Raw genomic sequence first — 57671 nt, 5'->3', positions numbered from 1 at the left:
AATTCTGTAGCATTAAAATCACTAGGAATAGGAATTTTATATTGTCCGTAATTTAAGTGAACTTTTATACGATCTAGTTCTGTATTTCGATTACCTGTACCTCCAACAGTAATTGTAGTAGAATCAGGATCTTGCTCCAGATCAATATCCCAATTACTATACCCCCAGGGAATATCGAAACCTGTTGAAGGAAAATTAGTATCTTCTATACCTGAAATTGTACTGGCTACTACTTCACAAACATTGGTATTCGAATTTGTTAAAAAATAAGTAGTTGATCTATCATAGGAGTGTAATCCTTTTTTAAATACAACAGGCTTACTATAGTATATTTCTGAAGTAGTTGTTCCAGAAACTGTAGTAGTACCAGAGCCTGTTTTAGTTATTCTACAAAATATTTTTCCAGTTACTCCATTTAGACAACCAACAGGAAACAATACATTGGGTAACTCTGATACAGTTGCAGACATAGTTATTTCTTTCCCATTTGCTAAAACAATACCCCATTCTACTCTATTTGATGTGTTATCTACATCTTTACCTACTAATTTATAAGACATTCCTTTTCTGGCTGTCCACCATCCTGAACTGTAAAACGCATCAGGATAAGGCAGATTGTATCCACTTAAGGTAATAGGCACACTAGGTACTCCATTTTCATGTGCTTTTGGTCTAGGAAAATATAATACAGGATGTAAGCTTTTATTTTTGGTCACAGTATTCTCCTCTATTTCTGGCCAATAATATTCTGATACATATGGTTCATTAGGAATAGGAATACGATAATCTTTTAGAGTCCCCACTTCTATATAAACTTTAGACGATTCATTTCCTACAATATCATTTATATCAACTATTGGTGCTGTTCTGTTACACGGGCTACTTGCTCCTTTATAGCCATAACAATATTCTTTTAGAATTTTACCATAATGATCCTTAATAGTTTGTAAACGGTTAAAATCATCATAATAATAATATGTAGTCATACCTATAGGATCTGTAATACTAGTTACTCCAATTAAAGGGTTGTAAGTATAGGTAGTTATCTGCCCTTGGATAAAGGTAGCTCTCAAAGCATCTAATGCGTTTTTAAATGTTTGCTCTGTGGTAGCATTACTATCTTCATTAGATAGTTGTTGTAATTGTGTAATGGTAGCTTGTGGAATGTCCTTATAAGGAACATTTTTTAAAACCGCAATTATCGCACTGTTTTTATAGCCATAGATATAAGAGGTTTCAACTCCATCAGTTTGCAATACAGACAATACATTACCTGATCCATCATATTGTTTATACTCTATTCTGTTTTCTAAAGCTGTATTTTCTTTGGCTGTTTGTTGCAGTTCTGGAGCTATAATTGAATTTTGCCAAGTTTTAAAACTTGTGCGCTGCGTTTGAATTTTTTTATCTCCTACATAAGATTCACTTTGGATTGGCGTAGTATATCTTTTAGTATTAATCAAATGATCAATTGCCAAGGATTCTGTAGTACTTAGACCAGACAGAGATGTTTTTTCATCGGGATAGTAAAAGATGTTTTTAACAGGCGTTCCTAAACTGTTGGTTGCAGTTTGTTCTTTAAGCACAGAAAACAAGGGGTGATATTTTTGATTTGTTTGAGTAGTTTTGGTGGTACCATCTTTATAAAAATCTTTTACACTTTCTCCTGTTTTTATATGGCGTTGCGATGACAAATCTAATTTTTGTGAATAATAATTTGAACGCGTAGATGGTTCTCCAGATGGATCGATAAAATCCCCTTCTATCTGTATTAGATCTACAGAAAAGGAATCTAAAACATCCTTTGTATAGGTAACATTAGTTCTTTGTAATAATTTACCTGTAGCATCATACAAACGCTGTAGTTTTAGTTTCCCTCGAGATAAACCTTCATCTACCATTACATTTTGGAAACCTCCATTTTTATTATAAAAAGTAACAGCGGGCTCACTTACTGCATTTGTTTGATTTCTAAACAATGTTCCTATATCATATACGGGAGCCTGTATATTAGGCTCGTCCTTTGAGCTTGTATATATATTTTCGGTTATTCCATGATTTTCTCGATTTTTAATCAAAACTCTAGAATATCCAACATATGCACCATCTGTTAGTTCTGCCTGAAATTGTGAAGATGAATATACCTCAAAAAGAAGGTCTTCTAGATTGCCATTTGTCGAATCCCCATAACCAATCTTTACATTACCGTAAGTAGGTATTGCATTTAACTGCCCAGATGGTTTCCAATCGGTATCAATATAACGATAGTCGAGTACCTCTTGATGTCCTGTTTCATCTATAATACGCTGAGATTTGATACGAAGACCTCCTCCTTTTATTTCTTTGGTGTTTACCAAAAAAGAGTTTAGTTCGTATGAAAACTGTGTAGAAGCTCCTGTTGGATATCGTATACTCTTTAAAGCTCCAGCTTTTGCATATTTTAGGTCGGGCACCATAGAATAATCTCCTGGTAATTCACGATAATTTTGACCTAATGAAACTGGAAAAAAGGAATATTTCCCTTTATTAACAGAAAAATATAGCTTTGGAAAGGCTGGATATCCATCACGAGCAATTGCAGGTCCATTGGCATATCCTAAAAAATCCTGATTATAAGTCCCTCGTGGAGGTAATGGTGTTGCATCATAACTAAATACATATCCAGGTAGTTCTCCTCCTATTTTATTAAATATACGAATTCGATCTAGTCGTAAACGCTTACATTCAGGAGTGGTACAATTTAAACTCGATTCAAAATAAGTATACTCAAACTTAAATGTTTTAATTACCTCCCCATGAAAGTTCTTAATTTTAATCATGGTCAAAGCTCGGTCTCCTAATAGGTCTTCTCTATTTTTAGCATGAATAAATTCTACTGAACCTTCTTCAAAAATAATGGTATTAAGTCTGTTTAATTGCGGATGTTTTGTTTTTAAAAACTGAGCCTCATGAACAAAAGGGTTTAGCGGTCTTCCTGTATCAAGACTACTTCCTAGATAACTTTTAACCTGTGTTAATTTAACCTCACTACTTGATAATCTGTAGGTATCATATTCAAATTTTATTTCTCTATGGGTTGTATTACTCTTTATAGATGACAAATGATAAGTATCTACCTGATTATAAGAGTACACCTCATATTTTCTTTCTCTATCTCTTGATTTTGTATGAAATGTATCTGCATTTTGAGAAATATCAAGATTCCCAAATTGATAGGTAATACCTTGTGGATTGGTTATGCTAATATTATTAACACATTTAATGGTTCTTACTCCTTGCCAGCCATCATCAAATCCAAATAGATTAATAGGATTACTCTCTCCAAAAGTAGAAGTAATACTATTCCCTTGATGGTGTAATTCCATCACACTTTTATCCAAGCGATGTACAAATGATGTTGATAATCCTGGGGCATTCACATTGAAAATATCAGGCCTTGGGTCATCATGCTTTGTTTGTAAATTAAATGCATTGGTATTCATATCAGCACTATTATTGGCTGGTAATGCAAAAGGCAAAGTAGCTCCTAATAATGATTGTATTGATGTATGAGAAGCATAATCTAAACGATGACTCCACCCTAAACTTTTTAACGTATAATGATTATCAACTCGAGGTGTTTTTTCTGCTTTATAATAAAAATCCTCAAGACCTTTTACCGTCTTATTTATACTTCCTCCTGCGCTTAATGACCAGTTACTCCCTACTGAGGATGGGATATCACCTATCTTTACCCCAGAGGTATTATACGAGATAGTAATTGGAACACTAAGACCCCCTGATTGAACCTCATATAAAGGAATAGTAACATTTGCCCTACCAGTGTATGGATTCATGGGTATTTGTGTTATTTTTTGAAAGCTAGCCATATTGGGCGTACTTACATTGTAAACACCTAAAGCTGAATTTACATTAAATTGGTTTACAGGAACAGCATTTTGACCAAAGGATGAAATACTGCTTATCCCTAGAATAAATAACCCTATTATTATTTTTCTCATGGTAATACCACAAGAAAATAAGGATACAAATAGTGTATGCATTGTTTGTGAGTTTGTTTTAAGTAATTATTAATTTAATTTTTTCCCAGTGCAATAGTAAGCATTAGAAGTCCCGTTTTTTGAAACTGAAAGAAAAAAAATAACATTTTTTTGAAAAGATTATATTCCCAATACTAACTGCAAGATTACTTAGTGTATGAAAAACAAGTTTAAAGACTGGTAATCAATACATAAACCTGTCTTATATATGTATTCGTTATGTTTTTTAAAATCAAAATGCCAGACAAAATTGTCTGGCATTTGAAAAAAATGTCTTTGTGGAGAAGATGGGATTCGAACCCACGACCTCTTGACTGCCAGTCAAGCGCTCTAGCCAACTGAGCTACATCCCCAATCTTATCAGTAGTAACGATATCGATACCAAAAATACTTATTTTTTTCATTTATAAATACAAAGCATTTTTATTTTTATAACCGTGAGAATAACTCTTCTGATAAATAGTATCTTTGAATATCCCAGATCATTATTTTCTAGCCCATAAAGTTCGTATTTTTGAATTTTCTTACAATTATGATTCGTAAAGCTTTATCCTCTGATCTTACTGCCATTCATTCTTTAACTCAAGATTGTGCCAAGGCTATGATTGCTAACGGAATTCATCAATGGAATGAACACTACCCTACGCAAGAACGTTTTGAAAAAGATGTTCAATCTGGAGAGCTATATCTTTATGAAGAAAATAAGCATCTTATAGGTATAATTGTACTTACCGATTTCATGGATGATGAATATATATCCGTAAAATGGTTAACCAACAACCACAATAACCTATATGTACACCGTGTAGCAGTTCATCCTTTATACTGGGGGCAAGGATATGCACAACAGATAATGACATTTGCAGAACAATATGCCAAAGAAAACCAATATCAGTCCATAAGACTAGACACCTTTAGTCAAAATAAAAGAAATCAAAAATTTTATGAAATCCGAGGATATCAACGTCTGGATGATATTTATTTTCCAAAACAGAGCGAACATCCTTTTCATTGTTATGAGCTCACTCTATGAGTACAATAATTAGTTTTAAAAACATCAACCGTCTCGCTATACCTGCTATTGTTGCTGGTATCGCAGAACCACTACTCTCAATAACAGATACAGCTATTGTAGGTAATATTCCTGACTATGGTACAGAATCTCTTGCTGCGGCAGGAATTGTAGGGTCATTTTTATCTGCTCTAATCTGGATTCTTGGGCAAACCCGTAGTGCTATTTCTGCTATTATTTCACAATATTTAGGAGCAGGTAAAATAGAAGAAGTAAAAACATTACCCGCACAGGCCATCTTTTTTAATATAAGCCTTAGCATAATCGTACTCTTATCCACTGTTTTTTTTGTTGAAGAGATTTTTAAACTTTATAATGCATCAGGTCTCATTCTAGAATATTGTGTAGCATATTATGATATTAGAGTTTGGGGATTCCCGTTGACCTTATTCACTTTTGCCGTTTTTGGAATCTTTAGAGGGCTTCAAAACACCTTTTGGCCAATGATCGTTGCATTGATTGGTGCAATAACCAATATTATACTAGACTTTATACTTGTTTACGGTATCGAAGGAGTTATCCCTTTTATGGGAATTCAAGGAGCAGCATGGGCAAGCCTCATCTCTCAACTTATCATGGCTATTATTGTCTTTGCATTGTTATTAACTAAAACTAATGTGAGTCTCAAATTACGTTTCCCTTTAAACAAAGAACTAGGCAGACTAGTTACCATGAGCCTTAATCTTTTTGTACGATCTATTGCTCTGAATACAGCATTATATTTTGCCACTTCTAATGCCACAGAATATGGCGATGAGTATATTGCCGCTTATACCATAGCAATGAATATATGGATGTTTACTGCATTTTTTATTGATGGGTATGGTGGTGCTGGTAATATCCTAAGTGGAAAGCTACTAGGGGCCAAAGATTACAAATCATTATGGAAACTAAGTAAACGTGTCACTACTTACGGAATTTGTGTAAGTCTCATTCTAGCAACATTTGGATTTATATTTTATGAAGCTATCGGAAAATTATTTACAAGTGAAGCTATCGTGCTCGACACATTTTATAGTGTCTTTTTTATAGTATTGATTGTACAACCTATCAATGGATTTGCCTTTGTATTTGATGGAATATTCAAAGGGTTAGGAGAAATGGGATATTTGAGAAATGTGTTATTAGGAGCAACATTTTTAGGCTTTATCCCAACATTGTATTTATGTAATTTGTTTGATCTAAAACTATACGGAATATGGATTGCATTTACCGTATGGGCCTTATTCAGAGGTATATCCCTTATCCTCAAGTTTAGGAATAAGTTTTTACCCCTAATTACTCAAAAAGGATAAATAAGTATAAATAATAATGGAGCATAGATAAGAATTAAAAGAATTCCTATCCGCAATCTGTTTTTTTCAAAAAATTGTTCTAGCATATTTCCTTAAATTTTATCTACTATTTATATAAACTTCTATTAGATATTATATTACATATAAATAGTATTGATTATTTTTACTATAAAAGTTACAACAATAATGATACCAAGATCCAACGGAAGTTTATATACACATACCGAAAACAATATTGCAACAATAGAATTTGGTCATGATGCCAGTAATTCTTTTCCTTCTATATTACTTACTAGATTAGCGAAAGCTTTTGATGAATTATCAGAAAACCCATCTGTATATGTAATTATCTTAAAATCAGAAGGAGATCGTGCTTTTTGTGCAGGGGCTTCTTTTGATGAATTAACAGTCATATCAAATATAGAAGAAGGAAAACATTTTTTTTCAGGGTTTGCTAATGTGATCAATGCTATGCGAACATGCAAAAAACCTATTCTTGGACGTATACAAGGTAAAACTGTTGGCGGAGGAGTAGGATTAGCTTCTGCATGTGATTATTGTTTGGCTACTGAAACTGCTTCGATAAAACTGAGTGAACTTAGTATTGGCATAGGCCCTTTTGTTATCGAGCCTGTTGTTTCGCGAAAAATAGGTCGTGCTGCTTTTGAAACATTAACATGGGATGCCTCTCAATGGAAGAATGCATATTGGGCCAAAGAAAAAGGGTTGTATGCTCGTGTTTTTGAAACCTTATCAGAATTAGATAAAGAAATACAATTATTTGCCGAAAAAATAGCTAGTTACAACCCAAAAGCAACTCAGCAAATGAAAAAAGTAAGCTGGCAAGGAACAGAACATTGGCAAGAACTTCTTATTGAGAGAGCAATTATATCTGGAGAACTTGCTCTTTCTGAGTTTACTAAAAATGGATTAGAGAAATTCAAAAAATAAGAGAGCTACGGGAAACCTCATTAATTGCCGTATTATTTTTCCTACATTACATCCTTGCAATTTAAAACCTATAATCATGTTAAAAAACCTTTTAAATTTAAGTAATGTTCAGCCTTTAAAAAAAGCAGAACAATCAAGTATTAATGGAGGAGCTTCTAGAAATTGTTTTCTTGATTGCAGACGAGATTATATCACTTGTTTAACAACTGGAGGCTCTAATTGTCTGGCAAGTTATAATGCGTGCAAAACTGCATGCTAAGATTTATTTATTGTGATTTTCTTTTTTTACGAACTGTATCTCACCTAAACCTTATAAAAATAATAAAGCGGGTAAAACCCGCTTTATTATTGCTCTAATACCAAGTATATTATCAAATTCAAAATTTATTTGGTATCATTACATACTAATACCGACTTAATATTAATACTCTTATTTTATATAAAAAACTATGGAAATACTCAGCTTTTTAAGTGGCAATGGATTATTCTTGATATTAGGAATTATTTTGATTGTTGTTTACTTTATAAATAAGAGAAAGAGAAGGTAATCTTCCGTAACTTTGCCAAAAATTACAAAGTAAGCGATGAGTAAAGTTCGTATCACAAAACAATTTTCTTTTGAAACTGGTCATGCCTTATATGGATATGATGGTAAATGTAAAAATGTACATGGACATAGTTATAAACTAAGTGTAACTGTAATAGGAACCCCCATTACAGATACCTCTCATGTAAAACTAGGAATGGTAATCGATTTTGGCGATCTCAAAAAAATCGTAAAAGAAGATATCGAAGATGTTTTTGACCATGCCACTGTTTTTAATAAAAACACACCTCATCTTGAATTGGCAAAAGTACTACAAGACAGAGGACATAATGTTATATTGGTAGATTATCAACCTACCAGTGAGAATATGATTATTGATTTTGCAAAGAAAATTAAAGCCAAATTACCTGAGAATATCAAGTTACATGCTTTGAAACTGAAAGAGACAGAAACATCTTATGCAGAATGGTATGCCTCTGATAATATGTAAACCTACAAGGTCTTGTTCTTTTTTATCTTTACTATAAATTATACTTATGAACCTTCCTAAAGGGAAAAAAATATATTTTGCCAGTGATAATCACTTAGGAGCTCCAACATTTGAACAGAGTTCTCCTAGAGAGCAAAAATTTGTACAATGGCTAGATGAAGTAAAAAATGACGCCGCAGCTATCTTTTTACTAGGAGATTTATTTGACTTTTGGTTTGAGTATAAAACGGTAGTTCCTAAAGGATTTACTAGGACACTAGGTAAATTAGCAGAAATTACGGACGCTGGAATATCTGTGTATTACTTTGTGGGTAATCATGATCTTTGGATGAATGGCTATTTTGAAGAAGAACTGAATATACCTGTATATCACAAACCTCAAGAATTTACTTTTAATGACACTACTTTTTTTATTGGCCATGGTGACGGTCTAGGTCCTGGAGACAAGGGGTACAAACGAATGAAAAAAGTGTTTACCAACCCCATCGCTAAATGGTTTTTTAGATGGTTACATCCAGATTTGGGTGTGCGATTAGCACAATATCTATCTGTAAAAAACAAGCTGATATCTGGTGATGAAGATGTAACTTTTTTAGGAGAAGATAATGAATGGCTAGTACAATACTGTAAGAGAAAATTAGAGAATAAACATAGAGATTATTTTGTGTTTGGTCATAGACATCTCCCTATGGAAATACAATTAAATGAACAATCACAATACACCAACCTTGGGGACTGGATTGTACATTATACGTATGCAGTATATGATGGTAATGAACTAAAATTAGAAAAATACACCCCTTAAATTCGTTTTCGTTTCTCGATAATTTCATCTGCAACTGTAACCCCTATCATTTCTCGAGCCATCAATTTACTATGGTGATTAAAGAAAATTAATGAATTATCAAGTACAGCTTCAATTAGGTAATAATTCCCATTGAAGTATGCCTTTTTTACCCTTGCCTTATTTTTAGCATCGGGATGCACTTTTATCTCATGAGGATATACCAGAATATCACCTGTATCATCTAGGGCAGAAATCGAAGATAATTTGATTTTATTAACTTCTCCAAAGAGAGAAGCTATATAATAATCTGGAGGGTTTTTATATAAGGTAATCGTATTCTCTTTTGTAAGAACCTCTCCTTGACGAATTACTATTGTTTGATCTGCAAAAGAAAGGATATCGGTTTTGTCATGTGTAGCCGTAATACTAGTGATCTTATTTCGTTTCAGATACCTAAAGAGGTTTCTTCGCAAAGAACTACGCCTAAAGTTATCAATATTACCAAATGGCTCATCAAGCAATAATAATTCTGGTCTTTTTGCCAATGCTTTTGCTAGGGCTACTCTTTGTTTTTGACCACCACTCAAGTTTTCTACTTTTGTGTCTGCAAAACTTGCCATTTCTACTATTTCTAGTAACTCATTGACTCTACCTTGTTTTAATTCGGGTTCAAAATTAGAAAGATACTGCCCTATATTTTCTGCAACACTACGATAGGATTGTAGCTCAAAACCTTGTGATAGGTATTTCATATTTTCTTCTCCTGGCACAAGATTAAAAAGTGGACCCAGTATTTTATTTCCATTCCATGAGAGTTCTCCTTGGTCTAAATCCAAAAGACCATAAATAACTTTTAATAGTGTGCTTTTCCCGCATCCACTAGCTCCTATAAGAGCAATATGCTGCCCTTTTTCAATAGTAAAACTAATGTTTTTTAAAACAGGAAGCGTATCATAAGCAAAGGATATGTTATCTATTTTTAGCATTACTCAAATATATTGAACTTTAACAAAAAAATCCGCTTCCTTTTCAGAAAACGGACTTTTTTATTTTATAAACCAAGGGTTTAGCTTTTTATTTCTTTTGTAGTTTTTTCTGGCAACACTTCATACCCCATATTATAGAGTACAAATCCAAACATATCTGCATATTGTTCGATAATTTTACTCACTGGCGTTCCTGCACCATGACCAGCATTCGTTTCTATTCTGATCAAAGTAGGATTATCACCTGATTGTTTTGCCTGTAACTCTGCTGCAAATTTAAACGAGTGTGCTGGTACTACACGATCATCATGATCTCCTGTAGTAACCATAGTTGCAGGATATTGTACTCCTTCTTTTACATTATGTACAGGAGAATATCCTTTTAGGTACTCAAACATCTCTTTACTATCTGCCGAGGTACCATAATCATACGCCCATCCTTCTCCTGAAGTAAACGTGTGGTAACGCAACATATCTAGCACTCCCACCGCAGGCAATGCTACTCTCACAAGGTCTGGTCTTTGCGTCATGGTAGCACCTACCAATAATCCTCCATTAGAACCTCCGCGAACCGCTAAGTAATCACTAGATGTATATTTATTTTCTATTAGGTATTCTGCTGCTGCTATAAAATCATCAAATACATTTTGTTTTTGCATTTTTGTACCTGCATCATGCCACTTTTTACCATATTCACCACCACCTCTCAGGTTTGGTACTGCATAGACTCCTCCTTGCTCCATCCATACAACATTTGCAATATTAAATGCAGGGGTAAGACTTATATTAAATCCTCCGTAACCATATAAAATAGTTGGATTCTTACCCGTAAGCTCGATTCCTTTTTTATGAGTAATAATCATAGGTACTTTGGTACCATCTTTTGAAGTATAAAAAACTTGCTTGCTTTCGTAGTTGTCAGGATTAAAATCTATTGCAGGCTTACGGTACAATTCAGAAGTTCCATCTGCAATAGTATATTTATAGATACTATTTGGTGTTTTGTAATTGGTAAAAGAAAAATATAGTACTTTTTCTTCTTTTTTTGCACCAAACCCATTAGCACTTCCTACACCAGGTAATTCTACTTCTCGAATTAATTTTCCGTCATAATCATATTGTAGTACCTTGGATACAGCATCAACCATATACCCAGCAAAAAAATATCCTCCTCCTGTATTAGGGCTAAGCACATTTTTTGTTTCAGGAATAAAATCTTTCCAATTTTCTGGTGTTGGATTAGATGCATCTACGGTAATAATTCTTTTATTAGGAGCATCTAAATTGGTAACCAGATACAATGTAGTTCCTACATTTTCTATAACATAGGTGTCATTATCTGTATTCTCCATAATAGTAACTAATTCACTATCTGGTTTTGTAAGGTCTTTTATAAACAATTTATTTCCTGATGTAGAAATACTTGCAGATATAATAAGATACGTATCATCTTCTGTAACACTGGCACTTACATATCGGTGTTTTTCTTCTTCTGTTCCTCCATAAATCAAAGCATCCTCTTTTTGAGAGGTTCCCAGCTTGTGATAATACACTTTATGCTGATCTGTTTTGGCAGATAGCTCACTTCCTTTTGGTTTATCATAACTAGAATAATAAAACCCTTCGTTTCCTTTCCAAGAAATTCCAGAAAACTTAACATCGATAATTGTGTCTTCTATAATTTCTTTGGTTTCTGCATTCTTGATAATTATCTTGCGCCAATCACTCCCTCCTTCAGAAATAGCATAGGCTACCAATTTACCGTTTTTAGAAAAATTGATTCCTCCTAATGAGGTTGTACCATCTTTGCTAAATGTATTTGGGTCTAGAAATATCTCTGGCTCATCTCCTTCGTTTTTATAACGGTAGAGAACATTTTGATCTTGCAATCCATTATTTTTAGAAAAATAGGTGTAACCTCCTTCTTTGAATGGAGCTCCTACTTTTTCATAATTCCAGAGGTTAGACAAACGATCTTTTAGTTCTTTTCTGAATGGAATTTTTTCTAGGTAACCAAATGTAGTTTTGTTTTGTGCTGCTACCCAATTTCCAGTTTCCTCACTTCTGTCATCTTCTAGCCAACGGTATGGATCTTTTATTTCAGTGCCAAAATACGTATTTACTGTATCCACTGTTTTGGTTTCAGGATAATTCAATGTCGTAGTAGTTTTATTCGGTTCTTCCTTAGTTTGGTTCTTGCATGCCATCATTAATACAGTGATGGATACTAGAAAAAGTGCTTTTTTCATGATATAATACATTAGTATAATGCACAAATCTATCAAAAGAAGTTGCTATAAATGCTAAAGAAAATATAAAAAAGACTGCTCAATGAATTATCCCATACAGAAAGGGTAGGATTTCTTACTTATTGCTTTGGGGTATAGCATTATGTTGAAGATATACATCGAGCAGTCAGAATCTTTTGTAAGAAACAAAAAAAAATGATTTTAGAAAAGCGGTTTATAAGTATTCCAATGTTTAATAATCAACAATGCGTTTACAAAGAAAACAAATGCTCCTGGGCCAATATTTATGGGATCTAGCGTAACATGAAACAAAATAATATTTATAGATATAGGCGCTAATACTACCAATGCAAAAGGAATCGCTTTATTCACAAGTAGCAAAAGCCCTACAATTACCTCGATAATTCCTACTGTTTTTAAAACATAACTCCCTGCCAATGCTCCAAAAAAAACACCTGCATCTGAGTTTACAAATTCAAAAGGAGGAATAAACCCTATAAACTTATTGCTTCCAAAAATGACTAATATGGCTCCCAATATAATACGTAAGACTAAAATCAATTTATTCATTTTTCACTTTTTTTAGACATTAAACTCCTGTATTAGAGGCACAATTATTCAAATCCTTACATAATATCAGTTTGTAAAGATCTTTTTTATATAAAAAATCCTTGCTATCAAATTAATAGCAAGGATGTATAATATCGTGTATAAATAGGTATTACCCTATTAATTTATTTTCTACTAGATATTCACCTATTTGTACAGCATTGGTAGCTGCTCCTTTACGCAGGTTATCAGAAACAATCCACATATTAAGTGCATTTTCTCTAGAATGATCTCTACGAATTCTACCTACAAAAACATCATTTTTGCCTTCTGCATAGATAGGCATAGGATATGTATTGGTATCTGGATTATCCTGTACAGTAACTCCTGATGTATCATTGAGAAGTTGTCTCACCTCATTTTCATTAAACTCTTGGTCAAATTCTAAATTTACACTCTCACTATGTCCTCCTACTACTGGAATACGAATAGCAGTTGCTGTTACTGCAACCGTGCGATCATCAAGGATTTTTTGGGTTTCGTTTACCAGCTTCATTTCTTCTTTGGTATATCCGTTTTCCTGAAATACGTCACAATGAGGAATTGCATTACGATGAATAGGGTATGGATAAGCCATTTCTCCTTTTTCGCCAGCATATTCATTTTCTAATTGCTGTACTGCTTTTACACCAGTACCTGTAATAGACTGGTATGTAGAAACGACAGCTCTTTTTATTTTATATTTATCATGTAATGGTCCCAAAGCCATTACTAATTGTATCGTAGAACAATTAGGGTTTGCTATAATTTTATCAGCTGCTGTTAAGTCTTTGGCATTAATTTCTGGAACTACTAATTTTTTTGTAGCATCCATTCGCCATGCAGATGAATTATCTATTACAGTAATCCCCGCTTCTGCAAATTTTGGTGCCCACTCTAGAGAAGTACTTCCTCCTGCAGAGAATAAAGCTAAATCAGGTTGCATTTCTACGGCAGTAGAAAGACCAACTACAGAAAACTCTTTGCCTTTATATGAGATCTTTTTTCCTATAGATCGCTCTGATGCTACGGGGATTAATTCTGTTACTGGGAAATTTCTTTCCTCTAATACTTTTAACATAACGGTTCCTACCAGACCGGTAGCACCTACTACAGCTACTTTCATCAGTTTATATTTATTTTCTTTCGCAAATGGCGAAGGTCATGAACTTTTTTTAACACTATACAAATTTGAGAAATATTTCCTAGACAACAAGCACTTATATCAAAAGTATAGAAATTTGTTTTAATTGTTATATATATAACGATTTGTAAAAAAGAACCGCCCAATTATGAGCGGTTTATTGATTCATAGATATGTAGTATAGCGGTAGCTATAAGTAATTCGTTATCTAAGTTGAGAATTTATTATTTTTTCAATAAATCTCGTATTTCTGCCAATAACTCTTCTTGAGTTGGTCCTGCAGGTGCTGCGGGAGCTGCCTCTTCTTCTTTTTTCTTTGTTTTTTCATATGCTTTGAGTACTACAAAAATAAACAGACCTACAATTATAAAGTTAATTATTGCCTGTATCAGATTACCATAAGTCATAACGGCTGCACCAGCCTCTTGAGCAGCGGCAAGAGTTGCATACTCACCTCCATCAAGAGATATAAATTTTTGTGTAAAATCTGTTCCTCCAGTTATTACCCCTACAATAGGCATGATGATATCTGCAACAGCAGAACCTACAATTTTATTAAATGCTCCTCCTATTACTACCGCAGTAGCTAATGAAACAATGTCTCCTTTCAAAAGAAACGATTTAAAATCTTTAAAAAACCCCATAATTATTTATATTTAGATAGTTAGAATAAACTAATTTAATAAAAATTTAAATAAACCATAAAAGTAGTATTATTTCTTACTACTAGTTTTTCGATAAAAATCAATTATCATCGATAACAATACGTTTAACTCGTGTAGAGATTGCTGTAAGCAATTCATACGAGATTGTTCCTACATTTTCTGCAACCTGTGCAGCACTAGAATTTGTATCAAAAACAATGACCTCATCTCCTTCTTTACAATCAATATCTGTGATGTCTACCATAATCATATCCATACATACATTACCAAGGATATAGGCCCTTTGATTATTTATCGTAACAAACCCTTTTTTATTACCATATTGTCTACTGATTCCATCAGCATGACCAATTGGCATGGTAGCTATTTTGGTATATTCAGATGCTATAAATGCTCTATTATATCCTAATGATGCTCCTGTTTCTAATTCATGAATTTGTGAAATTATAGATTTTAAAGACATGATGGGCACTAACTGCTTATCATATTTAGCATCATTACCAAACCCATACAATCCTATTCCAGTACGAACCATATCAAAATGTGCTTCAGGGTAATTAAGAATCCCCGATGTATTAGATTGATGCAACAGTGGAGTGCACCCCAATATATCAATCATTTTATCTGATATTTTTTTAAAAGCATTGATCTGCTCAGTAGTAAATTTTTTTTCTGAGTTATCTTCACTTGCCGCGAGGTGAGAAAGAAGTGTCGTTACCTCAACAGCCTTTGTGTTATTAAGATACCCTCCCAACTCATCTATTTGGTTCTCACTAAATCCGATTCTGTTTAATCCTGTATTAAACTTGATATGAACAGGGTATTTTTTTTTATTTAATCGAGTCGCTATTTCTATAAATTCTTTGACTACTCGTATGCTATACAGACTGGGTTCTAATTGATATTCAATTAATTTTTGAAAGTTTACAGGCTGAGGATGCAATACCAAAATTGGTTTTTTTACACCTGACTCTCTTAATACAATCCCCTCAGACACATAGGCTACTGCAAAATAATCTGCTCCTATCTTTTCTAAATGTTTAGCTATTACAGATGCATCACTACCATATCCAGAAGCTTTTACTACTGCTAGCATTTTTGTACTAGGGCTGACCTTGCTTTTGAGATACTTAAAATTATGTGTGAGATGCCCTAAATTGATTTCAAGAACGGTTTCTTTTACGTTACTCATCAGATTTTTTATCTTTTTTAGATATTTCTTTAGGGTCTTTAACCTCCATTTTTTTTACTTTTTCTTTGAGCATCGCTTTATAATATGCTCCTCTACTCAAAGGTTCATATTCTTCTGTTTCTCCTAATACTACCAGATCATCTTTTTGTGATTTTCTATAACTAAACTGGGCAAGATTTCCTGTTCTGGTACAAACTGCATGCACTTTGGTTACGTATTCTGCCGTGGCCATTAGAGCAGGCATAGGACCAAAAGGGTTTCCTTTGAAATCCATATCCAATCCAGCAACTATTACTCTAATTCCTTTATTAGCCAAATCATTACAAACTGCTACAATTTCGTCATCAAAAAACTGAGCTTCATCAATACCAACCACATCACAGGTGTCTGCAAGAATTCTAATATTGGCGGCTGCAGGAACTGGAGTAGAACGAATCTCATTGGCATCATGAGAAACTACCATCTCATCATCATATCTGATATCGATAGCTGGTTTAAAAATCTCAACTTTTTGTTTTGCAAATTGCGCGCGTTTTAATCTGCGAATCAATTCTTCGGTTTTACCCGAAAACATCGAACCACAGATTACTTCTATCCACCCAAATTGCTCTTTATGATTTACTGTATTTTCAAGAAACATTTTGTATTTTTCAGCTTCAATTAAAGAAATCCCTTCTCCTTACTCTAAAGATGAGGCAAATTTATTAAAAAACAAAAAGCAGTATTAGAAACGAATAAGAAAGTTATGAAGAAGAAATTGGAAGCGGAACTTATAAGTATTGCACACAGAATACTAAAACTTAAGAACAAATCTACATTACCCCAATTACAAGAAGAAACTAGGCAACTCTATGAGAAATTAACTATTCTCAATTTTACCGAAACCCATTTTGCTGGACCTCAACCTACCATTGGTCAAATTAAAAGCGTGCTAGACACAGAAGAATCAAATGAACCAAAACTACTTGATCAGGAAACATCAAAAGAAGTAAAAGAGGTGCCTCAAAAAGTAAAAGAGGTCATTACCCCCGCACCACCTGCTCCTATAAAAGAAGAAGAAAAGCCTAGACAAACTAATGTACCACCAATAGATAGTGACCCAATAGAAAAGAGTGCTATTAATAAAGATGGTAAACCAGAAATTATTATCGAAGAGATCAATGCCAGAGTAACCGAAGATCTTTTTGTACCTGCAAATACAGTAGAAAAACCTACATCTTTTACAGAGTCAATACTATCTCAATCGGGATATGAAAAAAATGATAAAGACGATATTACTCCTACAAATCAGGATATCTTTATTCAAAATACAGAAAATGATAATCGACCAAAATCTCTTAATGATCAATTAAGAAGAGAAATTCATATTGGCTTAAATGATCGCTTGGCTTTTATAAAATATCTTTTTGAAGGTAGTTCCTCTGATTATAATAGGGTGCTTTCTCAATTAAGCACGCTAAGAAGTAAAAATGAAGCAAAAGAGTTTATTACTACCATGATAAAACCCGATTACCATAATTGGGATGGCAAAGAGGAGTATGAAGAGCGTTTTATGGGTATTGTTTTAAGCAAATTTGAAGATTAGATTCGTAAGGTTTCTTAATAAAAAAAGACTGTAATCCAATATATTTATTTATAATGATGAATCTCTAAATCATACTACTAAAAAAACAAAATAGATGAAAATTATATATTGGATCTCGACTATTGCCATCTGTATTATCATGTTATACTCTGCTCAGATGTATTTTTTTAATACTGAAATGGTACACGGTTTTTTTAAGAACTTTAATTACCCTACTTATATTGTAATCCCATTAGCTATCGCCAAAGTATTGGGGGTAATAGCTATTCTTACCAATAAAATAAAATGGATCAAAGAATGGGCCTATGCTGGTTTTTTCTTTGACTTGGTATTAGCTATCTTAGCACACTATTATGTAGGACATCCTGTAGGATTATCTGCATATGCAATTATAATTCTTATTGTATCGTATACAATTGGTAAAAAAATAAGGCCTTAATGTCAAAATTATATCTGGTACCTACACCAATTGGTAATCTCGAAGACATGACTTTTAGAGCGATAAAAGTTCTGGAAGCTGCTGATCTAATCCTAGCCGAGGACACCCGAACCAGTGGTAAATTATTAAAACATTATGAGATTACTACTCCTATGCAAAGCCATCATATGCATAATGAGCATAAAACAGTAGATCGCATTATTCAAAAATTACAAGTAGGAGAGACTATTGCGCTGATAAGTGATGCAGGTACTCCTGCAATAAGCGACCCTGGTTTTTTACTTACCAGAGCTTGTGTGGCACATAAAATAGAGGTAGAATGTCTACCAGGAGCAACGGCCTTTGTACCAGCTTTGGTAAATAGCGGCTTGCCCAATGATAGATTTGTTTTTGAAGGTTTTTTACCTGTAAAAAAAGGAAGACAAACAAGATTACAGCTTTTATCTGATGAACCAAGGACTCTAATTTTTTATGAATCTCCTCATAAATTAATCAAAACCTTAAAGGATTTTGCAACCTATTTTGGTTCTCACAGGCTTATCTCTGTATCAAGAGAGCTGAGTAAGCTTCATGAAGAAACCATAAGAGGTACTGTACAAGAAGTAATAGAACATTTTGAAAATAAAGCTCCAAAAGGAGAAATCGTGATTATTGTTGGAGGTAAAAAACAATAATCCCAAAAGTACAATAAACATCTAATTTTTTAATAAGTAGATACCAATGACACTTGTAGCATTTATTGATACCCTTAAGAAAGACCCTAAATCTGTTTCATTTCAAGAAGTAATAGCCATTATAGATACTCATTACAATTTTGAACCTTCAGCATTTACTAATGGAACTATAAAAAATAAAGCTGGCGAAAACTCAGGTTCTTGTAAGGTCTTTTCTTTTGCAAAATTACATCAGCTTGACAAAGAAGAAACCTTATCCTGCTTCGGAAATTATTATAAAGATGTTCTGCAAACCCCAGAAGGTAATGACCATCAAAATATCCGTAACTTTATAAAATCTGGATGGGAAGGTATTTCTTTTGAAAACGAGGCATTGATCAAAAAATAACAGAAACTATCTATAATTTTAGAGTGCATTATTTCGTTCTATCAAAATATATTATACCTTTTATCAAGAAGTGACTTAAACTAAAAAAGGAGTGCAACAAAAATCAATATTTACAATTATTGGCATTAGTATACTCGTTTTCTTAGTGTGGCAATTACCTTATTTGGGAAGTATACAATATCCTCTCTTACTATTAGGAACTTGGTTTCATGAAATGGGTCATGGATTAACCGCATTATTAATAGGAGGGAATTTTATATCGCTTGAAATATTTGAAAACGGAGGAGGTGTCGCATACTCTGATATTTCATCCAGTTACTTACCGTATCAAATTGCCAGAAGTGTTACTGCTGCTGGAGGATTATTGGGCCCCGTAATTTCTGGAGCTATACTTATTATCTCTGCCAAAAACAAGATGAGTTCCAAAATAGCATTATGGTCACTGATCATCATCATCGTTCTATCTCTATGCTTATGGATCGATTCATTATTAGCATTAGTTCTTCTAAGTATATTTGCTGTAATCCTACTTTTTATTGCTATTATAAAAAACCGAGGGCTTGAAACATTTACGTTACTGTTTTTAGGAACTCAATGTGTATTAAGTACCTATTTGCAAATAGGCTACTTATTCACCAAACAATTTGAACGAGACGGAAAAATCCATTATTCTGACACTCAAGTGATGGCAACTCATCTTCCTGGCACGTATTGGATGTGGGCTATACTTATTTTATTGATCACAATCTATCTCCTCTATAAAAGCTACCGATACTATCTAAAAAAATAATCCCATTTTATAAATCTAAGTTCTATACAAAAATGTTTGATTTTCTATAAAGTTTATTATGTCTTTTCACACTAATTCTGGAGTGAGTATACATATTCCTTCTGTTTCATAATCATTACTTTTTTTGTCTACAGAGCAAACTCCTCCGTAGTAAAATGAATTTGATGAAGCTCCTCCTGCATATCCTCCTTTAATTTGTAATCTTGTAGCACCTACAGCTTCCTGACCCTTTATAAGATTTTTTATCGTTTCAGAATTTATAAAAATTTCTTCTCGTTCCTTGTTATAATTCTTGAGCATCAAATCTTTATTGCTTTCATTAATAACGATCTGCAAAATATTCTTTCGATGTATAAAAACTAACCAGACTACTAATGTAGCCAATGCTATCGCCGCAATAGCTATAATCACACTCATTCCTACTCTTCTAATACTAGTAACCATAGCATGCTTCACAGAATATCCGTTTTTCCACTCTTGCCACGTAAAATGTCCTGCCTTTGCTCCCAATGCAACCAACCCTCCTGACAATAATTTATCTGCAAACACATCTATAGAAATGCTTTGAGTCATTTGCTCAAAACATCTGGTCAACCTCATAAGATACCTAGTCACTTCTTTTCCTTGGTAGTTTTTTATACTAGGTAAATCTCTGGGATTAAACATCCAATTCGGTTCTGTTTTGGCGGTAACAAGAGTCTCTATCAAAGAGATATCATTCCTTTTATCTGGTCCAAAATCTGCATCCAAAAAATTTAACTTATTCGTGCGGAATTCAATAAGAGCATCTTTGACAATATGCCTCTTGAATTCTTGCAGTTTATTAAAATTAGGAGATGTTTCTGCAGTTATCAATGCATACAAATCGATACCTACACGGTAACTTATATCATTTAATATATCCTTTGCCAGACCATGAGGAGATATCTCCTCTAGCTCTTCTATTAGTTTCATGTTGTTTGGTTTTAAAAGTAATTCATCCTGTTTTTATTTTTTTTCAGAATGCATTTTCTATTATCCTATTAAGATACCAAATTTCATGCTCTTATAGCAACATTAAAAATACGTGGTAAATACGTGTTTTTATATGGTATTCACTGGTAAACTATTTCTAAGGCAATAAAGGCAGTCTTTTTTTGACTAACTTTAATATTAATTATTAACTAATAAATATAGTACCCGATGGAACACACAATCACAAAAGAAAACATCCAAATCACAGAAGAAACTTTTATCAAGTATACCAACCTCTGGAAGAGGGCAGATGTATTAGAGTTAACACATCATTTTCATAAGCTCGATAAGTCTATAGGACAATATGAGCGAGTGTACTATTTTGCTGTAAACGAAAAGGATATAACTCGTTTTAATGCCATAGAACAAATCAAAACTTTTAAAATCTATATGGCATTAAAAGAAGGGCATAAAGAAAGTTTTACATTTTTTCCCATTTTTGAGGTTGTTGATACTTCTGACAAGAAATATTATTTTGAACTTGTAGCTCATCAAAAGCCAAAAAAAGGAGTACAAAAAGATGAGACTGCACAATTAGGGTCTGAAATCGTTCCCGCAATTTTTAAAGATATGATTTCTGAAAATTGGCAAAAAGTAGAAATGAGTCTCATAGATGATTTATTTACTGTAAAAACAGCAGAAAAACCTATGGAGAGAGTATTATTCTATAGTGTAACACCAGATTTGATCAACCCATATTTACCTGGTAACGTAAAAGAACTAAAACTCTATCCTGGATTGGATATGAATAAGTTTCAATACAAAGACATGATCTCTTTTACACCCGTAATAGGGCTTACTCCAAAATTACCTATAGAAAATAATTTATACAGAATGGGTATACTAGAATCTGACGGCAATGAGGTTTTTATTGAGTATTCCACACCTTGTCCTCCAACATGCCCTCCCCCAATACAGTCATAATCAAATAATAATGAGTATAGATTTTTTTAAAATTTTAGGTAATCTTTCATCTTTTATAGTAATCATTCCTTTACTACTATCAATAACCAAATTTAAATCGTTAAATACTATCCAGATAAGACTTCTGCACTTATTAATATTAGTTTTTATTGTAGAAAGTATCTCTAATATTCTTTGGCGAAAAAAAATAAATAATTTACCAGTATATCATTTTTTTACAGTTATTCAGTTTTTATTGATTATTAATATTTACAGAGAAGTATTATCATATATATATTCAAAATCTTTCTTTATCATTATAGGTATTGGCTTTATCATATTTGCTATTATTAATACTGTGTTCTTACAGAATCTATATACATTTAATTCTAATGCGACCACAGTTTTAGGAGTATTAGTTGTCTTTTTTTCTTTAAGTTATTTTTATGTACTGCTTAAAGAGGCAAAATACAGCCCTCTAGAAAACAATCCTATGTTTTGGATCAATTCTGGATTTCTAATCTATTTTTCTAGTAGTTTAATCTTATTTTATATTAATAATAGCATGTTCAAAGGGTCTACAGAAGCTAGTTATTTAGTTTGGGGCTTACATGCTGTTGTCAATATTGTATTAATGATCTTTTATACCGTTGCCATAGCTGTAAAACCCGATAAACAATTTTAATTTCTATTACTCATAAACATAACACTTGTCTCAACCCTATCTCTCCCCCAAGAGAAGAAGCTAAAAAAAGCCCTTCCTATAAAGGGAAGGGTTTAGGGGTAAGTGTTCTTTTTTAACCATAAATACCTGTAAATCAATTGTTTTTTATTATAATTATTGTTAAATTATATTTTATATGAATCTATCATAACAGGTATTTTTTCTCTTTTTTGAACTATATTTATATAAACTTTTAAAACCTAAAACCATGAAAATATTTCACACATATTTTATAATTCTGTCTGTAATCTTTTTTGCTTGCCAGCAAGAAGAGTCCCCAGACGAACCAGAACAAAAACAACACACTCTTAATTGGAAAACGGCAACTCCTAAAAAAGCCTTTGGTACTCCAGAAAATGGATTTAATATCCCTAGAGAAGCGCTAGAAGAAGCGCTAAAACTACCAAATGTATCAACCGTTCGTTTTATTTTGGAAATAGAAAACAAGCAACTACAAATACGAGTAGCAGGCACAAACCCGAATGGTGATATCACCAAAGGAATCGTAGCCAATTCCATTTCTACACAAGAAGTTGTAACTAAATTATTCGCCGAAAAACACAAACGTTTTGAGATCTCTGCACTTTCTAAATCGGTTGCTTCTCATATATTACAACCAGATGAAGCTGTGGATTTTGTTTCTGCATGGCAACAAAAATGGCAAAGTAATACCCTAGAAGAAGCGATTGCTTATGATGAGCAACGTATTCAATATTTTAGTCTACCCGCAACGGTCATACTACATATGCTACAAAATAGCTTAAAGAGTGTAAACTTGGTATGGGGGGTGAACCCCAAAGGTAAATTTACTACTGTCTTTTTACCAGAATTAGGCAAAAAACAATCCTTATTAAAATCAGGAGATTTTATCTATGAGTATTCAAGTCCTTGTCCACCTACTTGTACTCCACCGATAGACTAGGGACCAAAAAAATAATTAATAAAAACCAACAGTAGAGTTTGGTATAACTTTTTATTATTTCTTATACTATTTGTTTTATGGGTGAACCTGAAGAAGCGATTGCGTTAAAGATTATAATCATTGGTATGATAGTAATTTTCTTACTGTCATTATCTGTAATTATGTTTTTTATTCTATACCAACGTAGGTTATTGGCACAACAACAGAAACACCAAAAAATAGAATCTGATTATCAAAAGGAGTTATTAAAAACGTCTATTGCTAGTCAAGAGGAAGAAAGAAGTAGAATTGCCAAAGAACTGCATGATGATGTGGGGGCTATGCTCACAACTACCAAGCTTTATTTTGGGCAAATTACTCCAGAATTACCTCCTGACGAATTAGAGAGTATAGCACATAAAACCAGTTCTTTTTTGGATGACATGATACATAGTGTACGTAGTATCTCTCAGGATCTAAGGCCTGTAGTATTAGAAAAACTAGGATTGATAGAAGCAGTAGAGAGTTTAAGGCAAACAATAAACGACTCTGGAAAAATCAAAGTAACCGTTAAAAACAATACGACAAAGACAATTGTCAAATCAAAAGAACTAAACTTATACCGAATAATTCAGGAGTTAATTACAAATACTCTCAAGCATGCAGATGCTTCTGCAATACAAATTAAATTAAAAAATGAAGAAGATTCATTGATTATAGTATACAAAGATAATGGCAAAGGGTTACAACAGAAAAATCTTTTGCACAAAAAAGGCCTGGGGCTCAAGAATATAGAAAGTAGATTATCAATCCTTTCTGGTAACATCTATTTTATAAAAGAGGATTCAGGTATGAAAGTCAAAATCGTAATCCCGGTATGATCATATACCGTATGATATGGCTTTACTGTAGCAACTAAAAAAAACACTAAATAACATTAATCACAAAATAACCATGGAGACTATAAAGCTAGGACTGGTTGATGATCATAATTTATTTCGCGAAGGAATAAAATCACTGTTAAAAAAAATGGACGGCATTTCTTTGGTATTAGAAAGCGTGAGTGGTAAAGATCTATTGGCACAGTTGAATAATGTGACTCCTGATATTATCCTTTTGGATCTTGAGATGGAAGACATGAATGGTGTAGACACAACACTAAAATTACAAAAACTATATCCAGATCTTAAAATCATTATTCTCACAATGCACAAAGAAGAGAGAATGATTTCTTATTTGATGGAGGTGGGTGCTAACGGATATTTACTAAAAGACACCAATCAGCATGAGTTAGAGGCCGCAATACGATCTACTTATGAAAAAGGGTTTTATTTTAATCCTTTTGTATCAAAGGCGTTACTAAAAGGTCTAAAACATAAAACAACCAAACCTCCTACAATCAATAAGGATTACCATCTTACCTCAAGAGAATTAGAGGTACTAGAAGGGATTACTCAAGAGTTTACTACTGCAGAAATAGCAGAGCAACTTTTTCTAAGCGTACGCACTATTGAAGGTCACAGAAAAAACCTTATGAATAAATTAGGGGTTAAAAATACCGCTGGATTAATCGTAAAAGCAGTGAAGGAGAAAATTATTTTGGTTTAAAGTTATACAGAAACACCTGTCAGAAAATCTCAAAACAAAATTTTGAAACTAGCCTGACAGGTGTTTTTATCTTTATATCAGTATTAGCTTAACCCGAACTATATGGATTTAAGTAAAAACTGGTATTACACATGTTTTCCTTTTTCCCATCCATGTTTACCAAGGTATTTTTCACCAGAAGCTATTGCTCCTTCTTCTACCATTGTTCCCATAGAATCGTTCCATCTATTTAGGTATCCAAATAAAGAGATTACGCCTAGCATTTCTACAATTTCGCCTTCATCCCAATATTTATATAGTTCTTGTTTGATTGTATCATCAACTGCATTAGGTACCATAGAGGCTGCTAATGAAAAATCAAGAGCTGCTCGCTCTGCATCACTAAAAGCTGGATGTGTTTTATACTCCCATATATTATCTAATTGCTCCTGCTCTGCACCATAACGCTCTGCTGCTCTTATTGCATGTGCTTGGCAATATCTGCATCCTGTAGCATTACTACTTACCCATGCAATCATACGTTTTAAAGCAGAGGTCACTCTACCCTCATTTGCCATTACTGCTTTGTTCAAGTTTATAAATGCTTTAGAAATAGCAGGCCTTCTTTGCATTGTCAATACAGAATTTGGGCAAAAACCCAAAGTTTCATTAAAGAATTCTGCTAATTCTTTGGTTTCTGGATCGTGATCAGCAGATAATGGTGTAACTAATGCCATAATATATTTTTGAATAATTTGTATATTTTTTTCTACAGCAAAATACAAAACTAATAGCAAATCAGAAACCGTCTGTATGTTTTTTGTACTTTGCTTTTTTTAACACACAGAACAAGCCTTGCCCATGAGATGGAATCTACAACCGATACCCAATATTGCAAAAACACAACAGTTGGCAGAGGCTCTTACTGTAGACACTACAATTGCCTCACTACTGATACAAAGAGGAATAGAAACATTTGAGCAAGCTAAAAAATTTTTCAGACCCAGCTTAGATGATTTGCATGATCCTTTTTTGATGCAGGATATGGATAAAGCTGTAGATAGAATTCAAAAAGCGATTGCTGATAAAGAAAATATAATGGTGTATGGTGATTATGATGTAGATGGTACCACATCGGTAGCATTATTATCTTCTTACTTAAAAACACTTTCTTCACAAATTGCTACCTATATTCCTGATCGGTATAATGAGGGGTATGGTGTATCTTATATGGGGATCGATTATGCAGATGATAATGATATTTCTTTGATCATTGCTTTGGATTGTGGGATCAAAGCTATTGACAAAGTAGCGTATGCCAAATCAAAAAATATAGATTTTATTATCTGTGATCACCATAGACCAGGTGATACGCTCCCTGATGCTGTAGCAGTTTTAGACCCAAAACGAGAAGACTGTAAGTATCCATACAAAGAGCTATGTGGGTGTGGGGTTGGATTTAAACTTATACAGGCACTAGCTAGTGGATTACACCAAACTATAAATGACCTATTACCGTATCTGGATTTGGTAGCTACTGCAATCGGAGCAGATATTGTGCCTATTACTGGAGAAAACCGAGTATTAGCATATCATGGTATACAAGTTATCAATACAAATCCAAGAACGGGTTTTAAAGCAATGTTATCCAAAGTGGATAAAAAAACGCTAACGATTACTGATCTGGTATTTATTATTGCTCCTAGAATTAATGCGGCTGGCAGAATGAAACATGGATTACATGCGGTAAATTTACTTACCGAAAAAAATATGGATACCGCACTGCAATTTGCTGCCGAAATAGAACTTTATAATAGTACCAGAAAAGATGCAGACAAAAAAATTACTCAAGAAGCGCTTATTCAAATAGTAGATCATAGTGAAGAGGATAGATATACCACTGTTGTATATAACGAGAATTGGCATAAAGGGGTTATTGGTATCGTTGCATCTAGATTAACAGAAACCTATTACCGCCCTACGCTGGTTTTTACAAAAAGTGGAACTGTTTTGGCTGCTTCTGCCAGATCTGTAAAAGGATTTGATGTGTATAATGCACTCGATGCATGTGCTGATCACATAGAGCAGTTTGGAGGCCATAAATATGCGGCAGGATTAACCTTGACAGAAGAACAATACCCTTCTTTTAAACAAAAATTTGAAGAAGTAGTGTCTTCTACCATTGATAAAAAGATGTTAATTCCTGAGGTTACTATCGATGCTAAGTTAGAATTGGATCAGATTACTCCTAAATTCTATCGCATCTTAAAGCAATTTGCTCCTTTTGGCCCAGGAAATATGGCTCCTGTTTTTATGACAGAAGGGCTAAAAGATACTGGGTATGCAAAATGTGTAGGAGCCGATAAAAGTCATTTAAAATGTAAGGCTCAAAAAAACGGAATCGCTATTGGTGCCATTGGTTTTAATCTGGGTTCAAAATATGATTTAATACATCAAAAGCAGCTTTTTAAGTCTACATATACCATTGATGAGAATGAATGGAATGGGGAAGTCTCTCTACAATTAAAATTGAAAGATGTAAAATAAATTATTTTTATTTAGATTTATTATAAATAGTTGTTATTTTTGAATTCAAATATGGATTCAGGATGAACGCTATAGATAAAATATACAGTAATGACCTAGGTATTTCTTTCTTTTGGAAACAAGAAAAACAAATTCCTACACCCAAAGTACAATTGGTGTTCAGAGACACTGGTTTTTTACTCACTTTAAATGAACTTAAAGATTTCTCTAATTCGTGTACAATTACATATGATTCTCAATGCTGTAATCAATGTAAAAACTCACAACATTGCAGATCATTATTACTACGAACACCTTCAGAAAAGATAGATCTGGCGGTAAACAGAGAAGAATTATTGCAGATACAAGAATTAATCAATGGTACTATTTTCAGAGTAGAATTACAAGATTGGGTAAAGAACCTATCTCTTAACTAAAAAATCTATAATCTTATAAGTAATTTCTTTGGCCTTTGTTTCCTGCAAAAAATGTTTTTCATCTATAAAATGAATATCTTCTTTATTTACTTTTAATGCATTTGCAACTCGCACCTGCTGTGGAGGCCATTGTAACATGGTGTCATGTATTCCCCATATTACAGCCACAGGAATATCTACATTTTCAAAAACATCAGAATAATCAGGTAGCACATTACATGTTTGACTAAAGAAATAGTACATGGCATTTGTTTTACCTTCTAATAACGGAGTCTTATACCCTTCTATATCAAGCGCATTGAGCGTATTCTTTTTGAGTCCTTGATTGAATAAGTTTTTAAGCAGCGTATTTGTTGTTACCCCGTTTCTATATCCCCACATTGCTGTTTTGGCAAGTCCTCCTGGTTTCATACGTACAGGGGGATAAAATCCATCTTCATAAATGATGGTATTAAGTACTATTAGGCTTTCTATCTTATCAGGTGCTTGTTTCATAAGTTCCCAGGTCCATAATCCTCCTGCATCGTGCATCACGTGTGTCCATTTTTCTATGCCTAATGCTTGCATTAATTCTAATAGGCGCTTGGCATGATTCTCTGCATTATAAACCTCAAAACCTTCTGGGGAGTCACTAGAGCCATATCCTAACATATCGGGTACAATTACACGATATCCATTTGCAACCAAAGGCTTTATCATCTTGCGATACAACCATCCAGAGGTGGGAACTCCATGTAGTAATACTATTGCAGGGCCTTTTCCTTTGTCAATATATTTTATTAAACCATCATCGGTAGGATATAATCTTTGATCAGACCTAAAGTCCTCATAGGTAATCTGATTTTTTCTGATTTTTGTGTTTTGATAAGGTTTACACGAAAAAAGTAATACCCCTACTAAGGCTAGTATATAAAATTTCTGCATGGTATGGATGATTTATGAGGTAGCAATTTACTCAAAATCATTTTTGTATACCATTTCTCAGCAAAATTGATGTAGAAAAAAATATTTCACAAAAAAATACGGTTCTGAAAAATTACCAGAACCGTACCATTTATTGTTTTGTATACCTTAATTATTTTCTTTTGAAAATAATTTTTTCAGTTACATCAACTCCTCCTTCATTGTAGATCGTTGTTATTACAAGCTCTCCGTTTATAACTTCTACTTTATCTCCTTCAAAATACACTTCTCCTTCTTCATAATTATCTACTGTATTAGTAGTAAGATTTTCATGTTTGAAGTCTACTATAGATATTGTTTCATTTTCTTCATTATACGCCCAGTTACCAGAGTATTTCTCTTTGTACTCATATTCATTGGTATATACAGCACTACAATTTGTGGCAGATGCTGTATTATCAAGACTTTTTCCTTTTTCATCATATGATTCATAGTATGTACCATCTGCATTAAGCACAAAAATCCATACGTCTTTTTCTTCTTGATTGTAAGGAACGTCTGTAAGAGTTTCTCCATTTTCACATTCAATAGTAGCTCCTATTTCATTTTCAATATCATTAGGTTCTTCTCTATCAAAAATCCACTCTCCTGCAATTGCATCGTTACCTCCCCATGCTTCTACTTCTACACATACTTCTTCTATTTGACTGATATTTCCTTGTTCATCATAAATACAAATATCATAGCAAAACCTTCCTGGCGCTACAGTTGCCGCAAAATCTACATCAATCTCAAGGTTTCCTTCATTCATTTTTGAAGTTATCACTGCATTTTTTCTTCCTTTAATTGCTGCAGATTTTCCTCCTCCAGAAGTAATAAATTCTTGAACATCATAATAACCCTCAATAGGAGTACCATTTACATCTTTGAATTGAATGTAGGCACCAGCTACCTGATCTGTTGAAGAAAAAGAGATATTAAATCCCTTGGTTAAATATGCTTCTTGTTGCGTTGTATTGATACTAAAATTCATAGTCCCTGTAGGGGTAGGAGGAGTTCCTGATTCTAGTTTACCAACAGGTATCGTCACCCCACTTTTTAACTCACTAACAGGAATTTCTCGCTCTTCTGCTACATTATCGCCAGCAGGAGCGCCGTTATCCTTGTTATCATCATCGCTACTACAAGAGAATAGGCATACACTTGCAAGAAGTACTCCTGCAAAAAATAGATTTAATTTTTTCATTTGTAATTTAGGGTTTAGTAATTATTTTTTTAACAAAACTGTAACAAATATATGTTTTTTTTAACAACTATTGTTTTTTGTCTTGCCCTAAAATCATAATTATACAATACTCATAGTCAAAACAATGAAGTGTTTTATCACTAACATACCTTTTCTATAATTACGCTTTTCTGATTAAAATAAAATGTATCTCCATTCCTTTTCCCTAAGAGAAGTTTACCTATAGGAGAGTTTGCGGCAATAGCAAAATACAATTGATCATCAACTATTAATTGACCTGCAGAAATGCTTATAAAATACTTTGCTTGCGGTGTAATGACCAAACTACCCAAACGAATATTGTTTGCAGAACTTATATTAATTTTTGCCAAAACTTCTTGTATTTTTTGTGCTTCTGCGAGTTGTTTTCCTGCTTTTTCACGTTCTAATTGCAACATTGCTCTCCCCGTTTCGTGCTTATCTCCTGCAGTACTTTTGGTTTCTGAGGTCAGAGATTCCTGAATATCAGAAATAGTATTTTGAATTCTCTGTAATCTTTGATGTACATAGGTGCGACATTGTGCTAATAGCGCTTCTTTTACTTTTTCTGAATTCATTTTTAAGCAGGCATTTTTTGAGTTTATTATATTATCATTAAGATTTCATAAGAAAGTAAAGAGGGTATTCTAAGGCATGAGTTTCATTAAACACCTTAAAGCCAAGTTTTTCATAAAAATGCTTATTACTTTCTGTTGTGGTTTCTAAATATATGGAGTGTACATTTTTATAATACTTCAATACTTCTTTCAACAACTTAGTGCCTATGTTTTTACCTTTATAATCAGGCATAACTCCCATGATCCACAAATGTAAAAAAGGAACACTTGGATGGTTCTTCTTTAGTATTTTTTCTCTTTTTAATACCTTATAAATGTTTTTAATCCCAATACAGCAAATAGCTAATTTGATATCCCAGAGAATTGTTCTGAGCGTTGTTCTTTTTTTTTCAGGATTCAAAAATAATACACAGCCTTTTTGACCATCACTAAGAAATATCTGACCAAATTTAAAAGCCATTTTACATTGGTATTCCATCAAATAATATATCCTTTTGGATCTTCTTTTATCTTGTTTTGCTACAAAATTTATAGAATTAGGAAAGGTTTCTGTTAGAAAAGCTGCATGCAAAATGGTTATTATTGTATTTCTATCCTTAACAGAAGCTTTTTTCATCTTACTTATTCTTTGAGTACTAAGGTACCATAATTACGCATTTGTATACTGATCCATTTTTTTCTTTTTTGAATGTATGTAGAGGGTGGATTTGCCATAAATTTTATAGGATTGGGCAAGATTGCGGCAATAGCTGTGGCTTTGTCTTTATTAAGTGCAGATGCTGATGTATAAAACCAAAATTGTGAAGCAGCCTCTGCTCCATAAATACCATCTCCCATTTCTATACTGTTGAGGTAAATTTCGAGTATACGTTCTTTACTCCAAAAAGTTTCTATCAAAAAAGTAAAATAGGTTTCCAATCCTTTTCTTATCCAACTGCGCTGTGGCCATAAAAAGACATTCTTGGCTGTTTGCTGAGAAATGGTACTTGCTCCTCGCAATCGTTTGCCTAATTTATGAGCTTCCATTGCTTGTTCGATCGCTTTGGTATCAAATCCTCTATGAGTTACAAATCCTTGATCCTCACTACATATTACAGCCAATTGCAATGTTTGAGAAATTTTAGATAATGATACCCATTGATGCCTAATGGTATGATTATTTTTGTCCTGTGCCTTACGAATCATCATAAGAGGGGTGACAGAAACGTCGATCCATTTATATGCTAATACCCATAGTAAGCTTATAGCAATAAATAGTACACAGCTTTTAACTAGAAAACGAAACCATTTCTTCATCTGTTTTTATAAAAGGTCTGCTAGTTCTTTTCCTACTAAAGCTCCTATTGCAACTCCCATACCTCCTTGTCTTACGCCACAAAATACGCGTGGTGAGATTTGTTTTACTATAGATTTTTTTTGAGTTCCCACTCCCATAATTCCACTCCATCGATGTTCAATTTTAACATCGGTATTGGGTAAGATTATGTTTTGTAATATTTCTTCTAGTTTATGTTGTACCAATTCAGTCTGCCCTAATTCTGTTGTTTCTTCGGTTTTAAAATCTAAATTTCTACCTCCTCCTAATAGAATTCTATTATCGATATTCCTGAAATAGTAATATCCTTTATCTAGATGAAATGTTCCTTTGATCTGTAAATTATCTATTGGTTGTGTAATCAGTACTTGAGCACGAGCGGGTTTTACTCCCTGAATACCTAATTGCGAAGCAAACCCATTGGTAGCTATCAACATATTGTTTGTAGAAAACGTAAAATTGTCTGTTTTTATTTTGACTGTTGCTGTATCCGCATCAAATTCTTGTACCATACAGTTATTCAAAATTTTGATACCAGCATTTTGTACTTTCTCCAACAAGGCATTCATCATTTTTCCTGTATCAATCTGACCTTCAAATTGATTAAAAATATACTGTGACTGAAGGTTATTGAAATTAAATTTGTTGTCACAAGTACTAAAAACGCTGTTCTTAAAAACGGGTTTCAACAACCTATTGATCTTTTCTATTTTTGAAAGACACTCTTCATACAACCTCCTATCATCTCTCGTAAAAAGTTCATACCCTCCATATTGTAGGTAATCAATTTTTTGATCTCCTAGGTGTTTCCTTAGTAACTGTAGTCCTGTGTATCTCTTTTCTATCAACTGTAGAACTTCTTCTGGATCATGCGAATTCAGGTCTTCTAAAATTTCTGAGAGGCTTCCAAAACATGCAAATCCTGCATTTTTGGTACTCGCGCCATTGGGCAATATACCACGTTCCAACACAAGAATTCTAGCATTTGGAAATTTTTCTCGCAACCGCAATGCACAGCTAAGCCCTACAATACCACTACCTACAATTGTAAAATCAACAGTAGATAACCAAGTTTTATATTCCCAATAACTTAAAGACATTTATTTGAGCATCTGTGTGATTGCATTTATCTTTTTTTCTTTAAAAGTAATCATTCCTTCTACATGTATTGTCTGAGCATCTCCTTTTTTTGCTTTTATATCTATGATATTCATAGAGGAGATATAGGAATGAATAACAGGAAAATGATTTTCTGCGATTAATTGCTCTATTTGAACTTGCATGCTCAAAAAATCTGTAGAAACAACTGTTTCTTGAAATGGTAGAGGGAGTTCTTTTGAGGTACTCATTATAAATTCATCTGCTTTTTGTGTTGCATAGAATTGGTATAATGGCATTCCTTTTATTAATTGGGCTGTATCAATTACTTTACTACGCTTCAAATAAGCTTCTGTGATATCTGTACTATCTACTTTTAAAGAAAGGAGTATGTTTGGAATTGTTTTTTCTTCTACGGATACTACTGGTATTTTTTCAAAATCATCATTATATTCATACGTTATTACACTATCTTTTTGAGAGGTACTGCCTTTTATCTGAAACGTTATAAGGTTATTATAGTTTCTAAAAAGAGAATCTGTTACAAGGGTAGTCGATCCTATTTTTACTTCATTTCCTAAATGATTCTTCAAAAATGATGTATCCTTAACCTCTCCTGCGATATACATTTGGATGCTTGTTTTATTAGAAAAAGAAGGTACTTCTTGTGATTCTTTAAAATCAATAAATGACGAATTTTCTAATTTCCCAAAAAAATCAATTACTCCGTCTTTGCTATCTAAATGTAACATCATTCCATTTTCTCCAGTTATACTTACATGATGATGTTCTTCTTTTAATTTCTGTAACATATCATGGGTTGTTGCCATATATTTTTTGTGAAGTAAAATGTCTTCAAATACCTTTGATATTTCTTCTTTTTTATACGAAAAAGCAAGAACCAACGTATTGTCTAATTGAGCTAAAGAGATCGTTTCTCTTTTATTCGATTTTTGATAAAATCTCTTTCTTTCTATTTCTTTAGAAAGTCCTAATTTTTCACTTACATAAGATACTGCTTGTATTGAATCTGAAATTTTTAATGTACAGAATATTGTATTTGATACTTGTGGAACGGTATACATAAGTACACTTGCTGGTAGGTTAATTCCCCTATTTACTTTTTCTTTACTTTGTATTGAATCCTGATCTTTTGATGAGTAATGGCTCCAATTACCCATAAAATCCCATGCTAATGTTTTGATCAATTCATTGAGATCTACCTTTACAATAGTTGTAGCATCTGCATGTACTACCTCCTCATATGCTTTTCTTTGCCATCCTTTATATAAAAAGACAAACACTACTAATACAATTAGTAGTGTTATCATCATGATTTTTTTATATTTTTTCATCTTACTCTTACTTATCCAGATTTTCTATAAGAGTCATTAAATATTTTAGCCCGTTCTTGTGTCCTTCTGGTAGTTTCATCTTGAGTTCTGCAGTCATTTTATTATTTCTCACTTTACCATTTGTCAACTGAATATCTTCTATATCATTTATTATATAATCAAGCGTTCTCTTCTTTCTTTTACTTCTTTCAAATTTCTTTGCTATTTCAAGTACTTCTTTGGTATTTATATAGATACTACCACTATTCTTTCTTAAAATTTTTCGATGTTTTTGAGATACATTTTTTGTTGAAGTATCTAATCCTTTTATTCTCTCTAAGGTCGTTCCAACAGCTATTACTCCTTGATCTATAGAAACATATAATTCTGTTGGTAATTCTCTATGTTTTAAAGTATATACTCCATCTTTATATGATGACACCCCTTTCTCTTCTCCTAGCTTAAGTAATTTTTTGAGTATATCTGTATCACTAGAAGACAATAGCAATAAGAAATCAGGAATGGTTTCTGTTCTTGTTTTTTCTACCTCTTTCTGTTTAAAATCATCATCATATTTATAGGTTTTATAGGTAACTTCTTTATCAGAAAGATCATACATTACAAATAATGCATCACCTTTTATTACCTTGCTTATTGCTTTTTCGTCTAATACAATAGATAATAATTCTGTTATGATATCAGCTTCTGTCTCAAAAAGTCCTCCAAGGTTATTTTTCATCATCTTGGGATACTCTGTCAAAAATCCCTTTGTATCTATAACATAAGATGCGTATCCTAGTATTTCATCTTCATTGATATACTTCAAAAACTTTTTGTTTAGCGAGTTTCCATATACTTTTTTCATTCTGGAAGCCATCTTTTTATCCAAATGATAGGTGGCTTTCATTTTTAACTCATCTTTTTCTGCATACACATGTCCAGAAAATTGTTGACGTTCATATTTTGCTTGATCCATACCAGCATACAAAAAGCTTGAGTAATATCTACTCATTTTACCTTTCATTACATCAGAATATATTTTCATAAAGTCAGAAACCCAAATTGAAGCTTCTGCTTTTTTATCTATTGTTTTTACATATTCTCGATTAGCCAGTATTGATTGTTTATTTGTTATGGGTGTATTGAGAATCTGATCTACTTTGTTTTTTACATAATGAAAAGTTATTTCTTCTTTTTGAGCCCATTTTTCAAAAATATCATCGCGTAAATATTTACCTAACTCCTCGTCTCCGTTTTCTCCTTCTTTTATTTCTGGTAAATCATATAGTTCTCTTACTTTATTATCAGTAAAATACGATTCAATTATTTCTCCAGTTACAGAAAGTACCATCTTATCATTCCAAGCTATTACTGATTCTTTTGAATATTCTCTATAATTAATTTTGAATCCTTCTTCTTCTTCTATTTTTCCTTTTCTTATTAATTTCTCAAATTTCTGAACATCATTTATTGGCATTAGCATGCAATGATATTTTATACTATCAGTTATCTGATAAAAATAATAACCAGTAGAAGAGATATCCAACCCTAAATCTGCAACACTTTGTTGCCCATCTCTATTTCTTGTAGCTTCTCGTAGTATTTCTTTTCCTACTTTGGTTTTATCAAATTCTTGTATCGGAAAAAGCTCAATGAGGTTTTCTCCTTTTAACGAAGCTACAGCATTTGCTTCTTTGGGTATTTTATATACGAGGTCTTGAGCATTTATGTACATTACACCGAGTAATGCAATGGCTAGTAAGTAGTATTTATTCATTGTGAAGTAATTATTTTGCTAATTGAATTTTGGCATTAAGTTTTGTGTGTCCGCTTATTAAATCTATTGCATTGACTCTAAGCATTGCTGCCTTTTTTGATTTAGAGACTTTGGCTTTTGTATTTGAAACAGATTGGATTTGCTCATTAAATCTATAGATACCTGTATAAGAAGCATTTTCAAATATCTTTTTATTATCTATAGATAGGTTATTATATTGTTTTAATAGCTGAGAATCATAGGTATATTCTTTGGTAAACTTTTTATTTGAAACATCATATTGATAGGTGTTGTATGATTGTATCTTTACCTTTTGTTTACCTAATACTTCTTTGGTTAAGTTATTTATGCTATTAATATTTTTGAAAGAACATTGCACTGAAAAAACATAGTTTTCATAATCTTCTTTTTTTGTAACATTATATATTCCTTTGGATTTTTTTAGATAGTTCAATACTTCTATCATTCCTTGTTGCACACCTTCTCTTGATGGTACTTTATGTCCATTTATACTATCTAATAGCATTATTGAGGTGATTTTGGATTTACTTTGGCTTAGGTTTATCGTAAGGACGAAGTCTCCTGATCCATCTTTATTGAGATTTACTTCTTCTATAATCTCAAAACAAGATGTAAGAGATAGGAGTACTGCCAGTATTATAAATTTTGTAATGTAGTTCTTCAACATATTTATTTATTTTTAATATATGTTTTGTACTCCAACAGAGAATACAAAATTACCATCAAAAAGGTATAACAAAAACACCTTTTTAAGTGAAAAATGCCCCCCTGAAAACAGGGGGGCATTTTTTCTTATTTCAAAAAACAGAAGATATATATATACTAAGCTTCTTCCATTTCAAAATCTTCCATGAATTTGGTTGTATAATTACCTGCAACATAGTCTGGGTGATCCATAAGTTGTCTATGGAAAGGTACTGTAGTTTTTATTCCTTCTACTACAAATTCGTCTAGTGCTCTTTTCATTTTATTGATCGCCTCTTCACGTGTTTGTGCTGTGGTAATCAACTTAGCAATCATAGAATCGTAGTTAGGCGGAATAATATATCCACTATATACGTGTGTATCTACACGTACACCATGTCCTCCTGGAATGTGTAAGTTGGTAATTTTTCCTGGTGAAGGTCTAAAATCTTTGTATGGGTCTTCTGCATTAATTCTACATTCTATAGAATGTAGTTGCGGAAAATAGTTCTTACCAGAAATCGGCACTCCTGCCGCTACTAGAATCTGCTCTCTTATCAGGTCATAGTCTACTACTTGTTCTGTAATAGGGTGTTCTACCTGAATACGAGTATTCATTTCCATAAAGTAGAAGTTACGATGCTTATCTACCAAAAACTCTACGGTTCCAGCTCCTTCGTACTTAATAAATTCTGATGCTTTTACTGCAGCTTCTCCCATTTTCTTACGAAGCTCATCTGTCATAAAAGGTGACGGAGTTTCTTCTGTAAGTTTTTGGTGTCTTCTTTGTACCGAGCAATCTCTTTCTGATAGGTGACAGGCTCTCCCATTGCTATCTCCAACAATTTGGATTTCGATATGTCGTGGCTCTTCTATGAGTTTCTCCATATACATACCATCATTTCCAAATGAGGCGGCAGCTTCTTGTCGTGCACTATCCCATGCTTTTTTCAGGTTTTCTTTTTCCCATACAGCTCTCATTCCTTTTCCTCCTCCTCCAGCAGTAGCTTTAAGCATTACAGGATATCCCATCTCATCTGCAAGCTTTTCTGTCTCTTCAAAAGAGTCAAGTATTCCTTCACTACCAGGAATGGTTGGTACTCCAGCAGCTTTCATCGTTGCTTTTGCAGAGGCTTTATCCCCCATTCTATCAATCATCTCAGCACTGGCTCCGATAAATTTTATTTCATGTTCTTCACATATTTTGGAGAACTTTGCATTTTCTGATAAAAACCCATATCCAGGATGTATTGCATCTGCATTTGTAATCTCTGCAGCAGCAATAATATTAGACATCTTAAGGTAGGATTCACTACTTGGGGCTGGCCCTATACATACTGCTTCATCAGCAAAACGCACATGTAAACTTTCTGCATCTGCTGTAGAGTATACAGCTACAGATTTTATACCCATTTCTTTACAGGTTCTGATTACACGCATGGCAATCTCACCTCTATTGGCTATTAGAATTTTTTTAAACATAACTTTTAAAATTTAAAAATCTCAAATTCCAAATTCCAAAATAATTAAACTCTGGGAATTGTATCTTGGAATTTTAAAATCGGGTTATGATGGATCCACCAAGAATAATGGCTGATCAAATTCTACAGGAGAAGAGTCATCAACTAATACTTTTACTATTTTACCAGAAACCTCACTTTCGATTTCATTAAAAAGTTTCATGGCTTCAATAATACAAAGCACATCTCCTTCTTTTATAGAATCACCTACTTCTACAAATGTAGGTTTGTCTGGTGATGGTTTTCTATAAAGTGTTCCTATGATAGGAGATTTGATCGTTATATATTTTGAATCATCTTCTGTTCCGGCAGCGGGAGCTTCATTTGTTGTTCCCACTGGTGGGTTAGCTACAACTGGTTGTGCTTGCACAGGAGCTATTTGCTGTGGCGCAACAGCACCAGTAGCAGGCATATGTTGTACAAATGTTGTTGTTTCTTTACTTTCTTCTGTAGTCTTAATGGTGATTTTAATGTCGTCCATTTCTAACTTTACTTCGCTGGCACCAGATTTGGCAACGAATTTAATTAAATTCTGAATTTCTTTTAAATCCATAATGTGGGTATTGTGTTTTTTTAGTTGTTTAGGCGTTATAGGCCCATTTTAGAAAAATAGATCCCCAAGTAAAGCCTCCTCCGAATGAGGCAAATACTATATTATCTCCTTTTTTAAGTTGCTTTTCGTAATCATGCAACAATAGCGGTAAGGTAGCAGATGTGGTGTTACCATATCGCTGGATATTCATAAGAACCTTTTTTTCATCAAGTTCCATTCTTTTGGCTGTAGCATCAATAATACGTTTATTTGCCTGATGAGCTACAAGCCAGTTTACATCCTGTCCTGTTAGATTATTACGTTCTAAGATCTTACTACTGGCGTCTGCCATGTTAGAAACTGCATATTTAAATACAGTTTTTCCGTCTTGTTGAACAAAATGTTGCCTATTGGCTACAGTTTCTTCTGTAGGGGGAAGTAGTGATCCTCCTGCTTCGATTTTGAGGAACTCTCTTCCTATACCATCGCTTCGTAGATACTCATCTTGTAATCCCAAACCTTCTTCATTGGGTTCAAAAAGAACTGCACCTCCTCCGTCACCAAAAATAATACAGGTCGTACGATCGGTATAATCAATAATAGAAGACATTTTATCTGCTCCTATTACTAATACTTTTTTATACCTTCCTGATTCTATGTAACTGGCAGCAGTAGACATCCCATATAAAAAACTGGAACAGGCTGCTTGTAAATCATAAGAAAAAGCATTAACAGCTCCTATTTTTGAGGCTGTATATGCTGCTGTTGCTGCAACAGGAAGATCAGGGGTGGCAGTAGCAAAGATAACCATATCTATCTCTTTTGGATCGAGATTTCTTTTGGCAATCAAATCTTCTGCCGCTTTAATACCTAAAAAAGAAGTCCCTTTGTCTTTATCTTTTAGTATTCTACGTTCTTTGATACCTGTACGACTGGTTATCCATTCGTCATTGGTTTCGACCATCGTAGCTAATATATCATTAGTCAACACATAGTCTGGCACATAAGCGCCTACAGCTGTAATAGCGGCTGTGATTTTACTCATATCTTAGTTTTAGTTTCACGAACTACAGCACAAAATAGCGCTTAAAAATTCGTTGAAATTACTAAATTATACACAAACATGGCGCAAAATAAGTGGATTTTGACACATATTCAACTAAAAACAAAAAAACTCTCACAAATGCGAGAGCTCTTTTATAATTTTATCTATATCGTTATGCTACTTCTTCTTCAGTATTATCAATAACGATTTGACCACGATAGTATAGTTTACCTTCGTGCCAGTGGGCTCTATGATACAAATGCGCTTCTCCTGTAGTAGGATCAGTAGCTATTTGTGGTACAGAAGCTTTATAATGCGTTCTTCTCTTATCTCTTCTGGTTTTCGATATTTTTCTCTTAGGATGTGCCATTGCTTAGCTATTATTTATCGTTTAATAAGTTTTTTAATTTATCCCAACGAGGATCTGTCTCCTCATCGTCACTTGTTTTTGTTTTTTCCTTCGGACTTAATTCTTCTAATTTTTCGAGTATCTCAGATTCTAATGTACCATTCTCTACACCTGGATGAACTCTTTTGGATGGCATTGCCAGAACAATCAGTTCATAAATATATTGCTGTACGTTTACTTCATATTCTCCATGCGAAAGAATAAGAAGTTCTTCGTTTTCATTATTATATTCATCTCCAAACTTTACTACCAAAAACAAATCGTTTTCAATTGGCAGGTCAAAAGGCTCATTAGTAAGATCACAATTTACATTTACAGTTCCTGTTGCTTTAAACTCAAGTTCTAACATTGTTGTTTTCTTGTTAAACTCCAAATCAACTTTTACTGCCGATGCATTAAATTCATCATACTCAAAATGTTCAAAGAACGTATTCTCAATTTGATACTCAAACTGGTGTAATTCTTGCTTCAGCCCAACAAAAGGAATAGTATACTCTTTTAGTTGTTTCATTTCATCATCAGTTTCAGGCGCCTATCAATTCGATAAAGGCGGGTGCAAAGATAATAAAAATTCGTTATGAAAGTATTTTTGTAAACAAAATTATATCAGTTCGTTAGTGATTCATAAATATAAGGTGTAAAGTTTTTACTGTCAAATTTTGTCAAATGTCTTATTTTTTTTCCTCAAATGACTTCTTTTGGAGTTTTCGAGCTTGCTTTTTGAGCGGGTTCTTGGTTAATTCATGATATTCTTCTCTTCTTTTAAAAATTTTTAGTGCTGTAAACACGGCTTCTTTAAAAGAACTATTATCTGCTTTGTTTTTTCCAGCAATTTCAAAAGCTGTTCCATGATCTGGAGAGGTACGTATTTTATCTAATCCTGCTGTATAATTTACGCCTTTACCAAAGGATAAAGTTTTAAAAGGTATTAATCCTTGATCATGATATGAGGCTACAATTGCATCAAAAACCTTATAGTTGTCAGAACCAAAAAAACTGTCTGCTGCATAAGGCCCATATACCAATTTGCCAGATTCATTAATTTCTTGAATTGTTGGTTTTAATATTTCTTCATCCTCCTTACCTATAACTCCGTTATCTCCACTATGTGGATTAATACCTAATACTGCTATTTTGGGTTTAGAGATACCAAAATCTTGCTTGAGCGCTTGATGAATCGTATTTATTTTTTGATGTATCAATTCTGGTGTGATCGTTGTTGTTATATCTTTGATCGCTACATGATCTGTAAGTAATCCTACCTTTAATTCATCTGTAATCATAAACATCAGGCTATTTCCTTCTAGTTCCTGATCTAGATAATCGGTATGTCCTGGGAATTTAAATTCATCTGATTGTATGCTACGTTTATTAATAGGAGCAGTAACTAATATATCTATTTCATTTTCTTTTAACGCTTTGGTTGCTGCAACAAGGGATTTGATTGCATACTCTCCTATCTTCTGATCTTCTTTACCAAAATTAATATTTACTCCTTCTTTCCACACATTAAGCACATTAATCTTACCATCTAAAATCTGAGAAGTTTTATCTACTCCATGAAGGTTTACTTGGCTTTTATAATGTTTTTTCAAGAAAGAAAGGTTTTTTACTGAGGCAAATATTACAGGGGTACAAAAATCAAGCATCCGTGAATCTTCAAAAGTTTTTAGCACTACTTCACTTCCTATTCCGTTAAGATCTCCTATAGAAATTCCTAATCTTATTTTTTCTTCTTTCTTCATTATATAAACTACTTTATCTGTATTTTTGACCTCTAGTATCAGGACTAATACCTATTTAATTTTCTAATGATATATAATTAAATTGGTACAAGGCCACAAGGTCACAAATTTAATTAAATAATTTGCATTTATGTTCACAGGAATCATTGAAGAATTAGGAACGGTTACTAACCTAGAGACTGATAAAGAGAATTTAAACATTACAGTACGTACTAATTTTACTTCAGAACTAAAAATTGATCAGAGTATTTCGCATAATGGTGTATGTCTTACTGTAGTAGCCATCAATAATGATCAATATACTGTAACAGCGATCAAAGAGACTTTGGATAAAACCAATCTAGACACATTGGCAATAGGTAGTATCGTAAACCTAGAGCGTGGGATGAAATTAGGGGATCGCCTTGATGGACATATTGTACAGGGGCATGTAGATCAAACCGCAATATGTACTGCTGTCAAAGAGGCTCAAGGAAGTTGGTATTTTACATTTAAATATGACCCTGAACTACACAATATCACTATAGAAAAAGGTTCTGTTACTGTAAATGGAGTCAGTCTTACTGTAGTAGACTCTAAGAAAAATGAATTTAGTGTAGCTATTATTCCTTTTACGTATGAGCACACAAACTTTAACACCTTCAGGACAGATACAATTGTCAATCTAGAGTTTGATGTTATTGGTAAGTATGTAAAGCGGATTACTGAATTAAGATAGAAAAGTAGAACCGTGATTACACTAATTCTACTTCATTAAATTTAAAAAGCGAAACTCTGTTTCTTTCAATTTTTAAAAGAACTCCTCCTAAATTTCCCATTGTTGAGCAGGATTCGAAATCCAATACTCTGCCAAAAAACTGACTTCTTGTATCAATTACTTTATACTGCATAATTCTAGATTTGATTAATTTTCCCATTTATTCATTATGGTTGTTCTCTCCCCAAAAAACATACCATACTGTATCAAATTCAAAAACAAATGTACAACACACCTTTCTTTTTCTAAAATATACTTATCAGGTTTTATTAACAGAAAACAAATGAAATAAACACTTAACCTGCTAACTAACAACTGCATGTGCAATCAAAACATCTCTAAGCTTCATATTAAGTCAAAGAGATCACCAAATTACTCACTACTAAAAATAAGTAGACTCATAAAATACATTGCTTCTAATAGAGTTATGTATTATGCTGTTTAACCTACTTTATGCCGTAGAAAATCTCTTACACAAAGAGGGTTTAAAAAAATAACATTATAAAAACAATTTAGATACACTGGAATTATTCCTAATTTTGTATTTTTGTGGTGGAATTATTCCATAAATCATTTTCCTTTTATTTACCAGAAATTGGATTATGTTTTTTGTTGATTTGGCATATATTTTGTGAAAGCAGCGACAGACCCTAATTGATATTATAACTACTTAATACAAATGTTATGAGTGGTATAAGCTATGAAATACAGAATCGAAAATTACAATCGTATAAACATACGTTTGACTACAATTTTTGTAAAAGAAAATACAATGAATATGCTTGCATGCCTCTAGAGGAGTTTAAAAAATGCTTAAGCAATGCCCAAAAATTGGGAGAGATTGGCCACTTATGTTCTTTTATCTATTGGATCAAGAACAAAGAACGTCATGAATACAGAGATACGTTTGGAGATTATGGCCTTATCCATTTATTGTTTCATTGCCTAGAAGGTGCTGAACAAGTAAATATTCATGCCGAATATATTCACAGCTTATTTAAAGAGGATATTAGATTGGTGTAACCTTTTTACAGATATTCTTTTTCTAACAAATAATAGTTGTAAAAACAGAAATCGAAAAGAGTCGCATTCTGATTTTACTCAAATAAAAAAAAGACCCTCTGATGGATCAAAAAGACGCTCCGTTAGACTCTGAGGTCTCAAAATTAGACTTACACGTCCCAAATTTAGAGAACAACTACCCAATTTTGGACTACAACCACCTATCATTAGACTATATAGTCCCAAAAATGGGACATCAATGTCTAAATTTTCATTAAAATACCTCATCAGAAGGTAAAATAGGTCGAATACATCATATGATTACCCTAATTTTGAGACCCTCGGGTCTAAATTTGGGTCATATGAGATTTTTTTTAGAAAAAATGTGTCAGTTTCAAAAAACGGGACAATCCTGTTGTATTATTGACAAATAATTCATTGATTACAAATACTTAATGCACATAAAATGAAAAAAAACAATGAAATCAAAAAGGTAGATTTTATAGCCTGGATACTACTATCATCATTATTACTATCCTATTGTATAGGATATGGTATTGGTTATATTTTTTCTTGAGCCATATAATTCTATTAATTATCGTTTTACTATTTATAAATACTTTATTTAAAACATCTAAAATTCACAGTATATCCTTATGAAAACAAAAATCAATTTTTTAGGCCGCTTATCTAAATTAATAAACAAGTTAAGTCATTTAGATTTCGTAACCCTTATGCTAGCAATAACTATGGGATTATTCTATATCGGTTGGGAACTTGGCAGAATGTCTGCAAAAATGTAACTAATTATAAAAAACTCTTGCGAGAGGGCTTATATTAATATTTCTTATTCATGCCATAATATCAATACCACGTAAGTTTATTCATCTGCTCTCTTATATTCAATGTATGTATTAGAAAACAAAAAAGCCTTACATCTCTGTAAGGCTTAGTTTTACTAGGTGGTCCCACTTGGGCTCGAACCAAGGACCCCCTGATTATGAGTCAGTTTTTTGTGATTTTGATATTTTTTACTTTCCTTTGGTAAGCATTGTAAATAAAGAGATTACACAAAAAAAGGCTTGTTTAAGTATATTATTCTGTATGCACATTTTGTGGTTTTGTATGCAAATCGTATGCACATTATATGCACATAAATTATGAATCAGGACTATTCTATATCTATATATCTCGATAAGAGAAGAACCAAATCTAATGGTAAATTTCCAGTAAGATTACGGGTTTTTGTGTCTAATCCCAGAAAACAAAAACTATACCCTACCAAATTTGATTTTACCAAAAAGGAATTTGAAAGTATTTGGGAGACTAATAAACCTAGAAAAGAATATAAAGATATTCGTTTAAAATTACAGGCTATAGAGAATAAAGCCAATGAAATTGCTGATAAAATTATCCCATTTGCTTTTACACAATTTGAAAAAAAACTTTTTAGAAAAAAAGGAGATGGTATAAAAGTGCCATATCATTACAAAGAACGAATTGCAGATTATAAGAAACAAAATAGAATATCTACTGCCGATTCTTACAATTGCAGTGAAAAAGCATTGAAAAAATTCGTTGAAGAAGGAAATAAAAATTACAGTAATCTTACCTTATTAGATATTAATAAAAATTGGTTATTAGATTTTGAGCACTTTATGACAAATTCTGGACGATCAATAACTACTGTAGGAATTTATCTCAGACCATTGCGTGCAATATTTAATAAGGCTATAGAAGAAGGAGAAATAGAGAAAGAATTCTATCCCTTTGGAAAACGAAAATATCAAATCCCAACTTCAAAAAAAGTCAAGAAAGCACTTAGTAAGGAGCAAATGAAAAAACTTTTTCTTGCCGTATCTCAAAACGAAGAACAAGAAAAAGCAAAAGATTTTTGGTTTTTTTCATACAATTGTAATGGCATGAATATTAAGGATATTGCGCAATTGAAATACAAAAATATAACCAACAACAAAATAGTATTCTATAGAGCTAAAACTTTATTTACATCAAAAACAGATTTAAAACCTATAACAGTTTATCTAAACGATTATAGTAATAAGATTATAAATAGATATAGTAATCCTGAGAAACTTCCTGAAAAATACATATTTCCTATCTTAAAAGGCGATGAAACACCCGAACAACAACAAGTAAAAATCAAGAACTTTACTCGATACATCAATCAACATCTTAAAAAACTTTGCAAAGCAAATGATTTGCCAGAAGAAATATCAACCTATTGGGCAAGGCATAGTTTTGCGACATTATCAGTGCAAAAAGGAGTTTCACTAGAATTTATGCAAGAAAGTTTAGGGCATAAAAACATGGCTACTACTCAAGCATATTTTGCAGGTTTTGATGATGAAACCAAAAAGGAGTTTGCAGAAGGATTGATGGATTTTGATTAAGATTTTTTTTGATCACAAATGATAGCTTTATGGCTCAGGCATATAAAAAATGGAATTGTAAGTACAATCCAAATTGCCAAAACCTCCTCTTCAACAACAACAAGGGATGTAGCAGATTTAGTTAAGAAAAATGTTTTTACCAAAACAGGAAGTTTAAAAAGTACTTGTTATTTTTTAAGCTTCAAATAATAAAAAATTCCATTAAATTCTCTACCAAAATAAATATCACCTATTGATTGGACATGGGATAGCTATACAGGTTCCTGTTTATCGATTAAAAGGATATTCATTAATCCAGTTAAAACCTCTACTAGTAAGAAGAAAATCTTTTTTGTCTAATCGTTTTGTCTTACAGTCAATAGTATCCATTGCAATAATTCCTTTGATAGCCATTGTAGAATCGGTTTTACTATAATTTAAGGTAAATATTTTTGTAGAATCTTTGCTGTGTGTTAATTCTATTTTTTTAGAGATAGTATCGATTTTAGATATATACCTTACAGTAGACATATCTGTCTTATATAATTGGATAGATTTTAGGCGCTCTATAGATATGTATCGCCACCTTATTGTATCTGTAACAACGGGCATGACTTCTTTAGAGTTTATTTTAAAATCGGTAATCTCATACAACCCATACAAAGCAGGCTTAGGAGCACTAGGGCCATATTTTTTACTAGATTCTATTGAATCCCCAATATTAGAATAAAGGAAAAAAGCTACAACAATCCATTTTACCGTATTTTTTATTCGTAGCCGTTTTTTAATTACGAATTGTTCTTTGTATTCAATAGCTTTTGTAGGTTTATTAAATAGAATAACATTTAGTAATCTTTGAGAGTGAGGAGCCATAACAATTAGCATCATTAGAAATAGCTCTGATGAGTATAATTTTACAGGAACATCATAACAGAAATTAATCAAAACTACATTAGCTAATACAGGTATCAATATCATCCCACCTAGCACCACTGTTTTTCTATGAAATAATAATATTCCTCCAACTACCTCTGCTAGTCCACTAAATATGGTATACGCTTTTGATGCCCCAATAAAAGTCCATACTAACCCCATGGGAGAAGAATCTCCGTAAGGTTCTAACAGCCTAAAAAAGGAAGGCTCTCTAAACTGTAAAGGAATTACCTTAGCCATACCATAAGAAAGCATTATATAGCCTACATAGTATCGCAATAGTACCAAAAACCAATAATTAAGTTTCTCATAACTTCTTTCATTTCTATCAAAAATAGACCAAACGATAGTAGCGATTATTGCTAATACTACAAAGAACAACACTAATACATAATCATAAGTAGTATCTCCACTACCATTGGTAAAGACGGTAATCTCATAGTTTAGCTGTAAGATATGCTTACCAATCCATGGGATAATTATATGATATCCATCAGAGAGAAAGTTTTGGATAAATTCTAGTTTAGGGATAACATTTAATGGAAACGGAAACATTAACAATCCAAAAAACAGGAACAAAAATCGAAGTACAATCTTATTTTCTGTAATCATATCTCTACTTTTTAGACATCTGTTCTGCCATTAACAATGCATTATAAGCATTTACCACTTTCCCAGATTTTGATAGTTCTGAGAAGGGAACTAAACTTTTATTACCATCTTTTCGTTTGATTTCTACATCAATGTCATAAGAAGTACCAGAATCCATTAGGATTTGTTTTACCTCTGCAGCTTTTAGATCTGGATAATAAGATCTTATTAAAGCAGCGATACCAGAAACGATTGGAGTCGAAATTGAAGTCCCCCTAGAGAAATCATATGTATTATTAATATCGGTAGTATACATTTTATTACCAGGTGCAAAAACATCAACATTCTTTTTTCCATAATTAGAAAAATTGGCAAGTATTTTTTTGTCCAAGGTATAACTACTGGCACCAACTACTATATAATTATCTACAATCTCTTTATTATTTATATGATCCTTTGGGTAATGGTCATTTATATCAATATTTGTAGCATCATTACCTGCTGCATGGATAAGGATTACATCTTTTTTGGCCGCATATCGTATAGCATCCTGTACCCAATCCTGATGAAGTGAAAAGCCTTTACCCCAACTCATGTTAATTATCTTAGCTCCATTATCTACAGCATATCTAATGGCTACTGCTATATCTTTGTCAAACTCATCACCAGAGGCAACCATAACTACAGGCATAATTTTTATAGTATTGCAAACACCATTAATTCCTACATTGTTATTTCGAGTTGCTGCTAAAACACCTGTTACGGCTATTGAATGCTGAAAAGGGACATCGCCAAATACTTGATTATTACCATAAGCTATATCAGAAATGTCCTCTGGATTATCCCCTATAATTTCTCGTTCATTAAAATCTATGTTTAGCATTGTTTTTAACTGTTCTTCTGTTTGATCTCTGTATTTTTTAAAAATTTCTGGGGTTAAGTCACGTTCAATAGCTGTTTTTATCATCGTTAGATAAGATTGTGTCAAGCTATCTTTCCTTGTATTGTTTATTACACTATCTAATTGTGATACGTTATAATCTTCTTTTGGAAATATTGTTTTTAGGCTTTTCTTTGCGTTTGGATAGCTACCTAACCAATCATTGGCATAGGTTATAAAATCTTTTTCCTCTTTGATATACGATTGCATGGCTTCTTTAGCTTTACCAAATAAGACAAAAGCTTTTTTTTGATCACTAGAAATGGTTTCTAAGGATTTCCCTTCAAACATAGAGTTGTATTTTCTAACAACCCGCACCGCTTCAATATGTTGATATTTAACATGTTTCCCATTGGGGTTACTTAAAAAATCCCAACCATTAACATCATCGATATATCCATTTTTATCATCATCAATATTGTTATCAGGGATTTCATCAGTATTAACCCATATCTGTTGTTTAATATCTTCATGATGGATATCAAGTTTGGTATCAATAACAGCTACAATTACCTCTTCACCAGTTTTATTATGTAAGAGTTGAGCATACATTCTATCCAAGCTTATCCCAGGGATTGTATCACTGGTAAGATCTTTATGATACCAATTTTTAAGCTCTTTTTTAGTGAGAAGTTGCTTTTTGATTTCCTGAGTATACCCCAAGAAGGAGCTGCAAAAGAATAAAAAGAGGAATACGTTTTTCATAGACTGATAACAATTTTTATGTAAACAAAACAGTGAGTTTTACTTATAAGTACATTTATTTCATGGCTTGATCTAGGTGTCACGTTTCTTAAAATATTATAGATAAAATATCAGTGACACTTTTAAAAAGGTTCTTTTCTGAAACACACCCATTAGACAATATATGATATTGTCTGATTAAAATTATAAAACCAATAATTATCTTATTTGTTTCTGTTTTTTAAAAAACTATTCTATCATAAATAATGTACTATAAGCGTTGACTATCTTATATTATTCTTTAGGTTGATACTCAGGATGCCCTGTTTGCCATAGTGCAAAAGACAGTGCAGTTGCCATCGTTTCAAATTCTTTGTTTTTTGTAAACTGCAATCCATGCCCAGAATTAAACTCTGTTTTTAATAAAATAGGATTATCAGAAATATTTGCTTTTTGAAGTCTGGCGGCGAACTTCATAGATTGCCACGATGGTACTCGTGTATCATTCATTCCAGTTGTTATTAATGTAGCTGGATAGTTTGTATTATCTTTAATATGGTGATACGAATCCATTTCTAATAGCGCTTTAAACCCTATTGAATCTTTGACCGATCCAAATTCTTTAGCACTATTTGCACCATTGATGCCATTTTCTAAGCGTATTGTATTAAGCATTCCACGGTCTATAATTGCAGCATTGTATAAATCGGGCCTTTCAGTAATAGCACGACCAATAACTATCCCCCCAGCACTACCACTCCAAATAGCTATTTTACCTTTTGAGGTGTATTTATTAGCAATTAGATATTCTGTACAGGCAATAAAATCTTTCCACGAGTTTGGTTTAGTAGCTTTATGCCCTCCTTTGTACCAGCTATCTCCTTTTTCGCCTCCTCCACGTACATGAGCTACTGCATAAATACCTCCTTCTCTTGCGTATAACAAAAACGGATAATATGAATTTGGTACCATAGAAACTCCATACGCACCATAAGCTCTCATTAAAACAGGAGTGTTCCCTTCTAATTTAGTTCCTTTTTTGTATACCAGAGATAAAGGAATTTCTACTCCATCTTTTGACCGTACAATTAGTTCCTCTACCATAAGATCGTCAAACGTATCAATTTGTTGATCAGGAAATAAATTATACGGCGCAAGTGATTCTGTCTCATGTCGATATACATAGCGCTTCGTCTTGTTTAACCACCCCTTTGCAGCAATTATTACTTTAGTACCATGGGTGTATAATTTTATATCTGCTGCTGGTTTAGGTAAGGATATTTCAGTTTGCTTGCCATCAAAATATCGATATAATTTTGCTTGTACTCCATTAATAACAGTAGTGAAAAATATACCTTCTTTTGTAGCTATAAAATATTTAATGATTTCATTATTTTTCTCAGCAACAAGTACCTCGGGGGTATCAAAATTTTTAGTATGCATATTAGTTTTACATATCTTAAAATTAGGGGAACCACTGGCGGTAATAAAAAACACATTATCTCCAACTATTTTGTAGTTCTTGATTTTATGTGTTTTTTCAAATAAAGGAGTCCAAGTGTGTTTGTTTTTGTATAGTTGATCTATAGTAGTGTAATAGCTATTACTATAAGGGCTTGATTCACCTATCTTACCAATCACGTATTGAGATTTTGGATCACTAAAGTCAATTATAGGAAAATCTTCTGGTTTGATAGCGATCTCAGGGTTGCGTTCTTTTGAAAACACTTCTTTTTTATCGTTAGAATTTGTTCCTAGCGTATATATAACTGCTTTACTATTGAGGTTTGTCTGTTTATTTTTTTTGTTGGCATTAGGAAAATGACTGTAATAAAAAGAATTGTTGTCAGGTAACCATTCAACCCCTCCGATAGTAGGTTTACAATTACTGATCCTGTCTGGGAGTATGTTTTTGGTTTTTACATCTAGAATAATCATTTGTGAATATTCATCTCCATCTTTCATAATACTTATTACTATCTTGCTACCATCCCAATTAGGTTTAAAATAATTAATTTGATATTCGCTTTTGGATTCTGAATCAAAATAGATTGGATTAAACAATTCAACTTCTGTATCGTTTATTTTTTTTCGATAATATAGTCTTGAAACGTTATCAATTGAATTCCTTTTTAAATAGAATATTTGGTGATCATCAGTAATCTGTAATTTGGATATTACATAATTCCTTTTATTATTATTATTTTGTTTTACTATTAAGTTTTTTCTTCCTGAAATACCATATAACACATTTTGAGTTCTGGTATTTTGATCCATTATCCATCCTACAACAGTACTATCATTTATATTTTCTAAGTAATGATAATCATCGTGTATTTGCTGTCCAAAATAGGTATCTATAGCAGTATGTTTATGAGCCTTTTTACAGTTGACAAGACATATACATAATACAATAAAAAAAATCTTATGTATTTGACCCATTATAAGATTGTTTCCTCTCATTTGATAAGCACGGGTTTAATTATTATCAGATACCTGTTCTGCCATTAATAATGCATTATAAGCGTTGACCACACTACCAGATTTAGAGAGTTCTGAAAAAGGGATTATTTTTTTCGATTCATCTTTTTGATTAATTTCAACGTTGAAATTATATAAAGTTCCTGATTTCATAAGAATTTCTTTTATTTGAGAAGCTGATAAATCAGGGTAGTTAGATCGCAATAGACTCGAGATACCAGTTACTATAGCAGTAGCCATTGAAGTTCCAGAGTGAAACCCATAAGAATTTTTAATTTCTGTAGTGAAAATTTCATCTCCAGGAGCAAAAATATCAACATTGGTTTTTCCATAATTTGAAAAATAAGAACGGAAATCTTTACTCAATTTGTTTGATATAGAACCAACAGTGATAAAATTATCAACAAACTCATTTCCTTTGCTATCAATATCATTTGGATATACTAGAGTTTTATCTATATCAGTATTCTCATTACTAGCAGCGTGAATTATTAAAACATCTTTCTCAGACGCATAGTGAATTGCTTCTTGAACCCATTCTTGATGGAGTGAAAAATTCTTTGCAAGACTCATATTTATTATTTTCGCACCATTATCTACTGCGTATTTAATAGCTAATGAGATATCTTTATCATGTTCTTCTCCGTTAGAAGAAATGTTTAATGACATTATTTTTAAATTATTTGAAATACCATCAATCCCAATATTATTATTTCTGGTAGCACCTATAACCCCAGCAACAACAGTTCCATGATAGAATTCATCTAAGTTACCAGAGACATTTCCGTTTCCATAATTTTCATCATTTAAATCTTTGGGGTTATCACCTAATATTTCTCGATCATTAAAATCTAAATTTAGTGTTTTACTTACTTTAAGATCTGCATGTTTTTTGTAGTCGTTAATCCATTCTTCTGATAGTTCATACTCTAAGAAGTCTGACATGAAATAAATTAATTTTTTTAATTCTTTATCATGTTCATAAACATTATAAAGGCTGTCAACTTGGCTTAGATTATAGTTTTCTAATGGAAAAAACGTTTTTAGTAATGCTTTAGATTTTGGATAATTTTCAAACAAAAAATTTCCATGTTCTTGATCTTCTTTAGCTAACTTTAACTGTTCATCATAAACATTTTTTGCTTTTTGATATAAACTGAAATCTTCTTTATCTGAGGATGTGATTTCATTTTCTTTCTTACCTTCAAATTTATCCTGATATTCTCTTATGATTCTAACCACTTCATAGTTAGAGTATATAATATTTCCATTTTTTCCACCTATAAAATTCCATCCATTTATATCATCTATATAGCCATTACTGTCATCATCAATATTATTGTTAGGAATCTCTTTGTTATTTATCCAGATTTGATCTTTTAAATCCTCATGATTAATGTCTATCTCTGTGTCTATCACTGCTATAATAATATTCTTAGAGTCAGAAAAAGATAATTCTGTATATACTTTTTCCAAGCTTATCCCAGGAATAGTATCTTTAATTATGTCTTTTTGATACCAGTTTTTTAACACTTTCCCACTTATTGGTGTAGAGACTGAATCTAGTATAATTATAGAAGGTTGCCTGTAGTGTACAACTTTGACTTTAGAGCAACCTACTAATAAAAGATAAATGGTTAGGCTCAATAGATAAAATTTATTAGTAGATAGCATATCGATATTGGTTATTAATCATATGAAAACTCTCCAAATAAATCATTCAGAGAGTTTATATTTAAGATTATTATTTTTATAGCCTTCTCACAATTTAAAAATGAAATAACAGTAAATACTAGAGATATAAGTATAATTCTCATGAATATACTTTGGTAATAATAAAATTATTTTATAGACACTAAACCACCTTGTATTAGTTGCTAATATGATATCTTAAGTTTCAATAGTCGTATTGTCTAAAATTGTATTTATTAGTTGTAAATATAAAAGTAGAGAAGATCAAGATGCAACTGGATGATATCGGTTTTCATGAAAATCAACCCATACATTCATGAATTTGGAGTTACGATAAAAGAATTATTTATTTAGCTGTTTTATAAAAAAAGAAGGATAAATCCCAGTGCTTTTATAAAAAGATTTAGAAAACACCTCAGTAGAAGTAAAACCGATTTCGTGCCCAATCGCTTTAATCGTATACTTCCGAAATGTCGGATCTTTTTTTAACTTTTCTACAACAAAATTAACCCTTAAATCATTGATATAATTATTAAAACTTTTATTCTTATATACATTAATTATTTTTGATAAATACCTAGAATTTGTTTTAAAATCTATAGCAAGACTTGATATAGTTAGTTTGGATTTTAGAAAACCTTTATTTTTTTCAAATGTATTAAGTTTTTCAAGTATTTCATCAATAACTATATTTGATATTCCAATATCTGAAGAGGTTTTTTTTACAGGGTTGTTATTAGGAATTGAAGGGATATTTTGATTTTCATGATATAGTTTTAAAAATCTTTTTTTATAAATTCTCTTTTTTTTATAATTAAAACCTAAAAATATAATTAAAGTTAAACATATAATTGAGGCAATAATATTTATTTTTATTGATGATTTTTTCTCAAATTCTAAAGATCTAATAATCTCTTCTTTGTCAGATATTAATTTCGGAGTATCATAATTTTGAACAATATTTTTACTTAAATATTTATAGTTACTATTTATAATACTATCTGCCTTAATTAATCTCTCTATATACAATAGTTGTTTATTTTTATCATTTAATTTTTTAAAGTGATTTATCAAAATTTCATAACTATCTCTTGTTTCAGGCATTATTTCGGATATTTCCTGAACTATACTATCAACTTTTATAAACTCTTCAATCGCTTTATCTTTAAAATTTAGAGAGGATAATATTTTCCCTAAATAATAATGAGCAATTGATAAGTTCGCTAAATCCTCATAATGCCCAAGTTCCTTAATCGATTTTTTTAAACTGTCCTTAGCAACCATATATTTACCAGAATGATATTGATTAACCCCCTCATTTAAAACAAAATAAGTAGTCATAAACTCATTCTTTAAATTAAGAGACTCTTTATATCCTAACCTGTTCATTATAGTGGCAGAATCAAGTTTTTTATTTCTACTATATGAATCAGATAATGCAAAAAGGGTTTCTAAATAATCTGTAGGATATCTTTCTTTTTTATTTGAAAAAAAAACATAACTCTCTTTAAAAATTTTAAGAGCAGTTTCATTTTCTTTTAGTCTGCTTTTTAAAGCACCAATATTATTTTTGCTAGTAAATAAAAGATAGGTGTTCTTATGTTTCTCAGATTCTTCGTTTACTCTTATAAAATAATTTAAAGCATTTTTAAAATCCCCGTTATTGTAATGCATAAGTGCTTTACTCAAATACGCGAATGCTGGGTAATCTTTCGAATTATACACTTCATTTTTTGTAATTTGTAAAATACTATCACTGTATTTTAAAGACAAATCAATCTCATTAATAATAGAAAAAAAATAATATCCCCTCATTATTCTGAAAGTGTCTTTTTCTTTTTTAGCCAAATCGAGATACTTCTTTGCATAAGAGATCCCAATGGAAGGGTTTGATTGATTCTCATAAAATTTATCTGCAAGTAAATCATATTTGTTAGTTTCCGAGATTTCCGATGTATTCTGGAATGCTCCTATGGATTGTGGGTAAACAAAAATGAATGAAAAGATTACTATATAAAATACTTTTTTTAAAATGAGATATAAGATTTCTTGATTCATAATAATTATAAAAAATAGTTGTATGATAAATAAAGACAGTTTTTTACACACACAAAAAACTTTTTAAAGAAAATTAGTTTTTTCAGGTCTTAATTCATGAATCTCGACATACTCTCCTTGTAATAACGCATTCCTCCCTTCTATATTTGACACCACAAAAAATAACCAACTATGGAGTCTATAGAATTTAATAAACATCAGTTTATGTCTGATGTCTTACAAATGTTACACCTTAATATGGATTTATTTATGTATAACCTGGTACATCATGCTCCCTATGAGATGATACTGTATGATTGGATCAATAAGCTATATACCAAGGGTACCTCTAGTGATGATGCGGTACAATTGATCTATAAAGCACGCAATATCTTACTACTTACCCCAAAAAATGGTTTGTGTAGTCCCAATACCCCATAATTGGTAGTGTATCAAGAATAGCGCACACCAAAATAATCCACCATAAACTCCCTGCTTATGCTTGTTACACCCTATAATCAATTACCCCCAGAAGAAAAGGCGCTGGTTGCCCACAAAGTCATCATACGTACCAAAGCCCCACAAAAAATTGTAGATGAGGTACTCTCTGTGGTAAACCCCAAAGTAAAAATCAAAGATAAAAATGTGATTACAATCTATCATATCCTAGATAGTGTACAGCAAAAGATTAAAGAAAGAATAAAAGAAAACACCCAATAAACATCACTACTGTATAGTAGTAATCACTATCAAAGACATGGAGTACAATGGTAGTGTCTGTAGTTTTAGTTAGTTTACCCATTCATATAGGTTACTACAGACTCATTACCGTACTCCAAATGTCTTTGGAACAACAAATTTTGTTATTAAATATCGAAAATGTAAAAGTGAAAAAATCTCAATTCTCACTACTAATTTATAAAAACCACAATATGAGAGATATTATTCAAGACCTGTTGACACAGGAAGAGCGAGATCAGGCAACGGCACTGGTAGGACAATTAGAAGCCATTTTTACAAGCAAACTGGCGGCATTGACAGAAAAAGAACGTAGTAGCTATAAGGCTATTAATGAGACCAACAAATTATTTGTAAATAAGGTGTGGGATTACAGACAGCATAGCGATTCGCTAAGTTCTCCCGATGTAGACTGGCAAGAATTTGAAACCGACTACCAAGCTCGTGTATTTGCAGAAAATCTGTTGGGTAGATTAGAGAGCTTGGCATACCGCCTAGAGAGTACCAAAATCCTACATGATTATGATAACTATCAGGATGCGCTTAATGATTATTCATACTCACAATATAGCAAAGGAGCGGGCAAAGCAGGGTTTACAGAAAAAGTAGCAGAACTCAAACAGTTTTTTAATCGTACCAAGAGTATTCCCAAAACAACCCCCGAAGAAGAAGAAGAGTAGTAGGTGCCCCAATTTTTGATCAAAAAACAGCGATTGGGTAAAAAAGACGCTCTGTTGGACCAAAAAGACGTTCCGTTAGACTCAAGAGTCCCAAAATTAGACTTTGAGGTCTCAAAATTAGAGAAGAACCACCCAATTTTGGACTATAGACACCCATCGTTAGACTTTATAGACCCAAAATTGGGACTCCTGAGTCTAAATTTTCATCAAATAGACCCAACGGAAGGTAAAATCGGTCCATCACATTATATAGACCTCCCAAATTTGAGACATGTTGACCCAAAATTGGACATAAACAGTTGAGAAATGAGAATTGTGAAAAAGGAATATCGAAGTTTTCTCAATACTCATCTATAAATGTAAAACTGCAAAATTCTAAATGTAAAATGTAAAAGTAAAAATGAATATCGAAGTTTTCTCACTGTGTCGTGATGGATTCCCGATCAAGTTGGGAATGAATATCGAACACCGAATGTTGAAGTTTCTCATTACTTAATCTAAAAACATGTTTAACGTAAAATTAACAATATCAGGAGGTAACAAAATT

The 57671-nt window shown here is 32.4% G+C and carries 55 protein-coding genes and 1 tRNA gene (1 of these 56 running past the window's edge); 24 read left to right on the top strand and 32 right to left on the bottom strand.

The annotated features are described in order from the left end of the window. A protein-coding gene (locus CVD18_RS05340; RefSeq protein ID WP_146052708.1) for a hypothetical protein crosses the window boundary here: on the bottom strand, positions 1-4043 show its 5' portion. The gene continues 472 nt to the left of window position 1, outside the view; only the first 4043 of its 4515 coding nucleotides appear in the window; it begins with the start codon at positions 4041-4043; the stop codon falls past the left edge of the window. A gap of 276 nt (positions 4044-4319) precedes the next feature. Beyond that, positions 4320-4393, bottom strand: a tRNA-Ala gene (locus CVD18_RS05335). Between the two features lie 161 nt (positions 4394-4554). Here CVD18_RS05335 and CVD18_RS05330 point away from each other — a divergent pair. The 6 genes from CVD18_RS05330 (at position 4555) to CVD18_RS05305 (ending at position 9200) form a co-directional block, all read left to right on the top strand. Beyond that, positions 4555-5073, top strand: a complete 519-nt coding sequence (locus CVD18_RS05330) for a GNAT family N-acetyltransferase (protein ID WP_369858581.1) — start codon at positions 4555-4557, stop codon at positions 5071-5073. Continuing rightward, positions 5070-6407 carry an MATE family efflux transporter gene (locus CVD18_RS05325; RefSeq protein WP_103864409.1) on the top strand — a complete coding sequence of 446 codons (1338 nt, stop codon included), beginning with the start codon at positions 5070-5072 and terminating at the stop codon, positions 6405-6407. Before CVD18_RS05330 ends, CVD18_RS05325 begins: the two co-directional genes overlap by 4 nt. Positions 6408-6593: 186 nt before the next feature. After that, entirely contained in the window at positions 6594-7358 is a 765-nt protein-coding gene (locus tag CVD18_RS05320) for an enoyl-CoA hydratase/isomerase family protein (protein ID WP_369858580.1), read from the top strand. Positions 7359-7434: 76 nt separating this feature from the next. Then, positions 7435-7617 carry a hypothetical protein gene (locus tag CVD18_RS05315; protein WP_103864408.1) on the top strand — a complete coding sequence of 61 codons (183 nt, stop codon included), beginning with the start codon at positions 7435-7437 and terminating at the stop codon, positions 7615-7617. Positions 7618-7942: 325 nt separating this feature from the next. Further along, a complete protein-coding gene (locus CVD18_RS05310) occupies positions 7943-8395 on the top strand; it encodes a 6-carboxytetrahydropterin synthase (protein WP_103864407.1) in 453 nt (150 codons plus the stop codon). Positions 8396-8441: 46 nt separating this feature from the next. Then, positions 8442-9200: a UDP-2,3-diacylglucosamine diphosphatase gene (locus CVD18_RS05305; RefSeq protein ID WP_103864406.1), complete on the top strand. Its 759-nt coding sequence runs from the start codon at positions 8442-8444 to the stop codon at positions 9198-9200. Here the strand turns inward: CVD18_RS05305 and CVD18_RS05300 are convergent. The 7 genes from CVD18_RS05300 to CVD18_RS05270 all read right to left on the bottom strand — a co-directional run bounded on the left by CVD18_RS05300 (position 9197) and on the right by CVD18_RS05270 (position 16646). Beyond that, positions 9197-10168: an ABC transporter ATP-binding protein gene (locus CVD18_RS05300; RefSeq protein WP_103864405.1), complete on the bottom strand. Its 972-nt coding sequence runs from the start codon at positions 10166-10168 to the stop codon at positions 9197-9199. The genes CVD18_RS05305 and CVD18_RS05300 overlap by 4 nt on opposite strands. A gap of 80 nt (positions 10169-10248) precedes the next feature. Further along, positions 10249-12417 carry a prolyl oligopeptidase family protein gene (locus CVD18_RS05295; RefSeq protein ID WP_103864404.1) on the bottom strand — a complete coding sequence of 723 codons (2169 nt, stop codon included), beginning with the start codon at positions 12415-12417 and terminating at the stop codon, positions 10249-10251. A 201-nt stretch (positions 12418-12618) separates the two neighbouring features. Beyond that, positions 12619-12987 (bottom strand): DoxX family membrane protein, encoded by a 369-nt coding sequence (locus tag CVD18_RS05290; RefSeq protein ID WP_103864403.1) that lies wholly within the window; start codon positions 12985-12987, stop codon positions 12619-12621. A 151-nt stretch (positions 12988-13138) separates the two neighbouring features. After that, positions 13139-14131: an aspartate-semialdehyde dehydrogenase gene (locus CVD18_RS05285; RefSeq protein ID WP_103864402.1), complete on the bottom strand. Its 993-nt coding sequence runs from the start codon at positions 14129-14131 to the stop codon at positions 13139-13141. Between the two features lie 242 nt (positions 14132-14373). Beyond that, entirely contained in the window at positions 14374-14793 is a 420-nt protein-coding gene (gene mscL, locus CVD18_RS05280) for a large conductance mechanosensitive channel protein MscL (protein WP_103864401.1), read from the bottom strand. Between the two features lie 100 nt (positions 14794-14893). After that, positions 14894-16006: an alanine racemase gene (alr, locus tag CVD18_RS05275; RefSeq protein WP_103864400.1), complete on the bottom strand. Its 1113-nt coding sequence runs from the start codon at positions 16004-16006 to the stop codon at positions 14894-14896. Continuing rightward, on the bottom strand, positions 15999-16646 hold the full coding sequence (locus tag CVD18_RS05270) for a thymidine kinase (protein ID WP_103864399.1): 648 nt from the start codon (positions 16644-16646) through the stop codon (positions 15999-16001). The genes alr and CVD18_RS05270 overlap by 8 nt, the downstream gene beginning before the upstream one ends. 105 nt (positions 16647-16751) lie before the next feature. Between CVD18_RS05270 and CVD18_RS05265 the strand changes: the two genes are divergently transcribed. The 5 genes from CVD18_RS05265 to CVD18_RS05245 all read left to right on the top strand — a co-directional run bounded on the left by CVD18_RS05265 (position 16752) and on the right by CVD18_RS05245 (position 19882). Beyond that, positions 16752-17591, top strand: a complete 840-nt coding sequence (locus CVD18_RS05265) for a hypothetical protein (RefSeq protein ID WP_103864398.1) — start codon at positions 16752-16754, stop codon at positions 17589-17591. 94 nt (positions 17592-17685) lie between these two features. Then, positions 17686-18030, top strand: coding sequence for a DoxX family protein (locus tag CVD18_RS05260; protein ID WP_103864397.1), 345 nt, complete (start codon positions 17686-17688; stop codon positions 18028-18030). Beyond that, positions 18030-18704 carry a 16S rRNA (cytidine(1402)-2'-O)-methyltransferase gene (gene rsmI / locus CVD18_RS05255; RefSeq protein WP_103864396.1) on the top strand — a complete coding sequence of 225 codons (675 nt, stop codon included), beginning with the start codon at positions 18030-18032 and terminating at the stop codon, positions 18702-18704. The genes CVD18_RS05260 and rsmI overlap by 1 nt, the downstream gene beginning before the upstream one ends. A 46-nt stretch (positions 18705-18750) precedes the next feature. Further along, positions 18751-19092, top strand: a complete 342-nt coding sequence (locus CVD18_RS05250; RefSeq protein ID WP_103864395.1) for a HopJ type III effector protein — start codon at positions 18751-18753, stop codon at positions 19090-19092. Positions 19093-19183: 91 nt separating this feature from the next. Next, positions 19184-19882, top strand: a complete 699-nt coding sequence (locus CVD18_RS05245; RefSeq protein WP_103864394.1) for a M50 family metallopeptidase — start codon at positions 19184-19186, stop codon at positions 19880-19882. 66 nt (positions 19883-19948) lie between these two features. On the opposite strand, the gene CVD18_RS05240 is transcribed toward CVD18_RS05245, so the two are convergent. Continuing rightward, entirely contained in the window at positions 19949-20836 is an 888-nt protein-coding gene (locus CVD18_RS05240) for a hypothetical protein (RefSeq protein ID WP_103864393.1), read from the bottom strand. Between the two features lie 228 nt (positions 20837-21064). Between CVD18_RS05240 and CVD18_RS05235 the strand changes: the two genes are divergently transcribed. From CVD18_RS05235 to CVD18_RS05215, 5 genes are all read left to right on the top strand, one after another. Beyond that, positions 21065-21820, top strand: coding sequence for a hypothetical protein (locus CVD18_RS05235; protein ID WP_103864392.1), 756 nt, complete (start codon positions 21065-21067; stop codon positions 21818-21820). A gap of 10 nt (positions 21821-21830) precedes the next feature. After that, positions 21831-22484, top strand: a complete 654-nt coding sequence (locus CVD18_RS05230) for a hypothetical protein (RefSeq protein ID WP_103864391.1) — start codon at positions 21831-21833, stop codon at positions 22482-22484. A 247-nt stretch (positions 22485-22731) separates the two neighbouring features. Further along, complete coding sequence (locus CVD18_RS05225) at positions 22732-23445, top strand: hypothetical protein (RefSeq protein ID WP_103864390.1); 714 nt, start codon at positions 22732-22734, stop codon at positions 23443-23445. 77 nt (positions 23446-23522) lie between these two features. Beyond that, a complete protein-coding gene (locus CVD18_RS05220; RefSeq protein WP_103864389.1) occupies positions 23523-24305 on the top strand; it encodes a sensor histidine kinase in 783 nt (260 codons plus the stop codon). A 73-nt stretch (positions 24306-24378) separates the two neighbouring features. Then, positions 24379-25032 (top strand): response regulator transcription factor, encoded by a 654-nt coding sequence (locus CVD18_RS05215; protein WP_103864388.1) that lies wholly within the window; start codon positions 24379-24381, stop codon positions 25030-25032. A gap of 125 nt (positions 25033-25157) precedes the next feature. Here the strand turns inward: CVD18_RS05215 and CVD18_RS05210 are convergent, their stop codons facing one another. Further along, on the bottom strand, positions 25158-25748 hold the full coding sequence (locus CVD18_RS05210; protein WP_103864415.1) for a carboxymuconolactone decarboxylase family protein: 591 nt from the start codon (positions 25746-25748) through the stop codon (positions 25158-25160). Between the two features lie 124 nt (positions 25749-25872). Between CVD18_RS05210 and recJ the strand changes: the two genes are divergently transcribed. Further along, on the top strand, positions 25873-27558 hold the full coding sequence (gene recJ, locus CVD18_RS05205; protein ID WP_103864387.1) for a single-stranded-DNA-specific exonuclease RecJ: 1686 nt from the start codon (positions 25873-25875) through the stop codon (positions 27556-27558). Between the two features lie 62 nt (positions 27559-27620). Then, positions 27621-27974: a hypothetical protein gene (locus tag CVD18_RS05200; protein ID WP_103864386.1), complete on the top strand. Its 354-nt coding sequence runs from the start codon at positions 27621-27623 to the stop codon at positions 27972-27974. On the opposite strand, the gene CVD18_RS05195 is transcribed toward CVD18_RS05200, so the two are convergent. The 15 genes from CVD18_RS05195 to pdxA form a co-directional block, all read right to left on the bottom strand. Continuing rightward, complete coding sequence (locus tag CVD18_RS05195) at positions 27960-28898, bottom strand: alpha/beta fold hydrolase (RefSeq protein ID WP_103864385.1); 939 nt, start codon at positions 28896-28898, stop codon at positions 27960-27962. The genes CVD18_RS05200 and CVD18_RS05195 overlap by 15 nt on opposite strands. 151 nt (positions 28899-29049) lie before the next feature. Then, complete coding sequence (locus CVD18_RS05190; protein ID WP_103864384.1) at positions 29050-30123, bottom strand: hypothetical protein; 1074 nt, start codon at positions 30121-30123, stop codon at positions 29050-29052. 140 nt (positions 30124-30263) lie between these two features. Then, the gene (locus CVD18_RS05185) at positions 30264-30719 is read right to left on the bottom strand and encodes a 3-oxoacyl-ACP synthase (RefSeq protein ID WP_103864383.1); all 456 of its coding nucleotides are present in this window, start codon (positions 30717-30719) and stop codon (positions 30264-30266) included. A gap of 37 nt (positions 30720-30756) precedes the next feature. Next, positions 30757-31335: an N-acetyltransferase gene (locus CVD18_RS05180; protein WP_103864382.1), complete on the bottom strand. Its 579-nt coding sequence runs from the start codon at positions 31333-31335 to the stop codon at positions 30757-30759. Between the two features lie 5 nt (positions 31336-31340). After that, positions 31341-32015 carry a monofunctional biosynthetic peptidoglycan transglycosylase gene (mtgA, locus tag CVD18_RS05175; protein WP_103864381.1) on the bottom strand — a complete coding sequence of 225 codons (675 nt, stop codon included), beginning with the start codon at positions 32013-32015 and terminating at the stop codon, positions 31341-31343. 6 nt (positions 32016-32021) lie between these two features. Further along, complete coding sequence (locus CVD18_RS05170; protein ID WP_103864380.1) at positions 32022-33134, bottom strand: FAD-binding oxidoreductase; 1113 nt, start codon at positions 33132-33134, stop codon at positions 32022-32024. After that, positions 33135-34466, bottom strand: a complete 1332-nt coding sequence (locus tag CVD18_RS05165; RefSeq protein ID WP_233194476.1) for a hypothetical protein — start codon at positions 34464-34466, stop codon at positions 33135-33137. It abuts the gene before it with no gap. Positions 34467-34494: 28 nt separating this feature from the next. Beyond that, entirely contained in the window at positions 34495-36243 is a 1749-nt protein-coding gene (locus CVD18_RS05160; protein WP_103864378.1) for a hypothetical protein, read from the bottom strand. A 10-nt stretch (positions 36244-36253) separates the two neighbouring features. Then, complete coding sequence (locus CVD18_RS05155; RefSeq protein WP_103864377.1) at positions 36254-36931, bottom strand: hypothetical protein; 678 nt, start codon at positions 36929-36931, stop codon at positions 36254-36256. Positions 36932-37086: 155 nt separating this feature from the next. After that, the gene (accC, locus tag CVD18_RS05150; RefSeq protein ID WP_103864376.1) at positions 37087-38430 is read right to left on the bottom strand and encodes an acetyl-CoA carboxylase biotin carboxylase subunit; all 1344 of its coding nucleotides are present in this window, start codon (positions 38428-38430) and stop codon (positions 37087-37089) included. An 84-nt stretch (positions 38431-38514) separates the two neighbouring features. After that, positions 38515-39021, bottom strand: a complete 507-nt coding sequence (gene accB, locus CVD18_RS05145; protein ID WP_103864375.1) for an acetyl-CoA carboxylase biotin carboxyl carrier protein — start codon at positions 39019-39021, stop codon at positions 38515-38517. Positions 39022-39049: 28 nt separating this feature from the next. Next, the gene (locus CVD18_RS05140) at positions 39050-40045 is read right to left on the bottom strand and encodes a beta-ketoacyl-ACP synthase III (protein WP_103864374.1); all 996 of its coding nucleotides are present in this window, start codon (positions 40043-40045) and stop codon (positions 39050-39052) included. Positions 40046-40217: 172 nt separating this feature from the next. Further along, complete coding sequence (rpmF, locus tag CVD18_RS05135) at positions 40218-40415, bottom strand: 50S ribosomal protein L32 (protein WP_024768393.1); 198 nt, start codon at positions 40413-40415, stop codon at positions 40218-40220. Positions 40416-40425: 10 nt separating this feature from the next. Next, positions 40426-40965, bottom strand: coding sequence for a DUF177 domain-containing protein (locus tag CVD18_RS05130; protein WP_103864373.1), 540 nt, complete (start codon positions 40963-40965; stop codon positions 40426-40428). A 160-nt stretch (positions 40966-41125) separates the two neighbouring features. Beyond that, on the bottom strand, positions 41126-42199 hold the full coding sequence (gene pdxA, locus CVD18_RS05125; protein WP_103864372.1) for a 4-hydroxythreonine-4-phosphate dehydrogenase PdxA: 1074 nt from the start codon (positions 42197-42199) through the stop codon (positions 41126-41128). A 130-nt stretch (positions 42200-42329) separates the two neighbouring features. On the opposite strand from pdxA, the gene CVD18_RS05120 reads away from it, so the two are divergent. Beyond that, positions 42330-42917, top strand: a complete 588-nt coding sequence (locus CVD18_RS05120) for a riboflavin synthase (RefSeq protein WP_103864371.1) — start codon at positions 42330-42332, stop codon at positions 42915-42917. A 16-nt stretch (positions 42918-42933) separates the two neighbouring features. Here CVD18_RS05120 and CVD18_RS05115 read toward each other — a convergent pair whose 3' ends face one another. Next, on the bottom strand, positions 42934-43116 hold the full coding sequence (locus CVD18_RS05115; protein WP_103864370.1) for a hypothetical protein: 183 nt from the start codon (positions 43114-43116) through the stop codon (positions 42934-42936). A 524-nt stretch (positions 43117-43640) separates the two neighbouring features. Here CVD18_RS05115 and CVD18_RS05110 point away from each other — a divergent pair. Continuing rightward, entirely contained in the window at positions 43641-43979 is a 339-nt protein-coding gene (locus tag CVD18_RS05110; protein WP_146052707.1) for a hypothetical protein, read from the top strand. A 1139-nt stretch (positions 43980-45118) separates the two neighbouring features. Continuing rightward, the gene (locus tag CVD18_RS05105) at positions 45119-46369 is read left to right on the top strand and encodes a site-specific integrase (protein WP_103864368.1); all 1251 of its coding nucleotides are present in this window, start codon (positions 45119-45121) and stop codon (positions 46367-46369) included. A 267-nt stretch (positions 46370-46636) separates the two neighbouring features. On the opposite strand, the gene CVD18_RS05100 is transcribed toward CVD18_RS05105, so the two are convergent. The 5 genes from CVD18_RS05100 to CVD18_RS05080 all read right to left on the bottom strand — a co-directional run bounded on the left by CVD18_RS05100 (position 46637) and on the right by CVD18_RS05080 (position 55727). After that, positions 46637-47893, bottom strand: a complete 1257-nt coding sequence (locus CVD18_RS05100) for a hypothetical protein (RefSeq protein WP_146052706.1) — start codon at positions 47891-47893, stop codon at positions 46637-46639. Positions 47894-47897: 4 nt separating this feature from the next. Further along, positions 47898-49517 carry a S8 family serine peptidase gene (locus CVD18_RS05095; RefSeq protein WP_103864366.1) on the bottom strand — a complete coding sequence of 540 codons (1620 nt, stop codon included), beginning with the start codon at positions 49515-49517 and terminating at the stop codon, positions 47898-47900. A gap of 273 nt (positions 49518-49790) precedes the next feature. Continuing rightward, positions 49791-51938, bottom strand: a complete 2148-nt coding sequence (locus CVD18_RS05090; protein WP_158250394.1) for a prolyl oligopeptidase family serine peptidase — start codon at positions 51936-51938, stop codon at positions 49791-49793. A gap of 36 nt (positions 51939-51974) precedes the next feature. Next, positions 51975-53651, bottom strand: coding sequence for a S8 family serine peptidase (locus CVD18_RS05085; protein WP_103864364.1), 1677 nt, complete (start codon positions 53649-53651; stop codon positions 51975-51977). A gap of 360 nt (positions 53652-54011) precedes the next feature. Continuing rightward, complete coding sequence (locus CVD18_RS05080) at positions 54012-55727, bottom strand: AraC family transcriptional regulator (protein ID WP_103864363.1); 1716 nt, start codon at positions 55725-55727, stop codon at positions 54012-54014. A 171-nt stretch (positions 55728-55898) separates the two neighbouring features. Between CVD18_RS05080 and CVD18_RS05075 the strand changes: the two genes are divergently transcribed. The 3 genes from CVD18_RS05075 (at position 55899) to CVD18_RS05065 (ending at position 57124) form a co-directional block, all read left to right on the top strand. After that, entirely contained in the window at positions 55899-56147 is a 249-nt protein-coding gene (locus CVD18_RS05075; RefSeq protein WP_103864362.1) for a hypothetical protein, read from the top strand. A gap of 57 nt (positions 56148-56204) precedes the next feature. After that, positions 56205-56426 (top strand): hypothetical protein, encoded by a 222-nt coding sequence (locus CVD18_RS05070; RefSeq protein WP_103864361.1) that lies wholly within the window; start codon positions 56205-56207, stop codon positions 56424-56426. A 212-nt stretch (positions 56427-56638) separates the two neighbouring features. Beyond that, entirely contained in the window at positions 56639-57124 is a 486-nt protein-coding gene (locus CVD18_RS05065; RefSeq protein ID WP_103864414.1) for a hypothetical protein, read from the top strand. Positions 57125-57671: the final 547 nt, after the last annotated feature.

The sequence above is a fragment of the Aquimarina sp. I32.4 genome (genome assembly GCF_002924285.1).
Taxonomy (GTDB): Bacteria; Bacteroidota; Bacteroidia; order Flavobacteriales; family Flavobacteriaceae; genus Aquimarina.
Note: the sequence above shows the minus strand (reverse complement) of the source record. Positions and strands in the feature narration are given on the sequence as shown.

What these genes read in the sequence shown, in the direction of transcription:
- CVD18_RS05325 (WP_103864409.1), top strand. Translation starts at nt 5,070, where the DNA reads ATGAGTACAATAATTAGTTTTAAAAACATCAACCGTCTCGCTATACCT.
- CVD18_RS05320 (WP_369858580.1), top strand. Translation starts at nt 6,594, where the DNA reads ATGATACCAAGATCCAACGGAAGTTTATATACACATACCGAAAACAAT.
- CVD18_RS05315 (WP_103864408.1), top strand. Translation starts at nt 7,435, where the DNA reads ATGTTAAAAAACCTTTTAAATTTAAGTAATGTTCAGCCTTTAAAAAAA.
- CVD18_RS05310 (WP_103864407.1), top strand. Translation starts at nt 7,943, where the DNA reads ATGAGTAAAGTTCGTATCACAAAACAATTTTCTTTTGAAACTGGTCAT.
- CVD18_RS05305 (WP_103864406.1), top strand. Translation starts at nt 8,442, where the DNA reads ATGAACCTTCCTAAAGGGAAAAAAATATATTTTGCCAGTGATAATCAC.
- CVD18_RS05300 (WP_103864405.1), bottom strand. Translation starts at nt 10,168, where the DNA reads ATGCTAAAAATAGATAACATATCCTTTGCTTATGATACGCTTCCTGTT.
- CVD18_RS05295 (WP_103864404.1), bottom strand. Translation starts at nt 12,417, where the DNA reads ATGAAAAAAGCACTTTTTCTAGTATCCATCACTGTATTAATGATGGCA.
- CVD18_RS05290 (WP_103864403.1), bottom strand. Translation starts at nt 12,987, where the DNA reads ATGAATAAATTGATTTTAGTCTTACGTATTATATTGGGAGCCATATTA.
- CVD18_RS05285 (WP_103864402.1), bottom strand. Translation starts at nt 14,131, where the DNA reads ATGAAAGTAGCTGTAGTAGGTGCTACCGGTCTGGTAGGAACCGTTATG.
- mscL (WP_103864401.1), bottom strand. Translation starts at nt 14,793, where the DNA reads ATGGGGTTTTTTAAAGATTTTAAATCGTTTCTTTTGAAAGGAGACATT.
- alr (WP_103864400.1), bottom strand. Translation starts at nt 16,006, where the DNA reads ATGAGTAACGTAAAAGAAACCGTTCTTGAAATCAATTTAGGGCATCTC.
- CVD18_RS05270 (WP_103864399.1), bottom strand. Translation starts at nt 16,646, where the DNA reads ATGTTTCTTGAAAATACAGTAAATCATAAAGAGCAATTTGGGTGGATA.
- CVD18_RS05265 (WP_103864398.1), top strand. Translation starts at nt 16,752, where the DNA reads ATGAAGAAGAAATTGGAAGCGGAACTTATAAGTATTGCACACAGAATA.
- CVD18_RS05260 (WP_103864397.1), top strand. Translation starts at nt 17,686, where the DNA reads ATGAAAATTATATATTGGATCTCGACTATTGCCATCTGTATTATCATG.
- rsmI (WP_103864396.1), top strand. Translation starts at nt 18,030, where the DNA reads ATGTCAAAATTATATCTGGTACCTACACCAATTGGTAATCTCGAAGAC.
- CVD18_RS05250 (WP_103864395.1), top strand. Translation starts at nt 18,751, where the DNA reads ATGACACTTGTAGCATTTATTGATACCCTTAAGAAAGACCCTAAATCT.
- CVD18_RS05240 (WP_103864393.1), bottom strand. Translation starts at nt 20,836, where the DNA reads ATGAAACTAATAGAAGAGCTAGAGGAGATATCTCCTCATGGTCTGGCA.
- CVD18_RS05235 (WP_103864392.1), top strand. Translation starts at nt 21,065, where the DNA reads ATGGAACACACAATCACAAAAGAAAACATCCAAATCACAGAAGAAACT.
- CVD18_RS05230 (WP_103864391.1), top strand. Translation starts at nt 21,831, where the DNA reads ATGAGTATAGATTTTTTTAAAATTTTAGGTAATCTTTCATCTTTTATA.
- CVD18_RS05225 (WP_103864390.1), top strand. Translation starts at nt 22,732, where the DNA reads ATGAAAATATTTCACACATATTTTATAATTCTGTCTGTAATCTTTTTT.
- CVD18_RS05220 (WP_103864389.1), top strand. Translation starts at nt 23,523, where the DNA reads ATGGGTGAACCTGAAGAAGCGATTGCGTTAAAGATTATAATCATTGGT.
- CVD18_RS05215 (WP_103864388.1), top strand. Translation starts at nt 24,379, where the DNA reads ATGGAGACTATAAAGCTAGGACTGGTTGATGATCATAATTTATTTCGC.
- CVD18_RS05210 (WP_103864415.1), bottom strand. Translation starts at nt 25,748, where the DNA reads ATGGCATTAGTTACACCATTATCTGCTGATCACGATCCAGAAACCAAA.
- recJ (WP_103864387.1), top strand. Translation starts at nt 25,873, where the DNA reads ATGAGATGGAATCTACAACCGATACCCAATATTGCAAAAACACAACAG.
- CVD18_RS05200 (WP_103864386.1), top strand. Translation starts at nt 27,621, where the DNA reads ATGAACGCTATAGATAAAATATACAGTAATGACCTAGGTATTTCTTTC.
- CVD18_RS05195 (WP_103864385.1), bottom strand. Translation starts at nt 28,898, where the DNA reads ATGCAGAAATTTTATATACTAGCCTTAGTAGGGGTATTACTTTTTTCG.
- CVD18_RS05190 (WP_103864384.1), bottom strand. Translation starts at nt 30,123, where the DNA reads ATGAAAAAATTAAATCTATTTTTTGCAGGAGTACTTCTTGCAAGTGTA.
- CVD18_RS05185 (WP_103864383.1), bottom strand. Translation starts at nt 30,719, where the DNA reads ATGAATTCAGAAAAAGTAAAAGAAGCGCTATTAGCACAATGTCGCACC.
- CVD18_RS05180 (WP_103864382.1), bottom strand. Translation starts at nt 31,335, where the DNA reads ATGAAAAAAGCTTCTGTTAAGGATAGAAATACAATAATAACCATTTTG.
- mtgA (WP_103864381.1), bottom strand. Translation starts at nt 32,015, where the DNA reads ATGAAGAAATGGTTTCGTTTTCTAGTTAAAAGCTGTGTACTATTTATT.
- CVD18_RS05170 (WP_103864380.1), bottom strand. Translation starts at nt 33,134, where the DNA reads ATGTCTTTAAGTTATTGGGAATATAAAACTTGGTTATCTACTGTTGAT.
- CVD18_RS05165 (WP_233194476.1), bottom strand. Translation starts at nt 34,466, where the DNA reads ATGATGATAACACTACTAATTGTATTAGTAGTGTTTGTCTTTTTATAT.
- CVD18_RS05160 (WP_103864378.1), bottom strand. Translation starts at nt 36,243, where the DNA reads ATGAATAAATACTACTTACTAGCCATTGCATTACTCGGTGTAATGTAC.
- CVD18_RS05155 (WP_103864377.1), bottom strand. Translation starts at nt 36,931, where the DNA reads ATGTTGAAGAACTACATTACAAAATTTATAATACTGGCAGTACTCCTA.
- accC (WP_103864376.1), bottom strand. Translation starts at nt 38,430, where the DNA reads ATGTTTAAAAAAATTCTAATAGCCAATAGAGGTGAGATTGCCATGCGT.
- accB (WP_103864375.1), bottom strand. Translation starts at nt 39,021, where the DNA reads ATGGATTTAAAAGAAATTCAGAATTTAATTAAATTCGTTGCCAAATCT.
- CVD18_RS05140 (WP_103864374.1), bottom strand. Translation starts at nt 40,045, where the DNA reads ATGAGTAAAATCACAGCCGCTATTACAGCTGTAGGCGCTTATGTGCCA.
- rpmF (WP_024768393.1), bottom strand. Translation starts at nt 40,415, where the DNA reads ATGGCACATCCTAAGAGAAAAATATCGAAAACCAGAAGAGATAAGAGA.
- CVD18_RS05130 (WP_103864373.1), bottom strand. Translation starts at nt 40,965, where the DNA reads ATGAAACAACTAAAAGAGTATACTATTCCTTTTGTTGGGCTGAAGCAA.
- pdxA (WP_103864372.1), bottom strand. Translation starts at nt 42,199, where the DNA reads ATGAAGAAAGAAGAAAAAATAAGATTAGGAATTTCTATAGGAGATCTT.
- CVD18_RS05120 (WP_103864371.1), top strand. Translation starts at nt 42,330, where the DNA reads ATGTTCACAGGAATCATTGAAGAATTAGGAACGGTTACTAACCTAGAG.
- CVD18_RS05115 (WP_103864370.1), bottom strand. Translation starts at nt 43,116, where the DNA reads ATGGGAAAATTAATCAAATCTAGAATTATGCAGTATAAAGTAATTGAT.
- CVD18_RS05110 (WP_146052707.1), top strand. Translation starts at nt 43,641, where the DNA reads ATGAGTGGTATAAGCTATGAAATACAGAATCGAAAATTACAATCGTAT.
- CVD18_RS05105 (WP_103864368.1), top strand. Translation starts at nt 45,119, where the DNA reads ATGAATCAGGACTATTCTATATCTATATATCTCGATAAGAGAAGAACC.
- CVD18_RS05100 (WP_146052706.1), bottom strand. Translation starts at nt 47,893, where the DNA reads ATGATTACAGAAAATAAGATTGTACTTCGATTTTTGTTCCTGTTTTTT.
- CVD18_RS05095 (WP_103864366.1), bottom strand. Translation starts at nt 49,517, where the DNA reads ATGAAAAACGTATTCCTCTTTTTATTCTTTTGCAGCTCCTTCTTGGGG.
- CVD18_RS05090 (WP_158250394.1), bottom strand. Translation starts at nt 51,938, where the DNA reads ATGGGTCAAATACATAAGATTTTTTTTATTGTATTATGTATATGTCTT.
- CVD18_RS05085 (WP_103864364.1), bottom strand. Translation starts at nt 53,651, where the DNA reads ATGCTATCTACTAATAAATTTTATCTATTGAGCCTAACCATTTATCTT.
- CVD18_RS05080 (WP_103864363.1), bottom strand. Translation starts at nt 55,727, where the DNA reads ATGAATCAAGAAATCTTATATCTCATTTTAAAAAAAGTATTTTATATA.
- CVD18_RS05075 (WP_103864362.1), top strand. Translation starts at nt 55,899, where the DNA reads ATGGAGTCTATAGAATTTAATAAACATCAGTTTATGTCTGATGTCTTA.
- CVD18_RS05070 (WP_103864361.1), top strand. Translation starts at nt 56,205, where the DNA reads ATGCTTGTTACACCCTATAATCAATTACCCCCAGAAGAAAAGGCGCTG.
- CVD18_RS05065 (WP_103864414.1), top strand. Translation starts at nt 56,639, where the DNA reads ATGAGAGATATTATTCAAGACCTGTTGACACAGGAAGAGCGAGATCAG.